Below are 57,671 nucleotides of genomic sequence, written 5' to 3'. Positions count from 1 at the left end.
GCATCTCCGAGGCTTCGAGGTCGTTGCAGGAGATTGTCAAGAACCGCTACGTTTATCAGAAGGCGCTGCTCGACGAGGTGGTGGTGTCTATACTCTACTCGGCATCAGACAAACCGCTGAAGGAGCGCATCAACTTCAAGCTGCTCGACCAGGACCTCAAGGCAGAGTTGATGAATAATGGCGTCAACATTGGCTACCATTTCACCGTGTCTACCCAGGACGGTCGCGAGGTCTATCGTTGTCCCGACTATTCCGACGAGGGAGAAGAGTACACCTACACCCAGATACTCTTCCGCAACGACCCGGTCAGCAAGATGGGAGTTGTCAAGCTGCACTTCCCCGATATGAACAGCTACATCTACTCGTCTATCCGCTTCATGATTCCCAGTGTGATCTTCACCGTGGTGCTGCTCATCACCTTTATCTTCACGATAGTCACGATATTCCGCTCGAAGAGATTGTCTGAGATTAAGAATGACTTCATCAACAATATGACCCACGAGCTCAAGACGCCTATCGCCAGCATTTCGCTTGCGGCGCAGATGATGAACGACCAGAGTGTCACCAAGAGCGAGACCATGATGAAGCATCTGTCGGGAGTGGTGCAGGACGAGTCCAAGCGCCTGCGCTTCCTCGTGGAGAAGGTGCTGCAGATGAGTATGTTCGACCGCAAGAAGGCTGTGTTCAAGAAGAAGCACCTCGACCTCAACGAGATGGTCGAGAACATGGCCAACTCGTTTACCCTGCGCGTAGAGCATACCGGCGGAAAAATCTACACCGAGATTGAGGCTGTCGACTCTGCCATCTATGTCGACGAGGTGCACTTCCAGAACGCCCTCTTCAATCTGATGGACAACGCCGTGAAGTATGGCAAGCCCGAGAAGCCGCTCAATATCTATCTGCGCACATGGAACGACGATACCCATCTCTGCTTCTCCGTGCGAGATACCGGCATCGGCATCAAGAAGGAAAACCTGAAGAAGGTGTTTGAGAAGTTCTACCGCGTGCATACCGGCAACGTGCACGATGTCAAGGGCTTCGGTCTGGGACTTGCCTATGTCAAGAAGATTATCGACCTGCATAACGGCACCATCAAGGTAGAAAGTGAAGTGGGCAAGGGTACCACCTTTACCATCAAGTTGCCCAAGATAGAAGATTAATCAATCACAATTATCAATAGAAACAATATCAATAATCATTTAAACAATACAACTATGGACGAGAAGTTGAAAATTTTGCTTTGCGAAGACGATGAGAATTTGGGAATGTTGCTCCGCGAGTATCTACAGGCCAAAGGTTATCAGGCAGTTCTCTGCCAGGATGGTGAGGTCGGCTACAGAGAGTTTGCCAAGGGCAAGTTCGACATCGCCGTTCTCGACGTGATGATGCCCAAGAAAGACGGATTCACCCTGGCCCAGGAGATTCGTCAGGCCAACACCGAGATTCCTATCATCTTCCTTACCGCCCGTGCCCTCAAGGACGATATCCTCGAAGGCTTCAAGATTGGTGCCGATGACTATATCACCAAGCCATTCTCTATGGAGGAGCTCGTGCTGCGTATTGAGGCCATCCTGCGCCGTGTCCATGGCAAGAAGGCCAAGGATGCTACCGTGTTCCGTATCGGTCGCTTCGTGTTCGACGCCCAGAAGCAGCTGCTCACCATCGGTGAGAAGCAGACCAAGCTCACCACCAAGGAGAACGAGCTCCTGGCTCTGCTCTGCGCTCACTCCAACGAGATTCTGCAGCGCGACTTTGCCCTCAAGACCATCTGGATTGACGACAACTACTTCAATGCCCGCTCGATGGATGTGTATATCACCAAGCTGCGTAAGCATCTGAAAGACGATGACCAGATTGAGATTATCAACATCCACGGCAAGGGCTACAAGCTCATCGTTCCCGATGCCGATTAAGGCTTGACGCGTAATACATAGAAAAAGGTTCTTCTGCATGCCATTGGCAAAGACAGAAGAACCTTTTTTCGTATCTTTATGAGTCATGCTGGGCGTCACGTCTGCCGTGTTCCGCCCGCTTTCCTATAGGTGTGTGGTCTTGTTGACCAGATAGCAGTCGAGTATCACCATGGCAGCCATAGCCTCCACCACCGGCACGGCGCGTGGCAGCACGCATGGGTCGTGTCGACCTTTGACCTCCAGTTGCGTAGCATTGCCGTCGGTGTCTATTGTGGCTTGCGGTCTGAGCAGTGTTGCCACAGGCTTGAACGCCACACGGAAACAGATGTCTTCGCCATTGCTTATGCCGCCCTGTATGCCTCCGCTGTGGTTGGTAAGGGTCACGTGGCTGCCGTCGGGATCAAAGAGGTCGTTCACCTCGCTGCCTCTGTGTGAGGCCATGTCAAAGCCGTCGCCATATTCAAAACCTTTGACGGCATTGATGCTCAGCATCGCACTGCCCAGTTGGGCGTGCAGTTTGCCGAACTCTGGTTCGCCCAGTCCGGCAGGACATCCCTCGACCACACAGGTAATGACGCCACCGATGGTGTCGCCGTCGCTCTTTACCTGCATGATGAGCTCTTCCATCTGTGCCGCTTTGTCGGCATCCGGACATCTCACGTCGTTGTCGTCAGTGCGTCTGAGGTCGTATCGGTGATAGTCGCGGTCCAGCGCTATCCCTCCTACCTGCGAGGTATATGCCGTGATGCTTACCCCTATCTGCTTGAGCGCCAGCATAGCCAGCGCGCCACCCACACAGCGGCTTATCGTGACCCGCGCCGACGAGCGTCCGCCCCCACGATGGTCGCGTATGCCATACTTATTATAATAGGTATAGTCGGCATGCGAGGGTCTGAACACACGGCGCATATTGTCATAGTCATGCGAGTGCTGGTTGGTATTGCGCACGATGAATCCGATGGGCGCACCGGTCGATTTGCCCTCAAATACACCACTGAGTATTTCTACCCGGTCGCTCTCGTTGCGCTGCGTCGTAAGCTGGCTTTGACCCGGACGACGACGGTCCAACTGGTGTTGCACGAAGTCCATGTCGATGTCTATCCCAGCCGGAAAACCGTCGATGACACCGCCTATCGCTTCACCATGGCTCTCGCCGAAGGTGGTGAGGCGCAGTATGTTTCCTATTGTGTTGCTCATGTTGTGGGTGGTTTTGTTGCCTATTGGCCTATTAGTGGTTGTGGTGTCCGCCTCCGCAGTGGCCCTCGCCTCCGCAGTGACCTTCTCCGCCACAGTGACCCTCACCGTCGCAGTGGCCGTCGCCGCAACCGCCGTCACCACAGTGACCGCCGCAGCCGCCTCCGCAGTGTCCGCCACATCCGCCTTCACCGCTCAGCATGCGTGCCATCTGCTCTATCTCGGCATTGGTGGCAGGACGCGACTCGTGGATGGTACCCTTGAAGTTGAGCGTCATACCAGCCAGTGGGTGGTTGAGGTCTATGCGCACCTTGTCGCTGCCGATGCTTACCACGCGTCCGAGGAAACGGTTGCCGTCCTCGTTCTGCAGCGGGACGATGGCTTCGGGGTAGATGTTCTTGCTGTCAAACTTGCCGTCGACGCTGAATATCTGCTTGTCCAGTTCCACTACGCGTGTGTCTACATGTTCGCCATAAGCTCTGTCGGGAGAGAGCACGAAGTCGAAGTCGGCACCCTCTGCCAGACCCACGAGATTGCTCTCAAAGTCCTCGAGAGTGGTTCCGAAACCGCTGAGAAACACAAATGGTTTGTCTTTAGCTGTCTCTTCTATCAGTTCCTGCTTGTTGTCGGTGATATCATAGAGCTTGTAGGCCACGCTGATATACTTGTAATCCTTTTGTTCCATTATTATTTAAGTATTATTGTTTGCTGTTCATGCAAAGGTACTAAAAAAACAGGGGTTACGGGGCTTTCTCCTTGATTTTTTTGACTTTGGCTTGCGTGGCTCGTTTATTTTCATTTATTTTGCAATATGAAGCGAACCGTATTTATGTTTTTGCTATGGGTCATGGTGACGGCTGTCTATGCCCAGCGCCCCGATTTTACCAAGATGTCTGCCATGGTGCGCTCGCTGGCTCTCGACGCCTCTTCATCGGCAGCCCGCGTGCAGGGCGTGGGTGCCCATGCGGCCTCGTGGCTTTGCGCCTTTGTCGAGATTGACGGCGACGGAGCCGCTGTGCTCGACTCCTGTGGCGGCGAGTCGCTTGCCCGCTTTGGCAACATCCACATCGCCCGCATCCCCGTGGGCAGCATCGCGCGGCTGTCTTCGCTTCCTAAGGTCAAGCGCATCGAGGCCAACCGTTCCCACCGAGCCACCCTCGATACGATGGCGGTCATACTCCGTGCCGACAAGGCCTACCGTGCCGAGTCTTTGCCCCAGGCTTTTACCGGCAAAGGCGTGGTGGTAGGCGTCCAGGACATAGGCTTCGACTATACCCATCCCACCTTCCTCGATACCCTCAGCCACCGCTGCCGCATCAGTTCGGTGTGGGACATGCTCGCTGCCGACGACGGGACTATGCCCGTGGGCGCCACCTATCATGGCGCCGATGTGCTGGCTTGCCGGCATTCGGCCGATGGCAACGACCAGACCCACGGCACCCACACCACGGGCATCGCTGCCGGCAATGGCTACCGCTCGGCCTACCGCGGTGTGGCCTACGAGAGCGACATCTGCCTTGTGGCCAACGCCACGGGCGACAATGCCTCGATGATACCTCCCGAGCGGCTCAATCTCTACACCTATGCCCTTGATGCGCTCGGGTTCAAGTATCTCTTCGACTATGCTGCCGAGCGCGACATGCCCTGTGTGGCGTCCTTCAGCGAAGGCTCGGGCCAGGACTTCCGTGGCGACGACCGTCTCTATTACCAGGTGCTCGATTCGCTCGTTGGCCCTGGTCGTATACTCGTGGCTTCGGCGGGTAACGACGGCCTGGTCAAGACCTACTTCCACAAACCGGCGTCGCTGCAGAGCGAGGGGTCGTTCTTGCGGTCAGAGGGCGACCGTGTGTCGTTCATGGTTCGTGGCAACCGGAGTTTCGAGGTGCGCCTGGTGTCCTACGGCGACACGCGCGACACGCTGCTCATCTCCTCGCGCCAGGTGACTGCCGACACGCTGCGCCTCGAGCAGTGGTGCGGCATGAGCGTCATGGCATGCGCCTATCCGTCGGCCTACGAGGCTGCCGACACGGTGATGGATGTCTCTCTACGCCAGACCGACGGGCGCCTGCTGTCGGTCGAGATTGTGGGCGAGGGCACCGACGCCAGTTTCTACAAGAGCCGTGGCACCCTCATCACCAATCCCGCCAACCCCAGCCTCGCTGCCGGCGAGTATAGCCATAGCATCGGTTCGCCCGCCAGCTCGCCGGCAGCCATCTGCGTGGGCTCTACCGCCTATCGCCAGGACATTTACACCTACCTCGGCGCCCATCGCGTCTACGACATGGGGCACGACGGCGAGCGCACCCGCACCTCGTCGATAGGCCCCACGGTCGACGAGCGCATCAAGCCCGATGTGATGGCTCCCGGCACCAACATCGTCTCCTCGTACAGCAGCTACTATCTCGAGCACCATCCCTCGGCGTGGGATATCGTCAACTCAGACAAGGAACACTTTGACTTTGAAGGCCGTACTTATGCCTGGAACTACAATTCGGGCACGTCTATGTCTACCCCCGCTGCCGCTGGCGCCATCGCCCTGTGGCTCCAGGCTTGTCCTACGCTTACCCCCGACCAGGTGCGCGAGCTCATTGCCGCCACCTCCCGTCGCCACGACCCGTCGCTCGACTATCCCAACAACTATTATGGCTATGGCGAGATAGATGTCTATGCCGGATTGCTGCGCCTGCTCGGCTTTACAGCCATCCCCGATGTGTCGCAGCGTCAGGCACAGGGCGTGGCGATACGGCCCGTGGGCGATGGGGTAGAGTTGAGGTTCGACTCTGCTCCTATCCACACCTTTGTGGTCAATGTCTATGGGGTTGACGGCCGCCGCGTGGCTTCCCACAGACTCGCGCCCGAGGGCTGCAGCTATCTCATCTCGCTGGCTGGCGCTCCCCGTGGCGTCTATGCCGTCCAGGTCAATACCGGCTCTCGGGCTACGACGGGTTCCCAGCTCATCAGACACTAAATCATCATTTTTGGGTATTGCACATAGCGTCAGAAAGCAGTACCTTTGCAACTGGATGAAAGTTTGATCGTAACCACTTAGATCATGATGTTTTGTATAATTGTAGAGAGGAGAGGCGTGACAGTGGTCATGCACTCTCCTCTAATCTTTTTCCCCCTTTCTCCCGTCCTCCCATTCCTGCCCGTGGCCGTAGAATAATTGGTTTCAGACTTTGCAACCATCGTTTCCAGCTCTGCAATCATTGTTTCCAACCTCGCAATACTTAATTCCCACCCCGCCTTCAACCTCTCTGCCATCAATGCGGTTTTGTGGCGTGTGGCGTAGTGCGCACACGTTTGCGCCTGCTTGCCATACCAGCCCCGAGGGCGCATGGGGGAGCCAAAAAAGTGGCATTTTGTTTGGCATATTCGTTCTAAATGGTTACTTTTGCGCCAGTATAAGAAAGGAATTTTATGAAACAGCTTAAAGTGATGCTGCTGGTATGGGTTGTGGCCCTCTTGGCAGCATGCGGCACCACGCGCACGGTGCCCATTACCGGTCGCAAGCAGAGTCTGATGGTGTCCAATCAGGAGATAATGAGCCTGAGCAACAAGGAGTACAACCAGTACATGCAGTCGGCCAAGAAATCGACCAATGCCGCCAATACCGAGATGGTAGTAAGGGTAGGCAAGAAACTGGCTACTGCCGTAGAAAACTACTTGAGAAACAACGGTATGGCTGCCGAAGTGAGTGAATATAGCTGGGAGTTCAACCTGGTGCAGGACAAGAGCGCCAACGCGTTCTGTCTGCCTGGTGGCAAGATAGTGGTCTTCGAGGGACTGCTGCCCTACACCAAAAACGAGAATGGACTTGCCATCGTGCTGGGTCACGAGATAGCCCATGCCGTGGGCAAGCATAGTGCCGAGCAAATCTCCAAGCAGATCAAGCAGCAGTATGGTACCCAGCTGCTCAGCAGCGTGCTCAATGCTGCCACCGGCACCAATGTGGGCAGTTATGCCGCCGTGCTGGCTCAGCAGGGTCTGAAGCTGCGCAATCTGAAGTACAGCCGCGACCATGAGACCGAGGCCGACCACATGGGACTTATCTTTGCGGCTATGGCCGGCTACAACCCGCAGGAAGCCATCACCTTCTGGCAGCGCATGTCGGGCGGCAAAGGCAATCAGGACGATTTCCTGTCAGACCACCCTTCCGACGCAAAGCGTATAGCCGCGTTGCAGCGCGATATGCCCGAGGCGCTCAGATACTATGAGGCCAGCAAGCCCAAGACTCTGAGAATCTCTACGTCGACCAAGACAAAGACCACCACCACTACCAAGCACAGGAAGTAATACACATTATTAATATATAATAACGACAAGACTATGTTGGAAATTAATTCTTATGAAGAGTTTGCCGCTCACTTAGGCGAGGAAATTGGTACCTCTGAGTGGCTTACCGTCGACCAGGACCGCATCAATCAGTTTGCCGATGCCACCCTCGACCACCAGTGGATACATGTAGACGTAGAGCGCGCCAAGGCCGAGAGCCCCTACAAGAGCACCATCGTGCATGGTTATCTTACCCTTTCGCTGTTGCCCTACTTCTGGAACCAGATTATCAAGGTCAACAACCTGAAGATGCTCGTCAACTATGGCATGGACAAGATGCGTTTCGGTCAGGCTGTGCCCGTGGGCAGCCGTCTGCGCATGGTGACCAAGCTGCACGAGATAGCCAACCTGCGCGGTATCTGCAAGGCCAGCATCGCCTTCAAGATTGAAATCGAAGGCCAGCGCAAGCCCGCACTTGAGGGCATCGCCACCTTCCTCTACTACTTCAACTGATAACGAAGCGGCAGTCAACAGGAGTTCCCCATCCGTCATCACGAGCGGAAGGGGAACTCTTTTTGGTTCAATAAGTCGTGTGAATTGGTTGTTTATTACTTTTTTGTGTCTTCTCATGTCGATTTTCGGGAAAACTGTTTGCAGCCATTCACTTTTTTTATATCTTTGCTATCTCGACCAATAACAACAATATAAATCTAAAATAAGACGTAACAATGAAAAAGCTGGTTTTAATGTTCGCAGCCGCACTGCTGGCAGTTTCAGCATCGGCTCAGACAGTCTCGGAAAGCAAGTCTTCTGATAATTTCTATCTCGGTGTCAACGGTGGAGTCATCACCGCCACCCATCCATCGACCATGGGGGCAGCCAACCATTGCTGGCTTCGTGATATCACTCCCAATGCCGGTCTGCGCTTGGGCCGCTGGTTTACTCCCGTATTCGGTTTGGCTCTTGAGGGCAATGCCTATTTCAAGAACCTGCATCATGGCAATCTCCAGAGTACACTCGTCAACAGCATGAACACCTCGCTGCTGGCTACCATCAATCTGAGCAACTGGGCTGGTGGCTACAAGGGCGAGCCTCGCTGCTGTGAGCTTATCCCGGTAATGGGTCTGGGATGGGGACACACCTTCGGTTCGCCCACCAAGGACTGGAAAGCCGACGTGCTGACCTCCAAGTTTGGCGTGGACTTCGCCTTCAACTTCGGCGCCAACAAGGAATGGCAGTTCTATGTTGAGCCTTCTATCAACTGGGCTCTCAACGGCAATGGCTACCAGGGCGTGGCTTACAATGTCAACAAGTCTGGCTTCCAGCTCAATGTAGGCTTCAACTACAAGTTCAGAAACTCCAATGGTACCCACAACTTCGCTCTTGCCCAGCTGCGCGACCAGGCCGAGGTCGATGCACTCAATGCTCAGATTAACGACTTGCGCGGCGAACTTGCCAAGAAACCTAAGGAGGTGGTCAAGGAAGTGGTGAAAACACAGGAAGTACAGGTGGGCAACCTCGTGTTTGTGACCTTCGCACAGGGCAAGCAGAACCTCACCGATGAGGCCAAGGAAGCCCTCAACACCATAGCCGAAGGCAAGCACGTGCAGGTAGTAGGTACTGCTTCGCCCGAGGGCTCCAAGGCGTTTAACAAGAGACTCTCGCAGGGTCGTGCCGATGTCGTGGCCGACTATCTCAGAGCCCGCGGTGTCATCGTCGACGAGGCTACCGGCAAGGGTGTGCAGGGAGTTACTTCCAATCGCCTGGCTATCGTATATATCAAGTGACAGTTTGACTGCGCCGATAATAAAAAAATCTCTGGTATCGTTGGGTGCCAGAGATTTTTTCGTTAATTTTGTTCCGTAAAACGTATGATTATGGAACAGACCAAAATAGCAAAATACAAGTTCTTGGCAGAGCCTTTCCACTGTGATTACTCCAATCATCTCTTCATGGGACACCTGGGTAATCATCTGCTCAATGCTGCCGATTTCCATTCCACCGAGCGTGGCTTTGGTATGAATTATCTTATGCCGCGCCACAAGACATGGGTGCTGTCGCGACTGGTGATAGAGATGGACGAGATGCCTTCCTCGTATGACGACTTCTATGTAGAAACTTGGGTCGAGAGTGCCATGCGCTACTTCACCTCGCGCAACTATGCCATCTCTGCCGCCGACGGCCACATGCTTGGCTATGGTCGCAGCGTGTGGGCGATGATTGATACCCAGAGCCGTCAGCCCACTGACATCTTCAGCATCCACGATGGTGCCATCAACAACTATATAGACAAAGACTATCCCTGTCCTATCGCCAGCCCGTCGCGGGTAAAGATGGGTGATGAGGCTGTGAAGGTGATGGAACTCAAGACACGCTATAATGATGTCGATATCAATGGCCATATCAACAGCGTCAAGTATATCGAACATGTGCTCGACTTGTTTCCCGTCGATTGGTACAAGTCTCATTTCCTGAAGCGCTTTGAGATAGCCTATGTGGCTGAAGCCCATGGCGGCGATGTCCTGACTTTCTATCAGGAGCAAACTGCCGATGGCGCTTACTGCATACGCATCACCAAGCGCGCCGACGATGATGCCACAGAGACCGAGGTGGCTCGTGGCAAGGCTGTGTTTATAGAAAAATAATAGGGGGAGTCAATCCTTGTTGAGGCAGATTTGACAGCCGTTGACAAGGATTATCTCTTCAGACACCAGTTCGGACAAAACCTGTTCGAACTGTTTTTTAGGAATCTGCAGATCACGCAGAATAGTAATGTGATGGGGCTCTCCGTCGGCCAGTTGTTGCAGGATAAGCTCGCGAGCTGTCTTCTCCTGTTGCTTGGTGACGCGTCCGTAGTGGTCTGCACACACATCGCAACGGTGACAATCGTTCTTGTTTTCTTCTCCGAAATAAGCCATAAGCTGCCGGCTGCGGCAAGTTTCATCGTTCTCGATATAGGCTATCATTGCCTCGATACGCTCGATGTAATTCTCCTTTCTTTCCTCGTATACCTCTCTGGGCAGGACCACCTGCTCTGGGTCTACGCGGTCGGAAAGGTAGGTGATGTAGGGCATCTTGCGCTGTGGGATAAAGTGTACGATATGCCGCTGCGAGAGCATCTTGAGTATGGTGTAGACCTGCTCGTGCTCGAGTCCGCTCTGCAGGGCTATCAGCGACAGGTCGATATAGGCATAGTCGGTGAAGAGTCCGCCGTAGCAGCGCAGCAGCGCCGTGATGACCTTCTCTTCCATGGGCGTGCCCTCGTGCAGACGGTATAGCTCGTCGCGATGAAGCAGAAACATGATGCGGGCACGGGCGTCGGGGTCGGTCTCGTAGATGATGTAGCCGGCGCGCTGCAGGATGCGCAGGGCGGCATCGGTCTGGATGGGGTAGTGGTGGTAGATGTGGCAGAACTTGTCTATCTCAAAGGCACCGGTAAATCCCTTGCCGCTCTCTACGCCTATCTGGAAGTAATAGGCCAGATGCTCGTAGACACTGCTTATGAACTCCTTCTCAGGGAAATTGTCGGCGATGCGCTTCTTCAGCTTCACCTTGTCGCTCGTGTCGTAGAGCAGCACAGCATAGGCACGCTGGCCATCGCGTCCGGCACGTCCGGCTTCCTGGAAGTAGGCTTCGATGGAGTCGGGACAGTCGTAGTGGATGACCAGACGCACATCGGGCTTGTCGATGCCCATGCCAAAGGCGTTGGTAGCCACTATCACCCGCCGTTCGTCGTCCTGCCATTGCTGCTGGTTGCGGTCCTTGATGGCGGGGTCGAGTCCGGCATGGAAGTGGTTGGCACTGATGCCTGCGTCGGTGAGCATCTTGGCTATCTCCTTGGTGCGCTTGCGGCTGCGCACATAGACGATGGCACAGCCCTGCACGGCTCTGAGGATATGCAGCAGTTCGTGGTCTTTGTCGGTGGTGTTGCGCACGATGTAACCCAAGTTCTTGCGCTCAAAGCTCATGCTGAACACGTTGTGTTCCTTGAACCCCAACTTGTCTTGGATGTCTATCACCACCTTGGGCGTGGCGGTGGCAGTGAGCGCGAGGATAGGTACATTGGGCTTGATGCTGCGTATGTCGGTAATACGCAGGTAACTGGGACGGAAGTCATAGCCCCATTGGCTGATGCAATGGGCTTCGTCGACAGTGATAAAACTAACGTTGATGTGCTTTAGCTTGGTAAGAAAAAGCTCGGAAGAAAGACGCTCGGGCGATACGTAGAGTATCTTGGTAGAACCGAAGATGCAGTTCTCGAGTGTCACGATGATTTCCTGTCTGGACATGCCCGAGAAGATGGCGGCCGAACTGATGCCACGCTTCTGCAGGTGCATCACCTGGTCCTTCATCAGGGATATAAGTGGGGTGATGACGATACAGACTCCATCCTGGGCCAAGGCAGGCACCTGGAAGGTGATGGACTTGCCGCCACCGGTGGGCATCAGGCCCAAGGTATCTTTGCCCGAGCCGATGCTTTCGATGATGGACTCCTGTATTCCTCTAAAAGATGTATAGCCCCAGTATTCTCTCAGTATGTCGTCATACCTTTTCATCCTCAGCAGGGCGTATGTCTTCTATCTGTAACTGGATGGCGTTGTGCTTGAAGACATTGTCCTCAAGCGTATAAGCGATGTCAAAACTGCGCTTTGACTTGATGTAACGTGCCGATGCGCTCTGGCCGAAGGCTATGCCCTTGACCACATTGCTCGACTTGGAGTCGACCAGCTCGAGCTTGATATGTTCCTGCTCGCGGCCCACGACCTTGCTGGTGCCATAGTCGTAGACATTGAGGGTGCAGAAGAGGGGCTTGGGGTTGCCTGGACCGAAGGGTGAGAATTTCTTCAGGTCGTTGTGCAGGCGCTTGGTGATATCCTTGAAGTCGATGACTGAGTCTATCTTCAGGTTGGCTTCGGTCTGCTCGGGCAGGATGTGGTCGTCTACATACTGCTGGAACGCCATGCGGAATTCCTTGATGCGATCCCATTTCAGCGTAAGGCCCGTGGCATAGGTGTGGCCACCGAAGTTGACCAGCAGATGGCGGCAACTCTTGATGGCAGAATAGATGTCAAAGCCGGTGACGCTGCGGGCAGAGCCGGTGGCATAGTCGCCGTCGCGGGTAAGCACCACGGTGGGACGGAAGTAGATTTCCGTAAGTCGTGAGGCAACGATGCCGATGACGCCTTTCTTCCAGTTCTCGTCGTAGAGCACGATGCTCGACTGGTGCTTCTGGTTCTCCAAGCGGGCCACAATCTGGTTGGCTTCCTCGGTCATCTGCTTGTCTATATCCTTACGTTGCTCGTTGTATTCGTTGATGTGCTTGGCCATGCGCAGAGCCATGCCAAGGTCTTTTTCTACAAGCAAGTCCACACTTTCGCGGCCGTTCTCCATGCGTCCAGAGGCGTTGATACGCGGGCCAATCTTGAAGATGATGTCGCTCATCGATAGCTCGCGGTTGTTGAGTCCGCAGATGTCGATGATGGCTTTGAGTCCTACGGTGGGGTTCTGGTTGAGCTGCTTCAGACCGTGGAAGGCGAGGATGCGGTTCTCGTCGACTACGGGCACGATATCGGCAGCGATGCTTACGGCACAGAGGTCGAGTAGGGGGATGAGGCGTGAGAAGGGGATGCCGTTGTTCTTGGCAAAGGCTTGCATAAACTTGAAGCCTACGCCGCATCCACACAGGTCTTTGAAGGGATAGGGGTCGTCCTCACGCTTGGGGTTGAGGATGGCCACGGCATCGGGCAGCTTCTCGTCGGGCACATGATGGTCGCAGATGATGAAGTCGATACCTTGCTCTTTGGCATAGGCTATCTCGTCGATGGCTTTGATGCCACAGTCGAGGATGATAATGAGCTTCACGCCCTGCTCCTTGGCATAGTCTATACCTTTCTTGCTTACGCCATAGCCTTCGTCATAGCGGTCGGGGATATAGTATTCGATGTTGGAATAAAACTGCAACAGAAACTTATAGACCAACGCTACGGCTGTACACCCATCTACGTCGTAATCGCCATACACCAGTATGCGCTCCTTGCGGCCCATGGCATCGTTGAGCCTGTCTACGGCGATGTCCATGTCCTTCATCAGGAACGGATTGATGAGGTCGGCAAGCTGGGGGCGGAAGAATCGCTTGGCTGCCGACTCGGTGGTAATGCCACGCCTAATCAGCAGCAGGGTGAGAATGGGGCTCATGTTGAGCTTCTCACCCAATTCCTTAGCAGCCTGTTCCTCTTCGGGTGTAGGATACTTGTAATTCCACTTAAAGTGCATTATATCGTTCTTTTATTATCAATAGAATGGGGGCCAAGTCTGGTATAGACCTTATTTGAGCCCAAAGTTACAAAATAAATACAAAAAAACGGCAGTTTCTCATCTAAAAATTTATGAGAAGCTGCCGTTTATGTATTTATGTGCTATGGTTCTTAGATGCCCATTTTCTTACGTATATCCTTGGGGATGGCATTCTTGTTGACCATAAAGTCCATGGTGTTGGCCACGATGTAGTTCTTGGTCATGTACCAGATACCCTTGTATTCGCCAGACTCGCCCCATGAGTTCTTTACCATATAGTACTCCTTGCCGTTCTGGTCCTTGGCGATACCGAAGATGAGCATACCGTGGTCGTCGGTCAGCTCCCAGTTGTCAAAACGCTGCTGGCGCTGCTCCTGTGTAGGCACAAGCTCGGGCACGTTTACACCGAGAGAGTCGATGAGGTTGGTCTTCTTGGCCTTGGGCAGCTTGAGCCAGTGTGCCATATCGCTGCCTGCGAGGCTCTCCATCTTCTTGGTGTCATAGAAGTAAGCCAGACCCTGACGGGTGAAGCCCTCTTCAGATACGTCGCCACCCCATGCTACGGTGTAGCCGTTCATGATGGCGTTTTCGATGATGCGGGCCATGTCGTCGATAGGCACGTTCCATGACTGTGGGTTGCGCCAGTTGTCCTGCACCTCAACGGCAAACTGTGTCCAGAAGGGGTGGTGGGTATAGCTGGTTACGGTCACGTAGTTGTTCCAGTCGAGACCCAGGCTGGCAGCAAAAGTCTTGGGAGTATAGTTCTTGCCTTCGTAAGTGAAGTTCTCAGGACACTTGCCGAGGTAGGCATCGAGGATGCCCTGCAGACCCACCTTCCACTGGCCAGACAGTTTCTTGCTGTTGCTGGTGGCAATAGCCTTGACATAGGGAGACAGCACGGTGAAGAACTCGTTGAAGTTGTTCAGTGAGTCGCCATACAGACTGCCGGGGAAAGGCATGATGCCCTGGGGAATGATACCATAGTTCTGGATGCAGTACAAGGGGTCGTAAGCCGAACCGCCCTGAGCAAACTGGCAGTCACCATGCAGACGTACTACCTGGATAGCACGGTCCATATAGGTCTTGTTGGTCACGAAGCTCTCTTCCAGGTCATAGACCTTGCCGGTAGCCTTGAGGATTTCGGCCTCAAAGTAACTCAGGGTAGAGTAGTTCCAGCACGTACCTGAGCGGTTCTGGTCCTTGATACTTGTAATCTTATTCTCCTTGACCACAGTGAATACGGGCTTGTTGGGATTTACCTTCTCAGCCTTCTTCTCCTGTGCGTTTGCGCCCAAGGCCACCATAGCCACGAGCGCCATCATCATGATTTTTTTCATTTCTTGTTGTTTTATGATTCTGTTGATTATTGTTTGTTTTCAGCCATATATGCTTCTACATCCTTGGGATGATAGGGGATGCGCTCGTTGCCCAAGAAGCGGGCACCGTCGGCAGTGATGAGCAGGTCGTCTTCGATGCGGATGCCACCAAAGTCCTTGTAGGTCTCCAGCTTGTCAAAGCAGAGGAAGTCCTTGCAGTGGCCCTTGGCGCGCCATTCGTCGATGAGGGCGGGGATGAAGTAGATGCCAGGCTCGTCGGTCACTACAAATCCTTCCTGCAGACGGCGTCCCATGCGCAGACAGTTGGTGCCAAACTGCTCGAGGTTGGGGCGGGTCTCCTCGTCAAATCCTACGTTCACCTGGTCCAGGTTCTCCATGTCGTGTACATCCATACCCATCATGTGGCCCAGTCCGTGGGGCAGGAACATGGCGTGGGCACCTTGGCGCACAGCCTCTTCGGTGTCGCCCTTGGCAAGTCCCAGCTCTTTGAGTCGGTCAAAGATGAGGCGGCATACGGAGAAGTGTACGTCGGCATACTTCACACCGGGGCGTGCCACCTCGAGGGCATGGTCGTGGGCTGCCTCTACGATAGAGTATATCTCCAGCTGGCGCTGGCTGAACTTGCCGTTCACGGGGTAGGTGCGGGTGTTGTCAGAGCAGTAGTTGTTGATGGTCTCGGCACCGGCGTCACAGAGCACGAGGCGTCCGCTTTCCAGCTCAGCCATAGAGGGGTTGCCGTGCATAATCTCGCCGTGTTGCGAGAAGATGGTGGGGAAGCTGACCATGGCGCCATACGAGTGGGCGATGCCGTCCACCTGACCGCCGATATACTTCTCGGTCACGCCTGGACGAGTCAGTCTCATGGCGGTGGTGTGCATCTTATAGCCTATCACCGAGGCGCGCTCCAGCTCTTCTATCTCCTGCTGTTCCTTGGTAGAACGCATCTTCACCACAGCCTTGATCAGCTCCATCGATGCCGATTCCTTCTGCTGGTTGGGATGTATGCCTAACAGGTCAAACAGTTGCAGTTTGATATCATATCTGTAGGGAGGCAGGAAGTGGATGGGGCGCTTCTGGCTCAGTGCGGCGTTGCAGATGGTCTTGAGTTCTTTCATCGGAGCCCAGTTCTCCACGCCCACCTGTGCAGCCATGTCGGCCACGGTGTCTACCGAGCCATACCACACGATGTCCTCTATGTCAATGTCGTTGCCTATCAGCGTTTCCTTGTCTTCGTCCAGGTCTATCACGCCCACCAGGCCGTCGCGCTGCTGACCGAAATAATATAAGAATGTGGAGTCTTGACGGAAGGGGTAATACCCGTTGTTGGGGAAGTTGGCTGGCGAGTCGTTGTTACCAAACAGGATGATGATACCACTCTTGACCAAGCGCTTCAGCTCAGCCCTACGACGGATATATGTTTCTTTGCTAAACATTGTATTATGTGTTATTTGTTGTCCTATAATCCATATCATTCAGGCGGCTATCCGCCTATGAATTACAAAGTTAATGATAATGCGCAACGTAACCAAACAAAACCGAAGAAAAATCACTTTTGCTATATATATAATAAGGTATATGGGGGAACCACCAACAGACGCCCCTCCCCGCAAGCAGCAGCAACTCCTACAGAGTTGCCAATGATGCGTACCTACAGCAAGTTATAAGTCCTAACCCACAGCAAGATAGGACTCCCGCCCCTTGGGAGGGCACTGAAAAACTAAAACCCACTATCAAATTGAAAGTTGATGACGGAGATATAGCTGTTTTACCCTTTATTTTCTGTCTATTTTAGCCTTATTTAGGCGATTTGCAGAAAGAGAAGTTACAAATCGTAAGCATTTTCCGTTTTGGTCATAAAAAAAGGGGACTTTTTCAGTGCCCTCCCTTGGGGAGGGTTTGGGGAGGGGCTTCTCCGCACACCCCCGGCAACTCTGACGGAGTTGCGTTTCCCCAGCCCAGGGTTGCAGGGTGAAGCACGCTACCCTGGGTAAGCACCCCCACTAATATAGCTACTCTGTAAGAGTTGCGCTTAGCCGAAGGCGTTACTTGTCGTGAATATACCATCACAATAATCTACAAAAAGATTTGTGCCTTTTCAGGGCTTTGCCCTTTGCGTCCGTGTGTGTCGGATAATATCTCGAGAGCGAGCTCTCGGATACTCTCCGCCACACCCATCCGTGCCTGCCTGCTGGCAGGCTGAAAAGTCACAAATAACAAAAAGCCGCCGTTGGCGGTAAAAAAAGTCCGGCTAACGCCGGTACAAAAAAGATTACCATATTTTCTATCGACAGGTGTCAAACAGATGGAATAACACAATCAGTTGTTTTTTTACCGCCAACGGCGGACTTTTTGAACGGCCAACGGCCGCTTTTTGACCCATGCCGGCTGTTGCCGTCATGCAGCGCATGGCGTTGGGGGATGGTGGCGACGATAAGGAGGAAAACTCGTTTTCTGACTGGCGTCACCGACAACCCCCAAAAGGCGAAGCCGACAACAGCCGCCATGGATTTTTGTGTTTATATCATCCTATATTATGTCCTGCTGCAGGTAACGCCTTCGGCTAATCGCAACTCTTTCAGAGTAGCATTGATTTGTAGTGATTTGCACCCAGGGTAGAGGCGCTTTGCCCCTCAACCCTGGGCTATGAAATCGCAACTCCGTCAGAGTTGCCAAGGGTGCGTACCATCCACGATGGGCTAACCCATCATTGGATGCGCACCACACACCATTCCACCATTGGGTGCATATCATCCATCATGGTTAGTCCATTACCGCCCAAATATATTTGACCATACATATCGGAAAATGGTACGCATCCCCGGCAACTCTGACGGAGTTGCGATTTCCCAGCCCAGGGTTGCGGGCGAAGCACGCTACCCTGGGTAAGCGCCCCCACTAATATAGCTACTCTGTAAGAGTTGCGCTTAGCCGTAGGCGTTACTTGTCGTGTTTCCATATTCCTTGAATAAGCCATCACAATAAACTACAAAAAGATTTGCGCCTTTTCAGGGCTTTGCCCTATGCGTCCGTGTGTGTCGGATAATATCTCGAGAGCGAGCTCTCGGATATTCTCCGCCACCCCCATCCGCGCCTGCCTGATGGCAGGCTGAAAAGTCACAAATGGCAAAAAGTCCGCCGTTGGCGGTAAAAAAAGTCCGGCTAATGCCGGTACAAAAAAAGATTGCCTTATTTTCTATCGGCAGGTGTCAAACAGATGGAATAACACAATCAACTGTTTTTTTTACCGCCAATGGCGGACTTTTTGAACGGCCAACGGCCGCTTTTTTTACCATGGCTTTTTGTGTTTATATCATTAGCTTATTAAATCCAAATCAGCCTAATGACCGTTTTGTGTTTATACATCCCGCTTTCTACCCATTCAAGGAAAAGCCTTTTGTGCAAATCATCACAAACGGCTTTTACCTCCATATTGGATCGTCCTTCCAATTTCCGATAAAACCAAGCCTTTGATAAGGAATGTTCTGATTGGCACTTATCAGATCAAGAATCTTATTTTTTATTTTATTTCTGGGGCAGACAGCATTGCAGAGATACAGCATTGCCACGATGAAGCCGTATGGCCTGTTCTTCTGATTTTCTGTCAATGGTGAGTTTAGCCATTTGCCACGTAAGCCTCTTGGATTGGTTACTTTCTTTCCAAACGTTCTGTTCCATAGTCTGGAATGGTGTGCCACAATGTTACGCATCAGAGAAATCGCCTCAAGCCAACCTGTAAGGTCTTTTGCTGAGTAAAGTCCAAAATCGTTGGCTATTGCGGAACGCTGCGGAAGCTGCGATTTAAGGTTTTTACACATCTTGGAAAGAGTACCGAATGTTGCCACCTCTATTATCCTCCACGCATCCGGATTGTCACCGTCAAAAGACTCCTCGTCCCAGTTGGGATGACTGTCTATATATTCTTTGGCAAAAGGCTCCGTACTTCTTCCAAATTCATATTTTAAGTCGTAAACGAAATCTTCATGGTAATCACTGTTCTCAAAAAGGGAGGAGTCCAAATACCATAATCCATTACCTGCGGCTTGTGACATATGGTTAATCACCTTTGAACGCAATGCCACTTCTATTATTTCTATTGCGTCAAAAAGGATGAGGCGCAGCTGATGGTCGAAATCATACCGCCGGATAACATCACTAAAGGTGGTTCCTTCAATGAAATCTCCATCTGTATCTGCATCCAGTAAGTCTCTCCAATAATATTTCAGACGGAAATAGCTGATACGCGAGAAACACTCCTTGGCCTTACGCTCTTCATCATCTGAGAAATTCATGCCCTTGTCACGAAGCAAGCGTATCTGTTCTTCTATATTATGCGGTTTCTGATTTACCATACCTGTTTTATAAAAAAAAGTGACCCGCCTGCAGGTCTCCGGGATGCAGACGGGTTCTGTTATCTTTGATTTGGTATAAACCGAGAATCTTCTTTTTTCGGTGTAAAGTTAGCAATAAAATCTAAAACAGCCAAACTTTTTTCAAGGAAAATATGAAGTTAAAGGAATGAAGGTAGCCAACCGATAAGCCCATCCCCATTCCTGCTCAAGGGGCGGGAGTTCCTTCACCGCTGAGTTTTAGGGCATCACAAAGAAGCTACAAAAAGATTTGCGCCTTTTCAGGGCTTCGCCCTTTGCGTCTGTGCGTGTCGTGTAATATCTCGAGAGCGAGCTCTCGGATATTCCGCGCCACCCCCATCCGCGCCTGCCTGATGGCAGGCTGAAAAGTCACAAATGACAAAAAGTCCGCCGTTGGCGGTAAAAAAAGTCCGGCTAACGCCGGTACAAAAAATGATTACCATATTTTCTATCGGCAGGTGTCAAAAAGATGGAATGTTGACTTCACGGCTGATGGCGTTCCGCAGTCTGCATAGTCTTGTTGGAAAGCTATCGAACCACGACCTTTTCCTTTAAGCCTCATTTCTATATTGTTTACAGTGCTTTGGCTTGATGTTTGTGCCATATTTTTGAAACCTTTTTATTATATTTTTGGTTCTTGTTCGTCTGCAATGATATGGTATTTTCTTCTAAACACCAACATTATTATTGATTATCCGTTTTTGAAAGGCATTTTTGGCAAACTCGCAATAGGTCAGTCTATCAATTTCACCAATTCATGTAGGAGTTGTGTTTAGCCGTAAGCGTTACCCGTAGCAAGTTATAATACACTAACCCACAGCAAGACGCCCCTTGGGGAAGACCTGGGGAGGGGCTTATGCAATGGGAAAGAGGCCAAACAGGAATGTTTTTAGATACAATCCTTGCAGAAAATCTCAAAAAGGTGTATAAACCGATAGGGTAAAAATCTCAAAAAGGTGCGAATAATGTTATTATGAAAAGAAGGATATATTAACACCACCTTGATTGAAAGGAGTTTTGCACCGGTGACCAAATGGGCTGCGTCACTATTGTTTGAGCCCTCCCTATGTTCTCCCCAAAGGAAATGATGTTAATGTCTAATGCCTTCACCCACAGCAAGATAGAACTCCAGGTTCTTGGGGATGGCTGGGGAGGGGCTTCTGGTTGTACACCCCGCAAGCAGCAGCAACTCTGACGGAGTTGCGTTTCCCCAGCCCAGGGTTGCGGGCGAAGCACGCTACCCTGGGTAAGCGACCCCACTAATATAGCAACTCTGTAGGAGTTGCGTTTAGCCGTAGGCGTTATTCTCAGTTGGATTTTATCACAATAAATAAGCAGAAAAAACTCGCTGCGGTAACGCCTTTGGCTAAGCGCAACACTTACAGCGTTGCTATCATTTTTTCTCACGGCACCCAGGGTAGAGGCGCTCCACGCCTCAACCCTGGGCTATGTAATCGCAACTCCTACAGAGTTGCCAAGGGCGCGTACCATCCACTACAAACTCCATCTCGAATTTCACCCAGGTAGTTGGGATGATGATGACGTCTCTTGTAGAGAGGTTTATGGCTTGTCCATGGAAGAGATGTCCGCAAGCAGCAACTCCTACAGAGTTGCCAAGGGTGCGTACCATCCACTACAAACTCCATTTCAATGCTCTCCCCAAGCAGGAATGTGTTAATGCAGAACAGCCTCATTACGATTGAACTCCCGCCCCCTGGGAGGGCACTGAAAAAGTCCCCTTTTTTTATGACCAAAACGGAAAATGCTTACGATTTGTAACTTCTCTTTCTGCAAATCGCCTAAAATAAGGCTAAAATAGACAGATAATAAAGGGTAAAACAGCTATTTCTCCGTCATCAACTTTCAATTTGATAGTGGGTTTTAGTTTTTCAGTGCCCTCCCTGGGGAGGGTTGGGGAGGGGCTTCATCTCCTTGCAGAACTTATCGCCTAAGGCGTAGCCTTCTTCGTATAGGGCTTCCAACTTGTTGGTGTCTTTCTCTATGCGGTCTACCTCCAAGGGGCGCTCGGGACGGATGCAGACCACCTGGCCTGCATCTTCGAGCTGCTCCACGTATGCCAACTGCTCATTATACACCTCTATGCGGCGGCTTAGGGCTACGCGCAGACGAGGGTAGTTCTTGTAGATTAAATGGGGAATCTTGTGGTCACGACCCTTCTTGCGGTAGCCACGGTTGCGGGTGAGTATCAGTACGTTGTTCTCATACCCGCGTTCCTGGGCGCGGCGCAGGGGGATGCTGTCGACGATGCCGCCATCGAGCATGGGGATGCCGTCGACGGTAACCATCTTGCTCACATAGGGCAGGCTGCTCGACGCCATCACGATGTCGAGCGCACGCTGGCGGTCGTGGTCTTCGGTGAGATACATGGCGCGCCCAGTCAGACAGTTGGTGGTGACCATCTCAAAGTTGGCCGAGTGCTGGAAGTATGTATCAAAGTCGAAGGGTATCAGCTCGTTGGGGAAGGCATCATAGAGTAGCTTGCGGTCGAAGATGCAACCCTGGGTGAGCAGGTGGCGCAGCCCTACATAGTGGTAACGGGCAAGAAAGTCGATATTGGATATGCGCGCACGACGCAGTTGGCGGCTGAAGTAAGACATGCCGTTGCAGGCACCAGCCGAGACCGCCACCGCATAAGGGAAATAGAGTTGATGCACCATGAAGGCGTCGAGCACACCACTGGTAAACACGCCGCGCATGCCGCCTCCTTCTAATACCAGCCCTGTCTTGTCGTTTATTGTCATAATCATCTAACGTATATCTGCGTGCAAAGTTACATATTTACCCCGTAAATGTGCAACAAATGCCCAGAAAACTATCGCCGTTACCGTTTTCTTAACTCCCAGAACGCCACAGCCGAGGCGGCAGCCACGTTGAGCGAGTCCACCTGATGCGACATCGGGATGCGCACCACGTAGTCGGCATCTTCGATGGTGGTGTGGGGGAGTCCGTCGCCCTCGGTGCCCAGTACGATGGCCAGCCGCTCCACCTCGGGCAACCTCGGGTCGTCGATGCTTATCGAGCGGTCGGTGAGCGCCATCGCTGCGGTCTTGAACCCGTAGTCGTTGAGCTGTTGCACGCTACCCTCAATCCAAGTCCAGGGGATGAGAAACACCGAACCCATCGACACGCGCACCGAGCGGCGGTTGAGCGGGTCACACGAGTCGGTGGTGAGCGCGATGGCGTCGATGCCCAATGCCGCTGCCGACCTGAAGATGGCGCCGATATTTGTGGTGTCGACCACGCCGTGGATGACCGCGATGCGATGTGCCGTGTGGCAGATGTCGGCTATCGTGGGCAGAGCCGGACGCTCCATGGCGCACAGCACTCCCCGCGTGAGCGTATAGCCCGTGAGCGATGCGAGCAGCTCGCGGTCGCCGGTATAGACAGGCACCTCGTCGCCGATGCGGCTGATGATTGCTGCTGCATCGCCGTCTATGTGGCGCCGCTCACAGAGCAGGGCTGTGGCGCGATAGCCCGCATTGAGCGCCACATGGATTACCTTCGGGCTTTCGGCGATGAATATCTCTTTGTCGGTGTATCGCCCCGACCGCAACTGCGCCTCGGTGAGGCTGCTGAAGACTTCCACTCCGGGGTGGTCGAGTGATGTGATGTTGATGATAGGCATAATGCTGATGGTGGGATAAAGATTAGAAATCGAGTGCCTTACCGCTGTAGAAGTTGAGCAGACTGGTCTGGTAGAGGTATTCATAGCGGGCCTGAATCTGTTCGCTTTGCGCTCTGAGCAGATTGTTCTTGGCCTCGTTGAACTCCGTGATGCTGGCCTTGGCGTTCTCATATTTTGCCTGGGTCAGCTTGAAGGCTTCCTCGTTGCTTGCCACAGCTTCGCGGCTACTGGCATACTTGCTCTCGGCAGCACGCGCGTTGTAGTACACCTGCTGTATCTCTTTGTAGAGCGACTTGCGCACATCGTCGAGCTTCAGCCGCTCGGTGTCGCGGTTTATCTCGCTGCGGCGTATGTTGTTGCGCGTGGCAAAGCGGTTGAAGATAGGGATGCTCAGACTCAGTCCTACATACTGGCTGAAGTTGTTTTTGAGCTGCTTGGCAAATCCGTCTGCCTCGTAACCGCTCGTCTTGTAGTAGTTGCTGCCCAAGCCGCCGTTGAGGTTGAGCTGGGGATAGCGCGCAGCCTTGGCTATCTGTATGTTGTAGTCGGCGCCCTCCACGCGGGTCTGCTGTGCCCTGACCTCGGGCTTCACCGCCATAGCCTCGGCAAAGACGGCTTCGGGCGAGGCAATGTTGCCTGGCGCGGGAATTATGCGCTCGATGTCGGGACGCACGATGGAGAAACCCTCGGGCGATGGCAGTTCCAGCAACTGCGACAGTGAGAGCAGCGCCATATGGTAGTTGTTGGCGGCGGTGGTCACCGTGAGCTGGCTCTGTGCCATCGTGGCTTTCTGCTGAGCCAGCTGGGCCACGCTTGCCTTGCCGTTGTCCACAAAGCCCTGCATCCTTACCACCTGCATCGAGTCGATAGACACCTGGCGCTGCGCTACGGTCATGGCCTCGGCGGCATTGAGCACCTCGATGTAAGCCTTTGCCACATTCATGCTCAGGTCGTTGCGCGCCTTGTCCAGGTCGGCGTCGGCAGCGTCCAGATTGAGCTGGCTCAGCTTGATGGTGTTGCGTGTGCGGAAGCCGTCGAAGAGCGATACGGTCGACCCTATCGTAAACGACGTGCTCGATGTGCTCTTGTTCTCATACGTGTTCTGCGCCGTGAGTCCGCGGCCGAACGAGAAGTTCTGGGCTGCCGAACCGTTGAGGTCGGGCAGACGGCTGTTCTTGTCGGTATTCAGCTGCAGAGCCTGCAACTCGCGCGTGTTCTGCATCTGCTTTACGCTGATGTTGTGGGCTATGGCGTAGTCCACACACTGGCGCAGCGTCCACGCCTGCTGTGCTTGCGCAGTGCCTACGCCCATGCAGGCGGCGACCACTGCCATGATTATCCTTGTCGTCATACTCGTTGTCTTTTATGGGTTATCATTCGTCGTTGCCGGCTGCGTCGGCTATAATCTGCGGGCCGCGCACCTTGTCCTTGAGCGAGAGTCCCTTCTTTACCTCGATGTTCACGCCGTCGCTCAGTCCGGTCACCACGGCATGGCGCTCATAGGTCTTGTCCTTGCCTGTGCCCTTGATGAGATAGACGAAGGTAGAGTCGCCGCTGAACTCTATGGCGCTCTCGGGTATCGACACCACGTGCTTGGCTTCGGCCAGCACTATCTCGGCATTGGCGCTGTAGCCCGAGCGTATCTTGCCGTTCTTGATACTGTGCACGGCAGCCTTTACCTCAAACTGGTTGGCGCCGTTGTTCTCTGTGGCTTTGGGCGAGATGTACTCGAGGGTAGCGTCAAACCTCAGGTCGTGCAGCGCGCCTATCGTTATCTTCATCGGCATGTTGTCTACCAGACTGCCCACCTCGGTCTCGTCTATGTTGCCTCTGAAGATGAGGTCATTCATATTGGCCACGGTGGCTATGGTCGTTCCGTCGTTGAAGGTGTTGGCCAGGATTACCGAGTTGCCCACCTTGACGGGGATGTCCAGTATCACTCCCGAGATGGTAGAGCGTATCAGCGTCGAGCTGGCTTTGGCGTTGCTGCGCGATACGCCGTCGCGCACCACCTCGAGTGCGTCCTGTGCCGCCTTGAGTTCCTCGTTGGCCTGGTGCAGCGTCTGTCTTATCTTGTCGTATTCGTCGGCGCTCACCAGTTTCTGCTTGTAGAGACTCTCTTCACGCGAGTAGTCCACCTGCGCCTGCTTCTGGTTAATCTCCGCCAGCCTTACCCTCGACTGGGCACTGCTCAGCTGACCCATATCGGGTATCACCTTCACGCGCGCTATTACCTCGCCGGCCTGCACATACTGGCCTGCTTCCTTGTAGATTTCGCTGATGATGCCGCTTATCTGGGGCTTTACGTTTACCTCGTTGCGCGGCTCTATCTTGCCTGTTATCACTGTGGTCTTCATGATGTCGGTGGTCACAGGCGTCAGCTCGCTATACTCGATGGGTGCGGGTTGTGATTTCTGATAGAGAAACACGAAGGTAGCGATAAACACCAGTATGATTACCGCTGCCACAATCAGTTTGGAATACTTTTTCATATTTGTTCTTTCTTTTATTGTTTACGTTGTTGTGATGCTTTTAGTTCTCGCGCATGGCGTCTACGGGCTTGATGCTCATGGCTCTCCATGCCGGAGCCAGACCCGCCAGCGCGCCGAGGGCACATACCACCATGGTAGAGAGGATGGCTGTCCAGAAGTCTATCTGGAAGTGGGCCATCACCATGCCGTCGGTGGTGCAAGCCATCTCCACGAGCTGCAGTATGCCCACGCCGAAGAGTATGCCGCTCATGCCCGCCACGGCGGTGAGCACGATGCTCTCGGCGATAATCTGCGAGAGTATCATCTTGGGCGTGGCTCCTATGGCGCGGCGTATGCCTATCTCGCCGGTACGCTCCTTGACGGTCACCATCATGATGTTGCTCACACCGATGGCACCCGAGATGAGGGTGCCTATGCCCACGAGCCAGATGAGGAAGTTCACGCCCTGGAACAGGCCCTCCAGCATGGCGTACATGATCTCGGTATTGAATACGGTGACGCCCTCGGTGTCTTCGGGCGAGATGGAGTGGGCGCGTGCCAGCGTGGTGCGCATGCGGTCGGCTATGGTGCTCATCACCACGCCCTTCTTGCCCGTCACAGCCATCAGGTCTACGGCGGTACCACGGTTGTAGACCTTGCGCAGCACCGATTCGGGCATCGTGATGGTCTCTTCGGCACTGCCGCCGAAGTTTACCGCATGTCCGGAACTGTAGTTGACGCCCACCACGCGGTAGTAGGTCGAGTCTACACGAATGGTCTTGCCGCAGGGGTCACCTCCTTCGGGAAAGAGGTTCTTGTAGATTTGCTTGCCTATCACGCACACCTTGCGCTCCTGCTTCATGTCGATGTCGTTGATATAGCGGCCATAGTAGAGTGTGGGTGCAGCCACACGGGCATAGTCGGGGGTGACGCCTATGGTCGATGCGCTGAAGGTGTGGGTGCCACGGGTAGTGGTGCGGCGTCCGCCGAAAATCATGGGGCTTATCACGTCGAGCTCGGGCACCTGGTGGCGCAGTCTTACGATGTCCTTGGTGTCCATGCTCCATTCCCTGCCCTTGTTGAAGCCCCGGTATGCCTTGGTGGTGGGCTGTGCCCAGATGACCGACGCGTTAGTGGCAAATCCCGCGAAGTTGTTCTGCAGCATTTCCCTGAGCCCCTGTCCGCCACCGCTCAGCGCGATGAGCATGAAGACTCCCCAGAACACGCCAAAGCCCGTGAGCAGACTGCGGCTCTTGTTGCGCGTGATGGTGTCGAGTATCTCCTTGTATGTATCTAAGTCTAATCGCATATTGTTCTTGTAGAGTTGTGTAATCGGTTGTCTATTCGGCTCTCAGCGCCTCGATGGGCCTGATGCGCGAAGCCTTGATGGCGGGTATCAGACCGGCTATCGTTCCGGCGATGATGATGGTCAGGGTGGCCTTGATGCACACGTCGAGCCCCACGGTGGGGTCTACAAACATCGTGGCCCTGAATATGCCTGAGTCCATCACCATGTGGCCCATGGTGGCGTCCATATACAGATTGGTCAGTATGCCGCAGAGCATGCCGATGTAGCCGAAGACAGAGGTGATGATGATGCTCTCGGCGATGATGAGCCTCAGTATGTCCTTGGGACGCGCTCCGATGGCCTTGCGTATGCCAAACTCGCGGGTGCGTTCCTTGACGGTGATGAGCATGATGTTGCTCACGCCCACGATGCCGCTCAGCAGCGTAAACAGGCCCACTATCCATAGCGCAGTGCGTATCATGCCTATGCCCTGGGCCATGGTCAGACTGTCGGTATAGCGGTTCCACATCCAGAGGGCCTGCTCGTCGTCGGGGGCTGCCTGGTGGCGCAGATTGGTACTGGCGCGGTAGTTGGTCTCAAACTTCTCGTTGTCCTCCTTGGTCTTGAGGTTCTTGATGGAGAACTCGATGTTGCCCACATTGTCGCCTTTGGCATAGATGGCTTTCAGGGTAGTGAAGGCGGTGAAGAGTTCGTTGTTCTTGCGTGACTCGTCGTCCTTGGTGATGCCCACCACCTTGAACGCCAGACCATTGATGTTGACATTCTTGTCGATGAGCGACCGATAGTCATGACAGAGCTCCTTGGCCTGACTGCGTGAGAGCACCACCACCTTGCGGCGCTCTCTGAAGTCGGGCTCGTTGATAAACCTGCCAGCCAGCATCTCGGTCTTGTTGATGTTCACGTGGGTGGGGTAGATGCCGACGAGATTCTGGGTCGCCACATAGTTCTCGCCGTAGGCTACGGTGACACCGTACTGGCTCAGCACTCCGCCCACGTGGTCTACATGCTGGGTATAGTTGTCGCCGGTAATCGCCAGATCTCTGTCGTTGAGGGTTATTTCCCGTCCCTCCTTCAGGCCTTTGTACGCCTTCGATGTGTAGCCGGGCATCACCACCATCGAGTTGGTGATATACTTCTCGCTCCGTTCCATCTGGGCGTTGATGAGGCCGTTGCCCGCGCCCAGCAGGAATATCAGCATGAATATGCCCCATGCCACGGCAAAGCCGGTGAGCGCTGTGCGCAGTCGGTTGCGCTTGGAGGTGCTCCATATTTCCTTGATTAGTTCGCGCATGATGCTTGTTGTCAGGTTATTTCACATAGTCCTTGGCCACCAGGTGGTGGTCGCTGTTGTCTTCGATGCTGCCTATCACGCCGTCCTTGATGTGTATCACCTTGTCGGTCTCGTTGGCCACGCCGCTCTCATGGGTTACGACCACGATGGTCATGCCGTCGCGCTCGTGGAGCTCCTTGAGCAGGTCCATTACCTCCACGCTGGTCTTGGAGTCGAGGGCGCCGGTAGGTTCGTCGGCGAGTATAATCTGCGGTTTGGTGATGAGCGCACGGGCTATGGCCACACGCTGGCGCTGACCGCCCGACAGCTCGTTGGGGTAGTGGTTGGCCCACTGGCTCAGCCCCAACCGCTCCAGATACTCCATCGCCAACTGGTGGCGCTTGCGTCTTCCCACGCCCTGATAGAACAGTGGGAGCTCCACGTTTTCCACCGCGGTCTTGAAGGGGATGAGGTTGAACGACTGGAAGATAAATCCTATCATGCGGTTGCGGTATTCGGCAGCACGCGTCTCGCTGAGGTTCTTGATGAGCACTCCGCCGAGCCAGTATTCGCCCGAGTCATAGTTGTCGAGGATGCCCAATATATTTAATAAGGTGGACTTGCCTGAGCCCGAGGCTCCCATGATGGAGACAAATTCGCCCCGCTCGATATTGAGGTCGATGCCCTTGAGCACGTGCAGCGGCTGGGCTCCCTGGTAGGTCTTGTTTACATCTTTGAGTTGTATCATCATAATGTCTTAGAGGGTTGAGGGGTTAGCGATTGAGCAGACTGGCCAGCTCGTCGTTTACTTCGTCGAGAGAGATGCCCAGCAGCGACATCTGTCGCGCCATTTCGGGCAGCCGCTCTTTCATGAACTCGCGCTTGCGGGTCTTCTGTATCTGGTCCTTGGCGCCGGGAGAGACAAAGTAGCCCAGCCCACGCTTGTTGTAGATTACGCCTTCTGCCGCAAGCAGCTCATATGCCTTGACGGCGGTATTGGTGTTGACCTCGAGCAGCACGGCATACTCGCGCACACTGGGTATGCGCTCGTCCTCGTGATATTGGTCGGCCAGTATCTCGTCGCTCAGACGCTCGGCTATCTGTATGTATATGGCTTTGTCGTTGTTGAATGTCATAATCGTTGTGTCTTTAGAGATTGGTCATTCGGTTGCAGTCTACCTGCAGCCGGCAGAATATGCGGTAGGCCATGATGTGGTTGAAGATGGCCAGTGACACAAACAGGGTGGGAAACACCGTGTTGATGCAGCGTAGGCTGATATAGTAGGAGAGGTCTGTCGTACCCATCATATAGGCCACGATGCCCAGGAGGACAACAAAGAAGATGCACATGATGGGCTGGGCGTGCTTGCGGAATATGGCTCCACCCAACAGACAGCACGAATGAGCCCAGACGAAGCCAAGCCAGAACACCCAGCCCTCGCTCTTGAGCGTATAGTGGTCGGTGTTGATGGTTATCGCCGGCTGGAAATCGCTGCTTGCAGCCATCACTATAAACGACTGCCTGAAGCCGGGATAGACTATCAGGTTGATGAGATACTGGGCGATGTCGGCCACCACGATGGCCATCGCTGCAGTGAGCATTATGCCGAGGGTGACATAGCCCATGCGTGCCATGTACTTCTCGGCGTTGGACGCTGGCAGCATGAGAAATGCTATGCGTGTGGCTCTGGTTCTGAACGAACGGAAGATGAATGTGGCGCCGACCAGCACGACCATCAGGAATACCGAGCAGATGCCGAAGCTGCCGGCGTAGGTGAGCATCTCTTCCGCCGTGGCGTCGTCGGGCAGATGGTGCATGCGCAGGTCTATCAGCTTGCTCATCTGCATGAAGGGTATGGTCATGGCGATGACCGTCACGGTGAATATCTTGATGAGCTCGTTTCGGTTTTGGGCGATGTCGTTCATTATCACCATCGCCATGCGTTTGGGAGCGAATGTTGTCATATATTGTTCATTAGAGATTGGTAAACTTGTCGCAGATTATCTGCATACGCTTGAAGATGCGGTAGGACCCTACGTAGTTGGCTATGCTCAGCCCGATTAGTATTGCGGCCACGGCGGTTGTCGCGCCGACCGTCGGTTTAGGGGAGAGAACTCTCGGAAGGATGCCGATCTCGGGTGCCGTATTGCTGGCGAAGATGAGCAGCATCAGACTCAATGCCACGCAGGCTGTGGGGTGGCGGCGCAAGAGGGTGCCGCCCAAGGTGCAGTAGGAGTGCAACCACAGCAGTCCGCTGTAGGTAACAGTCATCGCTGCGATGTCGTCTGGGAGGGGCAGATAATCTGCCAACTGCTGCTTGCCGCTGCCTGTGATGAAGCAGCATATCATCTCCCATAGGCACGAATGGTGGATGCCGGGATGGAAGATAAAGCTGAGGGCAAACTGTATGACATCGCCCACCACCAGGGCGGCGGCAAATGTGAGCACGCTGCCGAGAGTGATGTGGATAAAGCGTGTGGCATATTTCTCTGCATGACTGGCGGGCAGCATCAGGTAGTGCTCGCGCATGGGTTTGGTCTCCATGTTGCTGAAGATGAGGGTGCCCATGGCGCAGAGGAATAGCGGAAGAATTCTTAACGCGCCGGCGATGACAAACATGACCACATTGTCGGGTAGTCTGCTTGCCCATTTTGCGTATTTGTCTTGGTACGGTACGATGCTTAGTATGAAGGTGAAATATAAGCTCAAGAAGGCAGAGAGTATCATGCCGATGCGGAGTGTCTGGCGCCGGCTGTTGGTCCAGTTCCAGCGGAGCAGCATACATAGCCTGTCGAGGCTGAAGTTATGGGTAGTCATAATGGTGGGGGAGAACTCAGATGAATAGTTTGTGATTGATGGCACCATCGAACAGTAGTTCGAGGTCTACGGGGGTCTCTGCCATGCCCTCCTCGCGGTGGGCTATCACGGCGCAGCCCTGGAGGTTGGGTTCGGCATAGACCACGTCGCTGTCGTCGGCGTTGGTGGGGCGCTGCTCAAAGCGGTAGTGCTGGCAGATGTCGCTTATCGAGGCGTCGAGCAGCACTTCGCTATGGTCGAGTATGACCACGTGGTCGAGCAGCGACTCTACATCGTGAACCTGATGGGTAGAGATGATGAGGGTGCGGTCGGGAGTCATGTGGCGGGCTATCACACGGCGGAAGAGACTCTTGGACGGGATGTCCAGACCATTGGTAGGCTCGTCCATCAGCAGCAGGCGAGTGCCGGTGGCAAGGGCAAAACTCATATATACCTTCTTCTTCTGTCCCATGGACAACTGGCCGAGATTGGGGTCGCCATTGAGCTCAAATTCAGCAAGACACTGGTCCAGTACTTCTTGTGAGAAGTTGGGATAAAACCCTCTATTGACCTTGACATAATGGCTCAGCCGGATGTGGGGGAGGTCGTACTCTTCGGGCACGATAAACATGTTGCTCAGCATTTCGGGATGGTGGAGACAGGAGTTGCTCCCGTCTACCAGCACTTCACCCTCGGAGGGGCGCAGCATGCCGCAGATGAGATAGAGCAGGGTAGACTTGCCCGTGCCGTTCTTGCCCAAGAGGCCGTAGATGTTGTTCTCTTTCAGCTGGAGACTGAAGTGCTCGAATACCTTGTGCTTGGTGCCAGGGTAAGCGAAGTTGATGTTGTTGACTTGTATCATATCCTTAATATCAGTTGTTTTATAGTTACCGAGTTTATCGTGTTTCGGTGTACCATTGTAGTAGTACACTGCAAAGGTATGTTGAAAGTTCCAAAGTACAAAGACATCACCCTATTATTTTCCGTTTTTAACACAATATTAACACTTGGCACCCTCAAACCCACCTTCACAACCTCCGCGCCCACCTTCACCACCTCCGCACCCACCTTCACACCCCCCGAGCCCACGCTCGCCAAATTTGTGACCATCTCCAGCAGAATTATGATGACCTTCAGCAGAATTATGATGACCTTCAGCAGAATTATGATGACCTCCAGCAAAATTATGATGACCTTTAGCAAAAATGTGACTACCTCTACTTTTCTCCGCGAGTATATTCGTTAATCTCTGTGACCACCATCCCAACTCTCCTGACCTTCGCGGGCGGCTCGTAACGTTTGGTGCGGAAGCGCGCGTTGTTTGAAACGGATATTCGTATCAAGCGGTGCGGAAGTGCGTGCCGTAAGATACGTGTCGCCAACCGTGGTTGCCACGGCGGCAAAGACATGAGAAACAATGACATGGATGGCTGCCTGCGATGTAGGGGTAATCAGAGGTGGAGCGGGGCAGACTGCAGGGATAAAGAAAAGGCGGAAAGGTCACTCTGCGACCCTTCCGCCTGATATGATACTAATGATATAGGATATGCTGGTTTAGCCCTCGATAGCAGCTACGCCGGGGAGCACCTTACCCTCGATGGCCTCGAGCATAGCTCCACCACCGGTAGATACGTAAGATACCTTGTCGGCCAGGCCGAACTTGTTGACAGCTGCAACTGAGTCACCGCCACCTACGAGTGAGAATGCGCCATTCTCCTGGGTAGCCTGAGCAACATACTTGGCAATCTCGCCAGTACCGTGAGCGAAGTTCTCCATCTCGAATACGCCTACAGGACCGTTCCACAGGATGGTCTTAGACTCGAGGATAATCTTCTTCCAGTGCTCCAGACTCTCCTCAGAGGCGTCCATACCCTCCCATCCGTCGGGGATGTTGAAGATGTCTACCACCTTGCGGTTGGCGTCGTTGGCAAATCTGTCGGCAGCAACGGTAGCTACAGAGAGGCTCAGGTTTACACCCTTCTCCTTGGCAGCAGCCATTACATTGAGTGCCTCGGGCATGAGGTCGTCCTCGTGGAGAGACTCGCCGATGTGGCCACCCTGTGCCTTGATGAAGGTATAACCCATACCACCACCGATGATGAGGTTGTCTACCTTGTCGAGCAGGTTCTTGATGACACCGAGCTTAGAGCTTACCTTAGAACCACCGATGATGGCGGTGAAGGGGTGCTGGGCGTTCTTGAGCACGTTGTCGATGGCTGTTACCTCTTTCTCCATGAGGTAGCCCAGCATCTTGCTGTCGGCGTCGAAGTAGTCAGCGATAACGGCGGTAGAAGCATGCTTGCGGTGAGCTGTACCAAAGGCGTCGTTAACATATACATCAGCGTAAGAAGCGAGCTTCTTGGCGAACTCCTTCTGGCGAACCTTCATTTCCTTCTTGGCCTCGTCAAACTCAGGTGTACCCTTCTCTACGCCTACAGGCTTGCCTTCCTCCTCGGGATAGAAACGGAGGTTCTCGAGCAACAGTGCCTCGCCGGGCTGGAGGGCAGCAGCAGCCTCGCTGGCGTTACCGCAGTCGGGAGCAAACTTAACCTCAACACCGAGAGCGGCGCTTACGTTCTTTACAATCTGACCCAATGAAAGCTCGGGCTTAACCTTGCCTTTGGGCTTGCCCATGTGGCTCATCATGATGAGGGCACCACCATCGGCAAGTACCTTCTTCAAGGTGGGCAGAGCACCACGGATACGGGTGTCGTCGGTTACGTTGCCATTCTCGTCCAGTGGCACGTTGAAATCTACACGGACAATTGCCTTCTTACCGGCAAAGTTGAATTGATCGATTTTCATTTCGTTTGTATTTTAATGATTGGTTATATTATCTGTATGCAAAGTTAGTGCTTTTTTTGATGATAAAGTCATTACACCTTAATAATTTTATACGGATGGGCCAAAAAAGTAGTGCCCTCGATGATGAAACCAAAAATAATCGGGAACAAAACGATGGTATTAACCATTTATTGTCTAATTTTGCAGGGTGATAACAATAAGCAATATGAACAAAGATTCTGTTTTGATAGTAAGTGGAGGCATGGACAGCATCACCATGCTCTATGAATACAAGGAGCGTATAGCGCTGGGTATCTCGTTTGATTATGGCAGCAATCACAATGCGCGTGAGATTCCCTTTGCCGCCATGCACTGCGAGCGCTTGGGCATCAAGCATATCGTAATCAATCTGGGATTTATGCACCAGTATTTCAAGAGTTCGCTCCTGGAGGGCGCCGAGGCCATCCCCGAGGGCAACTATGATGAAGAGAATATGAAATCGACCGTTGTGCCCTTCCGCAATGGCATCATGCTCTCGATAGCGGCAGGTGTGGCTGAGTCGAACGGGCTGAAATATGTGATGATGGCCAATCACGGCGGCGACCACACCATCTACCCCGACTGCAGACCTGAGTTTGTCAGCGCCATGTCTGAAGCTACGCGGCTGGGAACCTATCCCGGCATAGAGGTGCTGGCTCCCTATACCGACATCACCAAGAGCGACATAGCCCGCCACGGCAAGGCGTTGGGCATAGACTATGCCGAGACCTGGAGCTGCTACAAGGGTGGCGAGCATCACTGTGGCAAGTGTGGTACCTGTCGTGAGCGCATCGAGGCTCTGGCCGATGCCGGCATCGAAGACCATACCGTCTACGACGAAGAATAACGGGAGAGGCGTATAAACAGCAAGAGCACCTTGGGCTATCCATTACGGTATGCCCAAGGTGCTCTTGCTGTTGTCGGAGGTGAAGGCTCTATCCGAAAAGGACGCGCAGGGCTTCTTCGACCTTACGCACGGGATGGAGCTTGATATTGTATTTGTGTGGGTTGACGCTCTTCAGATTGAGGGCGGGGATGACGATGTCGGTAAAGCCCAACTTCTCGGCTTCGGCGATGCGCTGCTCTATACGGTTGACGGCACGCACTTCGCCGCTGAGACCCACCTCGCCACACATGCACCATCCAGCCTCGATGGGGGTGTCTACGTTGCTGGACAATACGGCGGCAATCACGCTGAGGTCCATCGCCATGTCAGTGACTCTCAGTCCGCCGGCGATATTGAGAAACACGTCTTTCTGCATGAGCTTGAAGCCCACCCGCTTCTCCAATACGGCGAGCAGCATGTTGAGTCGGCGCTGGTCGAAACCCGTGGCCGAGCGCTGGGGAGTGCCATAGGCTGCCGACGAAACCAGTGCCTGGGTCTCCAGGAGGAAGGGGCGTACGCCCTCGATGGCTGCACTGATGGCTATGCCTGACAGCCCCGCGTGGTCCTCGGTGAGTAACAGTTCTGAAGGGTTGCCCACCAGACGCAGACCGTCTTGCTCCATCTCGTAGATGCCCAGTTCGGAGGTGCTGCCAAAGCGGTTTTTGATGCCGCGCAGGATGCGGTACATATAGTGCTGGTCGCCCTCAAACTGGATGACAGCATCTACGATGTGTTCCAGCGTCTTGGGGCCGGCGAGCGAACCCTCCTTGGTGATGTGTCCGATGAGGATGACCGGTATACTGCTGGTCTTGGCAAACCGCAACAGTGAAGAGGCGCACTCACGTATCTGAGTCACACTGCCAGGGCTTGACTCGGCGTCGTCGGTGGATATGGTCTGTATCGAGTCGATGATGACCAGCTGGGGCTTGACCTCCTTGATGCAGGCGAAGATATTCTCGAGCGACGTCTCGCAGAGTATGCTGATGTGGTCGAGGGCACTGTTGCCCTTGCCGATACGCTCGGCGCGCATCTTGATTTGGTGCGGGCTCTCCTCGCCAGACACGTAGAGTATATCCATATCGCTCATGCGTAGGATGGTCTGCAGGGTGAGGGTAGACTTGCCTATGCCAGGTTCGCCACCCAACAGGATGATGCTGCCGGGCACAATGCCTCCACCCAATACACGGTTGAGCTCGCTGTCGTGGGTGTCGATGCGCGGGTCTTCCTTGGCGGAGATGTCGCGGAGTCGCAAAGCATGGCTGTGGCCCTCGCCCACGCTGCGGTGGGCATTGAGCGTCTGCGCTGCCGACTTGGCGGCAGTGGTGCCCGTATCGGCTGAGATACGTATCTCTTTGAACGTGTTCCACTTGTGGCAATTCGGACATTTTCCTATCCATTTCGCCGATTCCTGTCCGCACTCCGAGCAGACGTACGCTATCTTGTCTTTGGCCATTGTCTTGTATATTGATTACCACAAAAGTACTAAGTTTTTTTATTGTATCAAAAAATATTGCTACTTTTGCATATAAATAAATATGTGAATACAGATGAAACATAAACCAATATTCCTGCTTGCTGTCATTGTCTTGCTGTCGGCTTGCGGCCAGTCGTATGAAGAGAAAGTAAGACTCAGCCGGGCAGAAAGAGCCCGATTGGCGCAAGAGGAAGCGGCTGCGCTCAAGGTGGCGGTGCTACCTACGCTCGACTGTATGCCTGTGTATCTGGCCAAACAGAAACACTGGTATGACAGCACGCAAGTGGACTTGAGGCTGAAGGTGCGTAATGCGCAGATAGACTGTGACACGGCGCTCAAAGGCAAAAGCGTGGAGGTGGCAGTGACCGACCTGAAGCGTGTGGAGCATATGACCAAGCACGGGGTGGGGCTTCTGACGATGGGGCCTACCGATGCCTACTGGCAGTTGATAGCCAACCGCACGGCGCGTGTCAAGACGGCGGCGCAGTTGGGCGACAAGATGGTGGCGATGACCCGCTACTCGGCAACCGATTATCTCACCGACAAGGCCCTCGACGGTGTCAAGACCTCTGCACCTGTATTCAGGGTGCAAATCAATGATGTACTCATAAGGCTGGATATGCTGAAAAACAACGAAATGGATGCCATGTGGCTGACAGAGCCACAGGCCACGACAGCCAGGATGTTCAAGCACACGGTAATCGAAGACAGCCGGAAAATGAAGGAACATCTGGGTGTGGTAGTGACAGGTGCCCATCTGATGAAGGACAAAAAGCGCGTGAAGCAGCTCACCGCGTTTGTCGAGGGATATAACAGAGCCTGTGATTCGCTCAACCACTATGGTGTAAAGCATTATGCCGACCTGGTGAAGGCGGTCTGCCATACCGATGGCAAGACCATAGACAGGCTGCCCAAGTACTCTTACCCGCACATCGCCCTGCCCAAGCAGCGATAAGCAATCACTCTAAGACACAGTGGCTATGGATAATGCCATACAGACAATACTGAAAGATTTCAACGCTCATCGGCGGCTTTCAAACACATTGACCCGCCTGTCAAAGTTGATAGAACAACAGGCATTGTATGCCTTTTCGGGTGATGTCGATGAAATACGCCGCAACTATGACCTGATGCTCGACTTCATGCGTCGTGGATATACCGACGAGCGTCGCAATGACTTGTATGACGAAATGATTGGCAAAACCTATAGGCTAATCCAGAACATACAGGTAGAACTCAAGAAAAAAGACAATCCTTCCTATCATGACGCCGCCTATCGGCTGGCGTCCAGTCGCATTGATTTCGACCCTGACGCTATCAGGCAGCGGTTGGAAGACCATGTGGCTGATATGGCCATGCTCTCGCTCGAGGCGCCCGAGAGTCGGGAAGAACATCGGCGGCAGTTGCTGCAGGCGCACGATGCGTATATGGGGCGCCTGTTTGACCATATCCTGCTGTCCAACCAGTGGAATGATGCCGACGCGTCGTTCTACAGGATGCTGCTCACCTCGCCCGCCATCGATACGGTGGATGCCCAATGGATAGTGGGGGCCATCATGCTGGCCTGCGTCAACGTCTTCGACCTGAAGAAACTGGAGGTGCTGGCGGCGGTCTATGTGGCTGATGTGGCTGAAAGCGTGCGCCAACGGGCACTGGTGGGCTGGGCCTTGTCGCTCGATGGCAACCAGACGCTGATGGTGGAAGGCCAGAAGCGCACGGTGGATATGATTGTAGAACACGACAAAGGCGTGGAGCAGCTCAAAGAAATGCAGATACAGCTCATGACCAGCGTCAATGCCCTGTATGATGATGAGTGTATCAAGCGCGATATCATGCCTACGCTGCTCAAGCAGGGGAATATGGATTTGGCCCAACTCTCCAAGGATATCACCCAATCGTCGGACCTTCATGACATCCTGCATCCGGAGGATTCGGAAAATATGATGAGTGAAGTGGAGACGGTCATGAACCGAATGAAAGAGATGGCAGCCAAAGGGCGGGATATCTATTATGGCGGTTTCTGTCAAGCCAAGCGCTATAGCTTCTTCTCCAAGTTAAGCCACTGGTTTGAGCCCTTCTTCTGGGACAACCCATCTGTAGACTCGGGAAGCGCAGAACCGGAAGATGCCCATGAGGTGATAAAGAGCATGCTCTCTGCACTTCCTTTCTGCGACAACGACAAATACTCTTTTGTCATCTTGTTTTCCAAGATGATGACCCAATTGCCCGCTAATCTGCGCAAGGCAATGATTGAAAACAAGGGCGGCGTCATGCCGATGGCTGCTGAAGACATGACATCGGCCTCGTTTATCCGCCGCAATTATCTCCATGACCTTTTCCGTTTCCATCAGTTGTATGCGATGAAGGACAACTTCGTCGATTGTTTCAGGATGCGTCAGCGGCCTGATGTGGTCAATGTCTTCGTTGCCGACGACCGTCTCTTCGGCGACACGGATGGTTATAAGGAAATGTGCTATGACGCCTTGCGCTTTATGGATAGCATGGACACGCGCAAGGACGAACATTATCACACCACAGTGCTGACTCTGCTTGCAGCAGTGCCAATGCCATTGAGACTGTCTGACCGTCTGTTTGTCGCCCACTACCTGTGGCAGCATGGCGACAAGGCTACGGCTGCGACGATGTATGATGTGATGGTGGCCGAATATCCCGACAACGAGTATGTGCTGCGTGGCGCCGCCCATAGTCGTCTGGACCGCAAGGACTATCTGGCAGCACTGAGTTGCTATGACCGTCTGGCAGGCATCCATGAGGACAATGTGAACTATCTGCTTAACCGCTCTCTGTGTCTGGTGATGTCGGGCAGGGTGGAGGAGGCGATGCCGACATTGCACAAACTGTACTACAACAATCCCGACAACATGGATGTGGTGCGTGTGATGCTGTGGGGCATGATGAACCAGGGCAACAGTGAGCAGGCTGTGGCTGAGTATGAGAAGCTATGTGCCAAATGTCCTGACAATGCCGATGACCGTCTGAACTATGGGTATAGTCTGTGGCTGTCGGGACGAGTGGCAGAAGCCGTGGAGGTGTTCAGAGCCTATCTCGCTATGGCAGGCAGGCGCGACAAGGGTATAAGCCGTAGCATCTACTCCTCGTTTGAGGCCGACATAAACTTGCTGCAGAGTCAGGGCATCGACGAGACCGCCATGCACCTGATGGCCGACGCGGTGGATGTGCGTCCAGAGTAATCGACACATACATATATATACGCTAAGAGGGTACAAAGTGATTGGCTTTGTACCCTCTTAGCGTATAGTGACTACTAATCAGATGTTGGCTATAGACATGATGTTGGCAAAGACTCCGGCTGCGGTGACCCCGGCGCCGGCTCCATAGCCCTGTATCAGCATGGGGAACTCCTTGTAACGCTCGGTGGTAAGCATCACGATATTGTTGGAGCCCTGCAGATTGTAGAAGGGATGCCCCTTGGCCACCTCTTTGAGAGAGACCTTGGCCGCACCGTTCTCCATCTCTGCCACAAAGCGCCAACGCTTCCCCTCGGCTTCCAGTTGCTGACGCTTGGCTTCAAACTGCTTGTCCAAGGAGGGCAGCTTGGCCCAGAAATCGTCGGTACTGCCCTCAAACATCTGCTGGGGGATAAAGAGATGCTTCTCTACGTCGGCCTGCTCTATCTGATAGCCGGCTTCGCGGGTGAGGATGACCAACTTGCGTATCACGTCGGTGCCACTGAGGTCGATACGGGGGTCGGGCTCAGAATAGCCGTTCTCCTTGGCCAATCTTACGGTCTCGGAGAATGGGACGGTGGCAGACAGCTCGTTGAAGATGTAGTTGAGCGTGCCACTGAGCACCGCCTCAATCTTGAGTATCTTGTCGCCTGAGTTGCGCAGGTCATTGATGGTGCCGATGATGGGCAGTCCGGCGCCCACATTGGTTTCAAAGCGATAGATGACGCCACGCTCCAGCGCCGTGTTCTTCAGTCGGATATAGCTCTGATAGTCTGACGAAGCCGCAATCTTGTTGGCGGCAACCACATTGATGTTGTGCTCGAGCAGGGTCTGGTAAATCTGTGCCACATCCTTGCTTGCGGTGCAGTCGACGAACACGGAATTGAAGATGTTCATTCCCAATATCTTCTCCTTCAACAGTTCTATATTGCTTGGCGATGACTGTTGCAGCATCTCTTTGTAGTGGCTGAGGTCCAGTCCGTCGCGGTCGAAGATGGCATTCTTGGACGAAGCTATTCCCACGACATTGAGCTTGAGGCGCGAGTGCTCCTTGAGTTCTTCATACTGGCTGCGTATCTGCTCGATGAGCATGCTGCCTACGGTGCCGATACCGCAGATGAAGAGGTTGAGCACCTTATAGTCGGACAGGAAGAACGAGTCGTGCAAGACGTTAAGCGCCTTGCGCAGAGATTTGCCTTGGATGACAAAGGAGATATTGGTCTCAGAGGCTCCCTGGGCACAGGCGATGACAGAGATACCGCTACGTCCCAGCGTGCCAAACAGTTTGCCCGCCACGCCAGGCGTATGGCGCATGTTTTCGCCGACGATGGCCACCGTGGCAAGTCCGCCTTCAGCGTGCATGGGAAACATGGCTCCGGTCTCTATCTCCTTGGCAAACTCGCTGTTCAACACGTTGACAGCCTCTTCGGCATCGGCGTCGCGGACACCGATGGAGGTGGAGTTCTCGGATGAAGCCTGGGAAACCATGAACGCGGAGATGCCACCGTTGGTCAGTGCGGTAAAGATGCGCTGGTTGACACCGATGACGCCCACCATAGACAGACCAGCCACAGTGATAAGCGTGGTGCCACTGATGCTCGAAATACCCTTGATGGGCTTGAAGTCGTTGGCTATCTGCTGCTTGATGATGGTGCCCGGGTTTTCGGGGTTGAAGGTGTTCTTGACCTTGATAGGGATATTCTTGACGCAAACGGGGTAGATGGTGGGCGGATAGATGACCTTGGCGCCGAAGTTGCAGAGCTCCATCGCCTCGATGTAGCTGAGCTCGCTGATGGTATAGGCGTTCTTGATGACGCGCGGGTCGGCTGTCATAAAACCGTCGACATCGGTCCATATCTCCAGCACGTCGGCATCGAGCGAGGCGGCGATGATGGCGGCGGTATAGTCGGAGCCGCCACGACCCAGATTGGTGATGTCGTGGGTGTCGCGGTCGCGGCTGATAAAGCCGGGCACGATAGAGATGCGCGAGAGATTGGCAAAGGTTTCGCACACACGCTTGTGGGTCAGGTCGCTGTCCAGGATGTGGCGGCCGTTTTTCTGCTCGGTGACGATGAAGTCGAGGGAGTTGACACGGCGGGCTCCGCGTATCATGGCTGCAACGATGTGAGAGCTGATGCGCTCGCCATAGCTGACGATGGTGTCGTAAGATTTCTTGCTGAGGTCGTGGACCAGATAAACGCCGAAGAAGATGCTCTTCAGCTGGTCTAATAATATATCAATGGTAGCAAAAAGCTGCTCGCGTGCGGTGTTGTCAGTAATGACGGTGTCAATCATCATGTAGTGACGGTCAACGATTTCGTCGAATGACTGTTTCCACTTGTCGTCGCCGTTCTCAGCCAGTTTGGAGGTGGCAATCAGTTTGTCGGTGATACCTCCCAACGCACTGACGACGACGATGACTGGCTGGCGTTTGGCTTCCTTTTCAACAATGCTTTTTACACTCAGAATACTCTTGACGGAACCTACTGATGTACCGCCGAATTTCAATACTTTCATATCCGGTCAATATGTTTATGTGGTTATTATTGTGCATCCCCGCTACGAATGGGGCAGTGCAGAACTTGGGTACAAAGTTACAGAAAGTCTTGGGCAGGACAAAGGATATGACCATGTTTTTTTGCTTCGTGAACAGTTAATAGAAGTTTATATACGCATCGAGGGAACTGTCTCGTAAAGACGGTTCCCTCGATGATAGTCGTAATATGTATTGCTGCTTATCCGTTCATGGCAATCAAGAACTCGTTGTTGTCCTTGGTTCTTACCATAGTATCGTGGATTTCGTTCATAGCCTCGAAAGAGTTCATGTCGCTGAAATGCTTGCGCAATACCCACATGCGGTCGAGCGTAAACTGGTCTTGCAGCAGGTCGTCGCGGCGTGTGCTTGATGCCACCAGGTTGACGGCAGGGAAGATGCGCTTGTTGCTGAGTGAGCGGTCGAGCTGCAACTCCATGTTGCCGGTACCCTTGAATTCCTCGAAGATAACCTCATCCATCTTGCTGCCGGTGTCGATGAGAGCGGTGGCAATGATGGTGAGCGAACCGCCGCCTTCGATGTTGCGCGCGGCTCCGAAGAAACGCTTGGGCTTCTGCAGGGCATTGGCGTCGACACCACCGGTGAGCACCTTGCCAGAGGCAGGGGAAACGGTGTTGTAGGCGCGGGCCAGACGGGTGATGGAGTCGAGGAAGATGACAACATCGTGGCCACATTCGACCATGCGCTTGGCCTTCTCGAGCACGATGCCGGCTATCTTGACATGGCGCTCGGCAGGCTCGTCAAAGGTAGAGGCGATAACCTCGGCATTGACGGTGCGGGCCATGTCGGTAACCTCCTCAGGACGCTCGTCGATGAGCAACATCATGAGGTAGGCTTCGGGGTGGTTGGCTGCTATGGCGTTGGCGATATCCTTCATCAGTATGGTCTTACCTGTCTTGGGCTGGGCCACGATGAGGGCGCGCTGTCCCTTACCGATAGGAGAGAAGAGGTCTACTATGCGGGTAGAGAGGTTGGTCGTGGCGCGGTCGCCACAGAGTGTAAATTTCTCGTCGGGGAAGAGTGGGGTAAGGTGTTCGAACGGGATGCGGTCTCTGACTTCTGCGGGCTCGCGTCCGTTGATTTTGTCTATGCTGGTAAGGGGGAAATACTTCTCGCCCTCATGGGGTGGACGTACATGGCACTGGACTACATCGCCTGTCTTCAGTCCGTAATGCTTCACCTGGGCGTTGGAAACATAGACATCGTCAGGAGAAGAGAGGTAATTGTAGTCGCTGGAGCGCAGGAAGCCGTAACCGTCCTGCATAACTTCGAGCACGCCATTGGCAGTGATGATGTCGGAGAAGTCGTATTTGGTAACATTCTCCTGCACGGGCTGCTGGTATGACTGTACGGTATTGTTGACGGGAGTAGTGGGGTTGTCGAACATGTCGTAGGTGGGCACGACGCCTTCGTCTTCGATGGGCAGGTCGTGGGTGATGATGAAATCGGTGCCATCACCGGGGTCGCCTTCCCATACGTCGTTGGTAACCATCGGGCTGTTGTCGATGTTCTCGTTGTGGGCGTTGATTTTTGCCTGCAACTTGGCTATCAGTCCTTCGCTGTCGCCCTCTTCTGCAGCGGGCTGGTCGCCCATGGCAAACTGGGCTTCGGGAACGAAGTCGGCTTGCTCTGCCTGGGGCTCTTCTACCTGCTCTGGAGCTTCGGGCTCACTGGCCTGGGGTGTCTCTGCCTGAACAGCAGTAGCGGGCTCCTCGGTAGCGGGCTCGTCCTTTACGGGTGTCTCTTCTGAAGGAGTGGCTTCGTCGGCCTCTTTCTTGGTGGTCTTGCGTGTGCGACGCTTGGGCTTCTCAACGGGCTCTTCCTCGGCCACGACTGGAGTCTCAACGTCTTTGTTGAGCAACTCTTCGTTGGCAAAAAGTCCGGGTTCTTCCTTGTGGGTGTTGATGTTTTTCTTCAGGTCGAAGTTCTCGCCTTCTTTCCCATTCACGGTATATACTTTGTCGCTTTCCTTCTTGATGATGCGTGTTCTACGGCGTTTGGCTCCAAGTGGGTTTTTATTGCCTTCGTCTTCTGCCTGCTTGTCCAAAATGGCATAGGCGAGGCTCTCCTGGTCGCTGTTGCCTGTGGTCACAGCACCCATGCTGTGAGCAATATCCAACAGTTCAGGAATAGCTTTTGCTATCAGTTCTTCTTTGCTATACATATATATTAATATGTGATGTGGTTATATAAAATAATGTTTCAAGGGATGAAACATTCTTGGTACATCTTAAATGTGTCTGCAAAGTTACTAATAATCGTTGGAATAAAAAAGAAAGCCCGCAAAAATTTTGCGGGCTTTCATTATTTTTTAATGGGTTAGGCTGATATTACTCGCCCTTCTCCATCTTCTGCTTCAGTTCGGCCAATACATCGAGGTCGCCGAGTGATGTGCTGGCAGCAACGTTGTTGATAACAGGAGTGTCCTGCTTCTTGGCGGCGTGCTTGCGTACGGGCTTAACCTCTTCCTTCTCATCCTCGAATGTACGAGAGTGTGAAAGGATGATGCGGCGAGAGTTCTTGTTGAACTCAATAACCTTGAATGGGAGTTCCTCACCGAGCTTAGCCTGTGAGCCGTCTTCCTTAACCAAGTGCTTGGGAGTAGCGAAGCCTTCACCACCCTCGTTGAGAGTGATAACGGCACCCTTGTCCATCATCTCGGTAATCTTGCCCTGGTGTACAGAACCTGCAGTGTACAGAGTCTCGTAAACATCCCAAGGATTCTCCTCGAGCTGCTTGTGGCCGAGGCTCAGACGACGGTTCTCCTTGTCTATCTCGAGTACAACAACCTCAATCTCAGCACCTACCTGTGTGAACTCAGAAGGATGCTTAACCTTCTTGGTCCAAGAGAGGTCAGAGATGTGGATAAGGCCGTCAACACCTTCCTCAAGCTCTACGAAGATACCGAAGTTGGTGAAGTTGCAAACCTTAGCGGTGTGCTTGCTGCCGATAGGATACTTGGTATCGATGCTCTGCCATGGGTCTTCCTTGAGCTGCTTGATACCGAGGCTCATCTTGCGCTCCTCGCGGTCGAGGGTCAGGATAACTGCCTCTACCTCGTCGCCTACGTGCAGGAAGTCCTGAGCTGAGCGGAGGTGCTGGCTCCAAGACATCTCGCTAACGTGGATAAGACCTTCAACGCCGGGCTGAATCTCAACGAATGCACCGTAGTCAGCGATAACGACTACCTTGCCCTTGACGTGGTCGCCTACCTTCAGGTTGGCATCCAGAGCCTCCCATGGGTGGGGAGTAAGCTGCTTCAGACCGAGAGCGATACGCTTCTTCTCCTCATCGAAGTCGAGGATAACAACGTTGATCTTCTGGTCGAGCTCTACTACCTCGTGAGGATCGCTTACGCGGCCCCAAGACAGGTCGGTGATGTGGATGAGTCCGTCAACACCGCCGAGGTCAACGAATACACCATAAGAGGTGATGTTCTTAACAGTACCCTCGAGTACCTGACCCTTCTCAAGTTTAGAGATGATGTCCTTCTTCTGTGCCTCAAGCTCGGCCTCGATAAGAGCCTTGTGAGAAACAACCACATTGCGGAACTCCTGATTGATCTTGACAATCTTGAACTCCATGGTCTTGCCTACGAATACATCGTAGTCGCGTATTGGATGAACGTCAATCTGGCTACCGGGCAAGAATGCTTCGATTCCGAATACATCAACAATCATACCACCCTTAGTGCGGCACTTGATGTAGCCCTGAATAACCTCGTCGTTAGCGAGAGCCTCGTTAACACGGTCCCAGCTCTTGGCCAGGCGTGCCTTCTTGTGAGACAGAACCAACTGGCCCTTCTTGTCCTCCTGGTTCTCAACGTAAACTTCAACCTTGTCACCTACCTTGAGGTCGGGGTTGTAGCGGAATTCAGAAGCAGGAATGATACCATCGCTCTTGTAACCGATGTTAACGATAACCTCTTTCTTGTCAGCAGAGATTACGGTACCTTCTACTACCTGATGCTCTGTAACCTTGTTAAGGGTCTCGTCGTAAGCCTTCTGAATGTCGTCAATGTTTGAGCCTGCATTAGTGCCATTCTCAAACTCGTCCCAATTGAAGTCTGCCAACGGCTGTACGTTCTTAAAATCTGACATAAAATTAATAAATGAAATAAATAAAAAAGTTAGACATTATGTTAATTAACTCGATGATAAGGTGAGTAAACACCAAATCGGTTGCAAAATTACTAATTTTCAATGTGAAACGGGGAACTATATCCGTTTATTTGTTCGCGATTTTGGTTTTTTTAACAATGATGGTGCTGATGATGGCCATGATGGTCTCCGAAATAGGTGGGTTGGCCATTGGTCAGACCGCCTTGATGGGGCAAAAGTGGCTTGTATCAGCCGATTCCCAAGAGTTCAATCTCGAAGATGAGGGTAGAACCGCCAGGGATTCCGGGTTGGGAGAATTTGCCGTAGCCCATCTCTGCCGGGATGTACAGTTCCCACTTGTCGCCGACGACCATCTGCTGCAGTGCCACAATCCAACCGTCTATTAGGTCGCAGAGCCTGATGGCCAGTGGCGTGCCGCCATAACTCGAGTCGAAGGTATGACCGTCGATGGTGGATCCGCGGTAGTGGGCTGTGATGATACTTCTGGGTGAAGGATGGGTAGTGCCTTCTCCGCTGTGGATGATGCGATAGTACACACCGCGCGGCAGCTGGAGTACGCCTTCTTCGCGGGCTTTGTCTTCCAGCCATGCCTTGTTTTTCTCTATGTATGCTCTCTTTGCCATAATGAATGTTTTTTCGACTGCAAAGGTATACATAATAACAATCATATTGGCATAAAAGTCAAGAATAATAGTGGCTAAGGTGCTGAAGATGGCGGCTTTGCGATAGAGAATAAGGACCACAGGTAGTTGGAGCTGCGCTGAAGGTGCAAGGGCGGCAGAGTGAAACGCCCGTCATATAAAATAAGGTGGAAATGAAGCGCCAAGTAGCAGGATAAGTGGTTTTTATGAATATTCTTGGTTATTCTTTTGCCTGTTTTGGCGTTTCTTATTATTTTTGCATCATCATTAAGCAGATGTATAATCCTAATTTATAGTGAATTAATGAATATTTTAACCAAAGCCCTTGGATTTGATAGTGCCAAGGCAAGTGTGCGCACGGAGGTTGTGGCCGGCGCTACCACTTTTCTGACAATGAGCTACATCCTTGCTGTCAATCCCGCAATTCTGGCCACTACGGGTATGGACAAGGGCGCTCTCTTCACAGCCACAGCCCTCGCGGCGGCCATTTCCACCCTGTTGCTTGCGTTTATGGCCAAGTTGCCGTTTGCCCAAGCTCCAAGTATGGGTCTCAATGCCTTCTTTGCCTTTACCATGTGTCAGGCTATGCACCTGTCGTGGCAACAGTCGTTGGCGGCATTGGTTGTAGAGGGCGTAGTCTTCATCCTCATCACGTTTATGAACGTGCGTGAGAAGATTCTGGACAGCATCCCTCGCAACTTGCGCTACTCCATTTCGGCGGGAATAGGTATGTTTATAGCCTTTATCGGACTGAAAAACGCCGGCATCGTGGTGGCCAATCCCGACACCTTTGTGGCTTTGGGCAATTTCACCCCCGAAGCTATCCTGGGTATCGTGGCCATAGTGCTGAGCGGAGTGCTCACAGCCCGTAGAGTGAAGGGCGCTCTCTTCATCGCCATCATCATCGCTACTCTGGTAGGTTTGCCGATGGGCGTGACGGTGATGCCTGATGGGTGGCTGCCTGTGTCGGAGCCCCACTCGGTAGCGCCGATTTTCTGCCAGTTTGATTTTGATGGTTTCTTCAATATCAATATGCTGGTGGTCATCTTCTCGCTGCTTATCATCAATATCTTTGATACCGTGGGCACGCTTGTGGGCTTGGCGGAGAAGACTGGTGTGGTTCGCCCAGACGGCTCTATTCCTCGTGTGAAGGAAGCCATGCTCAGCGATGCCATCGGTACTACCTGTGGAGCCATGTTGGGTAGCAGTACCGTCACTACATATATCGAGAGTGCTTCGGGTATAGCCGAGGGTGGTCGCACGGGTCTCACCTCACTGGTTACCGGATTCCTGTTCATCGCAGCCCTCTTGCTGTCTCCGCTTTTCCTGCTCATTCCTTCGGCTGCCACAAGTGGTGCCCTGGTTATGGTGGGCGTGCTGATGATTGACTCGGTGAAGAAGATAGAACTCAATGATGTCACCGAGGCTTTCCCTTCGTTTATCACTATGATTACGATGGTGTTGTGTTATTCCATAGCCGATGGCATCTGCTTGGGCATCTTGAGCTATGTAGTGATGAAGGTATGTACTGGTAAATTTAAGAATATAAGCGTCACGCTGGTGATTCTCTCGCTCCTGTTTATCCTGAAGTTTGTAGTGGGATAGACAGAGGACGATATAAAAAAAAAAGAAACATTGGTGGTTAGAATTGCCACCAATGTTTCTTTTTTTGTGTTTCGTTTTCTCCTCTCAGGCTTCTGCGCTCTTCGCGCATGATGTCGTGCCATGTCTTGTTGTAGTGTATCATCTGGTAAATCAGTCCCCAATCGGGCAGACCGCCGATGTTACGGTCGTCAATCCACATGTCTACTTTCAGCTTGCGGGAGAAGTGATTGTTCCATTCTTGTCTTTCTTCGGGATAGTCTTTGTTGATGGCGTAAAACTCAACGCCACGCTCGCGGCACCAGTTGACGGCTTCGTCGAGAAGCGCACCTTCGCGGACAGTCCACAGTATCAGTTTATGATGCTCCTTGATAAGCATCTTTAGCGTCTCTGTGGCAAACGGAAGTTCTTTGCCAATCTTCGGATACTCGTGGGTGACTATCGTTCCATCAAAATCTACGGCTATTGTCATAGTCTCTTATACCTATTATATATATACGCGCGTGAGGAGGCCGGCGGCGGACCCGCCAAGCACCTTAGTGCTTGACGGAGTCGTCGTTGGCGTCACCATAGTGACTCTTGCTGTAATTGCCATAAGAACCATATGAACCATACGAGCCCTTGCCATATCGGCCGTATCTGCCATAGTGTCCGTATTTGCCATACTTGCCATAGCCATAGTAGTAGCCATACTTCTTCTTGGTCATGTCTACGCCGTTGAGGACAATGGACATGTTAGGCAGCTTCTTGGTTTCCGAAAGTTCGTTGATGAGGTTGAAGCTCTCCTTGGCGGTATAGTCGGCGCGGCACATGTATACCGTGGCGTCGGCTACGCGGCCAATCTGAAGCGTATCGGTAACCAGACCCACAGGGGCGGTGTCGATAAGGATGTAATCATAGTGATCCTTCAGTTCGTTGATAATGTCGTCGAGGCTCTTGCGGGCTACCAATTCTGCGGGGTTGGGAGGAATGGGGCCAGCCATGAGCAGCTCCAGATTGCTGTTTACCTCTGAAGGCAGTATCTGCTTGCTGATGTCGGCCCAAGTGGGATGCTCCTTGACCAGAAGGTTGGTAATACCGTGTACCTTGTCATTAATCTCAAACAACTCGGCCAGTCGGGGCTTGCGGATGTCGAGTCCCACGAGCAGTACCTTCTTGCCCAGCAGTGCGAAACTGATGGCGAGGTTGGCGCAGTTGAAGGTCTTGCCTTCGCCCGAAGTGGTGGAGGTGAAGAGGATGACCTTCTCGTCTTCCTTCATCATAAACTGCAGGTTGGTACGCATCGAACGGAAAATTTCTTCCATCATATTGTTCTTGTTCTCGTGTACCACGATGTCGGCCTTGGTCTTGGCGCTATCGCTGGCCACAGCAACGTCGGCGATGATAGGCAGCTTGGTGAGCTTCTCCACGTCGTCGTGTCCCTCAATCTTGTAGCGCAACAGCTGGATAAGGAAGAGCAGACCGGCGGGAATACCGATACCCAATACAAAAGAGATGAGCAATATGATGCTACCCTTAGGACTGATTTTGCCCAATACCTCGGGAGTGTCGATGAGCTTGCCTTTGTCCACGGTTGATGCCAGAGAGATGGAGTTCTCTTCGCGCTTCTGCAGCAGCATCACATACAGGGCAGACTTCACTTCCTGCTGGCGGCCAATCTGTGTAAGGATGCGCTCCTGCTCTGGAGTCTCAGTCATCTTGCCAGAGTTGCGGTTCAACTCGCTCTCAATCTTGTTGAGCTGCATCTCGGCATTGAACTTGGCCTGGTTCATGGCCACGCTGATGCTGTGGCGGAGCTCGTCAAGCTGATTGGTAAGAGGGATGACGGTGGGCGAAGACTCAGAGGCGCCATTGAGCAGACGGCTGCGATTGAGAGAAATCTCATTGTATTTCGTGATGAGCGAGGTTACGGCTACATCGGCGATACCCACATTGGCAGGCAGCACGGCGTAGTCCTTGCTCGAATTCATAGTCTCGCGCAGGCTGTTGATAAGTTCAACCTGCATCTGGGCCTCAGACAACTTCTGCTGGTATTGGCTTGCGTTGAGTACGTTCTGGCTTGCATTGAGCTTGATGTCAACCAGCTGGTTGCGCTTCTTGTAGCTCTCCAGAGACCCTTCGGTGCTGCCCAGCTCGGCGTTGAGCTTTTCGATACGGTTGTTGATAAACTCCTCGGTACGGCGAGCCACCTCATTCTTGTCCTCATTGGCCTGGCGGTTGTAGACTACGGCCAGCTGGCGCAGATAGTCGGTAGCGCGCATAGGCACTTCGTCGTTGAGTGTGAGCTTGGCGATGGTGGTCGTCTTGGATGTGGGAGATACGTTGAGCGACTTCTGATACTTGTATGACATCATGTGGGGAGACACGATAACTGCCTTCATGATGTCGCCTTCGCGCATCTGGGGGCAGGCATTGCGTGAGAGGGTAATCACACCTACTTTGGTACCGAAGGTGGCTGGCAGGTTCTTGAATTTCTTGTCTATCTTGTATTCCACGCCCTTGGTACCCTCTACGAGAGGCTTGGTGTAGGTGCCTGTCACGTTGTACTGTCCATTCTCATACTTGATGGTCAGCTTCACGGGAGCCTTCAGCATCTCCAGGTGAGTGGGGTCTACATCCACATTGACGGGATTGTTGTGGTAGGCTATCTGTGCCTTAATCTTACCTTTTATATAATAGGTAGTGTAGAGCTTCAGGTCTCTTGCTGCCTGTTCGGCCAGCAGACGCGAGGTGATGATCTCCATTTCGTTGTCAAAACCGTCACTTGCCTCCATGAATCCCAGGTTGGCTGCCTGGGCAATGCGGCTGCCGGTGCGGCTGCGTGCATTGTTGTCATCATTCTTGATGAGCATCTTGGTGGTGGCTTGATAGACAGGTGTGGTGTAGCGCAGATATACGGCTGCGATTCCTACACAGATAATCACAGAAAGTAAGAACCATTTCCAATAGAGTACGGCTATCCGGATAACATCTTGATAGTTCAGCGAACTCTTTTCCTGGTCTCGAATTTCTTCGGGCATTCCATTTTTTACGTATTCCATTTTATTTAAGTTTTTATTTTGTCAATGATAAGAGATATTGTCCGTATTGGTTTTTGAGCATGGGCTTGGCCAGTTCTCTGAGCTGGTCAGCGTCTATCCATCCCTGCTTGTAGGCGATCTCTTCGAGACAAGCCACCTTGAGGCCCTGACGTTTCTCTATTACCTCGATGAAGGTACTGGCCTCGCTCAGACTGTCGTGGGTACCGGTGTCGAGCCAGGCGAATCCGCGCTGGAGGGTAAGCACCTTCAGCTGATGGCGGTTGAGATATTCCTGGTTGACGGTAGTAATCTCGAGCTCGCCGCGAGCACTGGGCTTGATGTTTTTGGCTATCTCTACCACGCTGTTGGGATAGAAGTATAGTCCCACAACGGCGTAATTGCTCTTGGGATGCTGTGGCTTTTCCTCGATGGAGAGGCAGTTGCCATCGGCGTCAAACTCAGCCACGCCATAGCGCTCTGGGTCGTTGACGTAATAACCGAAGACGGTAGCCATGCCGTCTTGCTCTACATTGGTGACACTCTGGTGGAGCAGGCCACTGAAGCCGGCTCCATAGAAGATGTTGTCGCCAAGGACGAGGCAGACGGAGTCATTGCCGATAAACTTCTCGCCGATGATGAAAGCCTGGGCCAGTCCGTCGGGGCTTGGCTGCTCGGCGTATTCAAACTTGACGCCCAGTTCGCTGCCGTCACCGAGCAGTCGGCGGAAGCCTGGGAGGTCGTAAGGGGTGGAGATGATGAGAATCTCGCGTATGCCAGCGAGCATCAGAGCCGAGATGGGGTAATATATCATCGGCTTGTCAAAGATAGGTATCAGCTGTTTGCTAATGCCTTTGGTTATGGGGTAGAGGCGAGTGCCTGAACCGCCAGCAAGTACTATACCTTTCACCTTGTTATTTCGTTTTAGATATTATTCTGTCTTCTCTTGCAGAAAGTGACTACCACTGTGCGATAGAGTATCCATAGGTCTAATCCTATTGACCAATGCTTGATGTACCATATGTCGTGTTTCACTCTCTCTGCCATTTGCCACACCTCGGGAGTTTCTCCGCTCAGTCCCAGCACCTGTGAATATCCCGTAATGCCGGGCTTGCAGCGATGACGGTCCATGTAGTTGTCTATCAACTGGGTGTATTTTCTGGTGTGGTAGAGCATGTGGGGGCGTGGGCCGATAATGCTCATGTCGCCCTTGATTACATTGATGAAATTGGGGATTTCGTCGATATGTGTGCGGCGCATGAAACTGCCAAAGGGGAATATGCGTGGATCATTGGCTGTGGCCTGAAGTGTGTCGCACTCGTCATTCAGACGCATGGTGCGAAACTTGTAGCATACAAATGTCTTGCCGTCAAGACCGGTGCGCTCCTGCTTGAACACTATGGGGCCGCGGCTCTGCATCTTGATGATTAGCGCGATGATGGGTAGGAAGGGTAGGGAGATGATACATACCAATAGACCAGCAAACAAGTCGAATGTACGCTTTATGGTTCTGTTGGACAGCATTAACAAGGGATTTTTCAGGTCCTCTGCCATTGCTTCAGTTTTAAGGGTGTTTTCGACTGTGCTTATATGTTGTGGCATGTTGTATGGTTTTTGTTTCTACGGCATCGATTATGACCATTGTGCAGCTATGGCAATAGCTTGGGCTTATATCGTGCGTAATCTATGCAAAGGTAATATAATAATTCGGATTTCTCCTTATTATAATTAAAAAAAATATTCATCGTCGGCCATTTTTTTTGATGGCAGGAAAAACCCATGGTGCGATTGCTTTTCTATCTGGTTGGTCTCATGCAACTTTAAGTTGTGCATTCGGTTCCCCTTATGAGTTTCACGGAGAGGCCATGGGAAGGCCAGCTCAGTGCCTGCCGCTGCGATACATTGGTATTATGTCCGAAGAAATACGTTAAATAATTTTGACAATTGGCGAGTTTGTTGTAATTTTGTGGCTGTTAATGGCAATTGGGCCATTATTTAATTAAAAACTTAAGTAATTATAATGGGAATATTTTCAAAATTATTCGGAAATAAGTCAACGGAAAAGAAAACGGGCGGAATGGAAGACTACATGACGCTCATCAGGGTGTACTTTCAGGCATCGATAGCCAGCCAGCTGGGTATCAACAATCTTGCCATGCTGCCCGACTTGCGTATGTTCAAGACGACGCTGCATGTACCCACCCAGAACAATAAGTTGGGTATTGGTGAGAAGAGCCACTGCAAGAAGATGCTCAAAGAGCTCTACAAGGTTGACGACCTCTTCTTCAAGGAGATTGACGCCAGTATTCGTAAGAACTGCCGTAAGATACAGGACGTACAGGTGTTCCTCGTACAGTTCCAGGGCTTTACCCAAGACCTGATGATGCTGATGGGTAATCTCATGAAGTTCAAGCTGCGTATGCCTTCTTTCTTCAAGGGCGCCATCTACTCGATGACCGAGAAGACCGTGAAGGAAATCTTTACCAAAAACGACTACAAGGATGCCGGAGTTGTCAAGGTGGTGCTCAATATCCGCCAGTACAACAAGCGTCTCTCGTTCTCTGAAAAGTGGATTACCGGATTTGTCTATCAGGTGGTGATGTTGGCCAAGAAAGAGCCAAAAGCCAAAGAAGAGGCAGCTAAATAACAAAAAACGAGACATTTCTTTGGATTTTACAGATTATTCATATAAATTTGTAAACTAAACATAGGTTATGGATGCTACTGAGAAAACATTGACGCTGTTTACGACACGTATGCGACAGATGATTCTCCGTTTTGATGAACTCAAAAAGGAGAAGACTCGTCTTGAGGATATGCTGTCCGAACGCGACGCCAAGATAGCCGAACTTGAGGCTCGGCTGGCTCAGGCTTCCATGGACTATGAGAGTTTGAAGATGGCGAGGATGATTGAGGTCACCGACGGTGATGTCGAAGGAGCGCAGAAGCGCATATCCAAGCTCATCAGAGACGTTAACAAGTGTATCACGCTACTGAGCGAAAAATAACGCGAAGCGATGGGTGAGTCAGACAAGGAAAAATTGCGTATTAGGTTACATGTCTACGATACGGATATGACAGTGACTATTCCTCGGGCAGAGGAAGAGTGCTATCGTGCCGCAGCCAAGCTGATAACCGATGTTGTAAACAATTACTCTGCTGTCTATAAAGACCGCAAGGGTGAGAAGGAAATATTATATATGGCTCTGATTGATATATCTCTCAGATATCAGAAGGAAACCAGAAAACACGATATATTGCCTGTTACCGACATCCTTACCAAGTTGACTTCCGAAATCGAAGAAGCGTTGGATAGCGAGTAAGGAATTAAATTTTATATACATAATACTAAAAATGGTAATTACATTGATTATAGTGGCCGTAGCTCTCGTCGTGGGAGTATTGGTTGGTTATATGATTTTCCGTTATGTCATTAAGGGAAAATACAATGAAATGGTAGCGGCAGCCTCTAAGGAAGCCGAAGTGGTAAAGGAGAAGAAACTGCTTGAAGTCAAGGAGAAATTCCTCAACAAGAAGAGTGAGCTGGAGAAGGAGGTGCAGCAGCGCAACCAGAAGATTCTGCAAAACGAGAACAGGCTCAAGCAGCGCGAGATATCTCTCAACCAGCGTCAGGACGAGATAGGCCGAAAGAAGCAGGAACTCACCCAGCTTCAGCAGCGTATAGACAACGAGAAGAAGCTGATGCTCGTAAAGCAGCAGGAACTTGAGAAGATGCAGGAGCAGGAGCGTGCCAAGCTCGAAGAGCTCTCTGGTCTGAGCGCCGAGGAAGCCAAGGAACGACTGATAGACAGCCTGAAGGACCAGGCCAAACTTGATGCCGCCAGCTATATCAACGAGATTGTAGACGAGGCCAAGCTCAATGCCAACCAGCAGGCCAAGAAGATTGTCATCCAGACCATCCAGCGTGTGGCTACCGAGACTGCTATCGAGAATTCGGTGAGCGTGTTCCACATTGATAACGACGAGGTTAAGGGTCGTATCATCGGTCGCGAGGGTCGTAATATCCGAGCCCTTGAGGCTGCTACAGGTGTCGAGATTGTCGTCGACGATACCCCCGAGGCTATTGTCATCTCTGCCTTTGACCCCATCCGTCGCGAGGTTTGCCGTCTGGCTCTCCATCAGCTGGTTACTGATGGCCGTATCCACCCCGCTCGTATTGAGGAGGTTGTGGCTAAGGTCAAGAAGCAGTTGGACAATGAGATTATTGAGACTGGTAAGCGTACGGTTATCGACCTGGGTATCCACGGTCTGCATCCCGAGCTGGTGCGTATCGTCGGCAAGATGAAATATCGCTCATCTTACGGACAGAACTTGTTGCAGCACGCTCGCGAGACAGCTAACCTCTGTGCAGTTATGGCTTCAGAGCTGGGACTTAATCCTAAGAAGGCCAAGCGTGCCGGTCTCTTGCACGATATCGGTAAGGTGCCAGACGAGGAGAGCGAGTTGCCCCACGCACTCTATGGTGCTAAGATAGCAGAGAAATATAAGGAGAAGGCAGATATCTGCAATGCCATCGCCGCTCACCATGATGAGACTGAGATGGAGAGCCTGCTTGCTCCTATCGTTCAGGTTTGCGATGCCATCTCTGGTGCCCGTCCCGGTGCCCGTCGCGAGATAGTCGAGGCTTACATCAAGCGTCTTAACGACCTTGAGGCTATAGCTATGAGCTACCCTGGCGTGGTTAAGACTTACGCCATCCAGGCAGGTCGCGAGTTGCGCGTGATTGTCGGTGCCGACAAGATGAGCGACGAGGAAAGCATCAAGCTCTCTGACGAGATTGCAACAAAGGTTCAGAACGAGATGACCTATCCTGGTCAGGTTAAGATTACGGTTATCCGTGAGACCCGCAGCGTGGCTTATGCCAAGTAATAGCAAGCAAATTATAGCATAATTAATAATGAAGTCCCTTGTCAGATTGATGGTAAGGGATTTTTTTGTATTGCTTTTACTGTGCCGTTTGCCAACTACGCAAGCGTGGAGTGTATCTCCATAAGCGTGGAGGTTAATTTTGCAAGCGTGGAGAGTATCTCCATAAGCGTGGAGGTTAATTTTGCAAGCGTGGAGAGTATCTCCATAAGCGTGGAGGTTAATTCTACAAGCGTGGAGAGCCACTCTATGAAGTAGGTAGTTGTCTTCGGCGTTCATACTCAAAATACCTACTTTTAGGTATTGCACCATTTGGACATCCTTTTTATCTTTGCAACAAATATAGGCTTCACTTTGTGTTAAAAAGTAATGTGGAAGGAAAATATTCTTTCGATTTTTGTAATTTTGCATACAATTATATAACAACAGACGATGAAGAAGCAGAAATTATATGAAGCATCAGACAAGATGATTACTCTTTTACAGGATAATTATGCGGTTTTGCGCTGCCTTGGCTCTTTTGGCATCAACCTGGGATTTGGCAACAAGACGGTAGAAGAGGTCTGTCGAGATGAGGGAGTCGATAGCTTCACTTTTCTGTGTATTGTCAATTATACCATCAATGGATACCTGGGAGCGGATGATGTCGCGCGTCTTTCCGTGCCCACCTTGATGCAATATCTTAAATCCTCGCACGAATACTATTTGGACTTTGAGTTGCCTTTCATTAGGAAGGAACTTATAGCATCGCTTGACGCCGCCGACAATCTGGCGTCTCTCATCATCAAAATATATGATGAGTATGCCCGCAGTATCGTCCATCATATGAAGTATGAGGAAAAGAATGTCTTTCCATACGTCGAGGCGCTCCTTCAGGGAAAAGCGCAGACCAACTATGATGTGGAGACTTTTTCTAAGCATCATGACCAGATAGATGTCAAGTTGCGTGAGTTGAAGAATATCATCATACAGTATCTTCCAGTCGATGCGCATCGCAATAATCAGCTTTATGCGACGCTGTTTGATATCTATAATTGTGAGTCATGGCTTGCCCAGCATTCCGAGGTCGAAGACCATATCTTTATACCGGCAGTCAGATTGCTTGAAAAGCAAATCAACCAAAGCAATATATCGCAGAAACTGTCTAATATGATTAATAAGAACAGTGATGCAGATGTATTGAGCGACCGCGAGCGCGACGTGATAGTCTGTCTGGTGCAGGGCATGACAAATAAGGAGATGGCTGACCATCTTTGCATTTCCATCAACACTGTTATCACTCACCGCAAGAATATTGCACGTAAGTTGCAGATACATTCTCCTGCAGGTCTTACCGTCTATGCCATCGCCAAAGGTCTTATAGATATGTCCGCAGTCAAGCTGTAAATCGCGGCAATTTTCCGAGTAAATATTTCTCCTCTTTTATAATTGTTTGTCATTCACGCAGTTGATGCTGTTTGGCTGTTTGATGACTTGAAAGACGGTAGTTGCAATCCCGTCAGTCGCCCTGTTGGTCAAGTCTTAAAATATGTAAATGGATAGAACTTTTTCCATCTTATCCTGTACCATCAGCGGCTTTTTTAT

The 57,671-nt window shown here is 52.4% G+C and carries 48 protein-coding genes (1 of these 48 running past the window's edge); 18 read left to right on the top strand and 30 right to left on the bottom strand.

Going from position 1 to position 57,671, the window contains the following annotated elements; translation table 11 throughout:
- Window positions 1-1,160, top strand: the 3' portion of a protein-coding gene (locus CIK94_RS00730) for a sensor histidine kinase KdpD (RefSeq protein WP_094420718.1). Its footprint begins 400 nt before the window's first position; 1,160 of the gene's 1,560 nt are visible here — the last part of the coding sequence; the start codon falls outside the window, past its left edge; it ends in the stop codon at window positions 1,158-1,160.
- A 54-nt stretch (window positions 1,161-1,214) separates the two neighbouring features.
- Window positions 1,215-1,913: a response regulator transcription factor gene (locus CIK94_RS00725; protein ID WP_022310730.1), complete on the top strand. Its 699-nt coding sequence runs from the start codon at window positions 1,215-1,217 to the stop codon at window positions 1,911-1,913.
- A 123-nt stretch (window positions 1,914-2,036) separates the two neighbouring features.
- On the opposite strand, the gene aroC is transcribed toward CIK94_RS00725, so the two are convergent.
- Window positions 2,037-3,110, bottom strand: a complete 1,074-nt coding sequence (aroC, locus tag CIK94_RS00720; protein WP_094388509.1) for a chorismate synthase — start codon at window positions 3,108-3,110, stop codon at window positions 2,037-2,039.
- Window positions 3,111-3,141: 31 nt separating this feature from the next.
- Complete coding sequence (locus CIK94_RS00715; protein ID WP_022310728.1) at window positions 3,142-3,792, bottom strand: peptidylprolyl isomerase; 651 nt, start codon at window positions 3,790-3,792, stop codon at window positions 3,142-3,144.
- Window positions 3,793-3,918: 126 nt separating this feature from the next.
- Here CIK94_RS00715 and CIK94_RS00710 point away from each other — a divergent pair, with 126 nt between their 5' ends.
- Window positions 3,919-6,075 (top strand): S8 family serine peptidase, encoded by a 2,157-nt coding sequence (locus CIK94_RS00710; RefSeq protein ID WP_094388508.1) that lies wholly within the window; start codon window positions 3,919-3,921, stop codon window positions 6,073-6,075.
- 77 nt (window positions 6,076-6,152) lie between these two features.
- Here CIK94_RS00710 and CIK94_RS00705 read toward each other — a convergent pair whose 3' ends face one another.
- Complete coding sequence (locus CIK94_RS00705; protein WP_144008256.1) at window positions 6,153-6,371, bottom strand: hypothetical protein; 219 nt, start codon at window positions 6,369-6,371, stop codon at window positions 6,153-6,155.
- Window positions 6,372-6,527: 156 nt separating this feature from the next.
- On the opposite strand from CIK94_RS00705, the gene CIK94_RS00700 reads away from it, so the two are divergent.
- From CIK94_RS00700 to CIK94_RS00685, 4 genes are all read left to right on the top strand, one after another.
- Window positions 6,528-7,403: a M48 family metallopeptidase gene (locus tag CIK94_RS00700; protein WP_094388506.1), complete on the top strand. Its 876-nt coding sequence runs from the start codon at window positions 6,528-6,530 to the stop codon at window positions 7,401-7,403.
- A gap of 33 nt (window positions 7,404-7,436) precedes the next feature.
- A complete protein-coding gene (locus CIK94_RS00695; RefSeq protein ID WP_022310725.1) occupies window positions 7,437-7,895 on the top strand; it encodes a MaoC family dehydratase in 459 nt (152 codons plus the stop codon).
- Window positions 7,896-8,110: 215 nt separating this feature from the next.
- Window positions 8,111-9,169, top strand: a complete 1,059-nt coding sequence (locus tag CIK94_RS00690) for an OmpA family protein (protein ID WP_094420716.1) — start codon at window positions 8,111-8,113, stop codon at window positions 9,167-9,169.
- A 90-nt stretch (window positions 9,170-9,259) separates the two neighbouring features.
- Window positions 9,260-10,027: an acyl-[acyl-carrier-protein] thioesterase gene (locus CIK94_RS00685; RefSeq protein WP_094386050.1), complete on the top strand. Its 768-nt coding sequence runs from the start codon at window positions 9,260-9,262 to the stop codon at window positions 10,025-10,027.
- Window positions 10,028-10,036: 9 nt separating this feature from the next.
- Here the strand turns inward: CIK94_RS00685 and CIK94_RS00680 are convergent, their stop codons facing one another.
- From CIK94_RS00680 to CIK94_RS13905, 5 genes are all read right to left on the bottom strand, one after another.
- On the bottom strand, window positions 10,037-11,938 hold the full coding sequence (locus CIK94_RS00680; RefSeq protein WP_094420714.1) for an ATP-dependent DNA helicase RecQ: 1,902 nt from the start codon (window positions 11,936-11,938) through the stop codon (window positions 10,037-10,039).
- Complete coding sequence (gene recJ / locus CIK94_RS00675) at window positions 11,925-13,655, bottom strand: single-stranded-DNA-specific exonuclease RecJ (protein ID WP_094420712.1); 1,731 nt, start codon at window positions 13,653-13,655, stop codon at window positions 11,925-11,927. The genes CIK94_RS00680 and recJ overlap by 14 nt, the downstream gene beginning before the upstream one ends.
- A 152-nt stretch (window positions 13,656-13,807) precedes the next feature.
- Window positions 13,808-15,013, bottom strand: a complete 1,206-nt coding sequence (locus CIK94_RS00670; protein ID WP_094420710.1) for an aminopeptidase C — start codon at window positions 15,011-15,013, stop codon at window positions 13,808-13,810.
- Between the two features lie 26 nt (window positions 15,014-15,039).
- Complete coding sequence (locus CIK94_RS00665) at window positions 15,040-16,446, bottom strand: aminopeptidase P family protein (protein WP_094420708.1); 1,407 nt, start codon at window positions 16,444-16,446, stop codon at window positions 15,040-15,042.
- Window positions 16,447-17,307: 861 nt separating this feature from the next.
- Window positions 17,308-17,517, bottom strand: coding sequence for a hypothetical protein (locus CIK94_RS13905; protein ID WP_144008255.1), 210 nt, complete (start codon window positions 17,515-17,517; stop codon window positions 17,308-17,310).
- Window positions 17,518-18,133: 616 nt separating this feature from the next.
- Here CIK94_RS13905 and CIK94_RS13900 point away from each other — a divergent pair.
- Window positions 18,134-18,484 carry a hypothetical protein gene (locus CIK94_RS13900; RefSeq protein ID WP_144008254.1) on the top strand — a complete coding sequence of 117 codons (351 nt, stop codon included), beginning with the start codon at window positions 18,134-18,136 and terminating at the stop codon, window positions 18,482-18,484.
- Here the strand turns inward: CIK94_RS13900 and CIK94_RS00660 are convergent.
- The 12 genes from CIK94_RS00660 to CIK94_RS00600 all read right to left on the bottom strand — a co-directional run bounded on the left by CIK94_RS00660 (window position 18,433) and on the right by CIK94_RS00600 (window position 31,735).
- A complete protein-coding gene (locus CIK94_RS00660; RefSeq protein WP_094388500.1) occupies window positions 18,433-19,362 on the bottom strand; it encodes an Abi family protein in 930 nt (309 codons plus the stop codon). The two genes, CIK94_RS13900 and CIK94_RS00660, sit on opposite strands and share 52 nt — an antisense overlap.
- Window positions 19,363-21,269: 1,907 nt before the next feature.
- Window positions 21,270-22,142 carry a patatin family protein gene (locus CIK94_RS00655; protein ID WP_094420768.1) on the bottom strand — a complete coding sequence of 291 codons (873 nt, stop codon included), beginning with the start codon at window positions 22,140-22,142 and terminating at the stop codon, window positions 21,270-21,272.
- A gap of 80 nt (window positions 22,143-22,222) precedes the next feature.
- Window positions 22,223-23,026 carry an RNA methyltransferase gene (locus CIK94_RS00650; protein WP_094420706.1) on the bottom strand — a complete coding sequence of 268 codons (804 nt, stop codon included), beginning with the start codon at window positions 23,024-23,026 and terminating at the stop codon, window positions 22,223-22,225.
- Between the two features lie 22 nt (window positions 23,027-23,048).
- Complete coding sequence (locus CIK94_RS00645; RefSeq protein WP_094420704.1) at window positions 23,049-24,377, bottom strand: TolC family protein; 1,329 nt, start codon at window positions 24,375-24,377, stop codon at window positions 23,049-23,051.
- Window positions 24,378-24,399: 22 nt separating this feature from the next.
- Window positions 24,400-25,518, bottom strand: a complete 1,119-nt coding sequence (locus tag CIK94_RS00640; protein WP_094386862.1) for an efflux RND transporter periplasmic adaptor subunit — start codon at window positions 25,516-25,518, stop codon at window positions 24,400-24,402.
- A gap of 40 nt (window positions 25,519-25,558) precedes the next feature.
- The gene (locus CIK94_RS00635) at window positions 25,559-26,806 is read right to left on the bottom strand and encodes an ABC transporter permease (RefSeq protein WP_094420702.1); all 1,248 of its coding nucleotides are present in this window, start codon (window positions 26,804-26,806) and stop codon (window positions 25,559-25,561) included.
- A 31-nt stretch (window positions 26,807-26,837) separates the two neighbouring features.
- Complete coding sequence (locus CIK94_RS00630) at window positions 26,838-28,097, bottom strand: ABC transporter permease (RefSeq protein ID WP_094420700.1); 1,260 nt, start codon at window positions 28,095-28,097, stop codon at window positions 26,838-26,840.
- 16 nt (window positions 28,098-28,113) lie between these two features.
- Window positions 28,114-28,824 (bottom strand): ABC transporter ATP-binding protein, encoded by a 711-nt coding sequence (locus CIK94_RS00625; protein WP_094420766.1) that lies wholly within the window; start codon window positions 28,822-28,824, stop codon window positions 28,114-28,116.
- Between the two features lie 25 nt (window positions 28,825-28,849).
- Window positions 28,850-29,212, bottom strand: coding sequence for a GntR family transcriptional regulator (locus CIK94_RS00620; protein WP_094420698.1), 363 nt, complete (start codon window positions 29,210-29,212; stop codon window positions 28,850-28,852).
- Between the two features lie 13 nt (window positions 29,213-29,225).
- Window positions 29,226-30,041: a hypothetical protein gene (locus CIK94_RS00615; protein ID WP_144008253.1), complete on the bottom strand. Its 816-nt coding sequence runs from the start codon at window positions 30,039-30,041 to the stop codon at window positions 29,226-29,228.
- Between the two features lie 10 nt (window positions 30,042-30,051).
- Window positions 30,052-30,894 carry a hypothetical protein gene (locus CIK94_RS00610; RefSeq protein WP_144007685.1) on the bottom strand — a complete coding sequence of 281 codons (843 nt, stop codon included), beginning with the start codon at window positions 30,892-30,894 and terminating at the stop codon, window positions 30,052-30,054.
- A 16-nt stretch (window positions 30,895-30,910) separates the two neighbouring features.
- A complete protein-coding gene (locus tag CIK94_RS00600) occupies window positions 30,911-31,735 on the bottom strand; it encodes an ATP-binding cassette domain-containing protein (protein WP_022310217.1) in 825 nt (274 codons plus the stop codon).
- Between the two features lie 78 nt (window positions 31,736-31,813).
- Between CIK94_RS00600 and CIK94_RS14255 the strand changes: the two genes are divergently transcribed.
- A complete protein-coding gene (locus tag CIK94_RS14255) occupies window positions 31,814-32,119 on the top strand; it encodes a hypothetical protein (protein WP_158216486.1) in 306 nt (101 codons plus the stop codon).
- A 308-nt stretch (window positions 32,120-32,427) separates the two neighbouring features.
- Here CIK94_RS14255 and pgk read toward each other — a convergent pair whose 3' ends face one another.
- A complete protein-coding gene (gene pgk, locus CIK94_RS00590) occupies window positions 32,428-33,678 on the bottom strand; it encodes a phosphoglycerate kinase (RefSeq protein ID WP_022310215.1) in 1,251 nt (416 codons plus the stop codon).
- Window positions 33,679-33,883: 205 nt separating this feature from the next.
- Between pgk and queC the strand changes: the two genes are divergently transcribed.
- Window positions 33,884-34,543 (top strand): 7-cyano-7-deazaguanine synthase QueC, encoded by a 660-nt coding sequence (gene queC / locus CIK94_RS00585; RefSeq protein WP_094420689.1) that lies wholly within the window; start codon window positions 33,884-33,886, stop codon window positions 34,541-34,543.
- 88 nt (window positions 34,544-34,631) lie between these two features.
- On the opposite strand, the gene radA is transcribed toward queC, so the two are convergent.
- The gene (gene radA, locus CIK94_RS00580; protein WP_094420687.1) at window positions 34,632-36,035 is read right to left on the bottom strand and encodes a DNA repair protein RadA; all 1,404 of its coding nucleotides are present in this window, start codon (window positions 36,033-36,035) and stop codon (window positions 34,632-34,634) included.
- A 94-nt stretch (window positions 36,036-36,129) separates the two neighbouring features.
- Here radA and CIK94_RS00575 point away from each other — a divergent pair, with 94 nt between their 5' ends.
- On the top strand, window positions 36,130-37,011 hold the full coding sequence (locus tag CIK94_RS00575; protein WP_094388490.1) for an ABC transporter substrate-binding protein: 882 nt from the start codon (window positions 36,130-36,132) through the stop codon (window positions 37,009-37,011).
- 25 nt (window positions 37,012-37,036) lie between these two features.
- Window positions 37,037-39,268: a M48 family metallopeptidase gene (locus tag CIK94_RS00570; protein ID WP_094420685.1), complete on the top strand. Its 2,232-nt coding sequence runs from the start codon at window positions 37,037-37,039 to the stop codon at window positions 39,266-39,268.
- Between the two features lie 78 nt (window positions 39,269-39,346).
- Here the strand turns inward: CIK94_RS00570 and thrA are convergent, their stop codons facing one another.
- The 4 genes from thrA to CIK94_RS00550 form a co-directional block, all read right to left on the bottom strand.
- Window positions 39,347-41,782, bottom strand: a complete 2,436-nt coding sequence (gene thrA, locus CIK94_RS00565) for a bifunctional aspartate kinase/homoserine dehydrogenase I (protein ID WP_094420683.1) — start codon at window positions 41,780-41,782, stop codon at window positions 39,347-39,349.
- A 218-nt stretch (window positions 41,783-42,000) separates the two neighbouring features.
- Entirely contained in the window at window positions 42,001-43,983 is a 1,983-nt protein-coding gene (rho, locus tag CIK94_RS00560; RefSeq protein WP_094420681.1) for a transcription termination factor Rho, read from the bottom strand.
- A gap of 166 nt (window positions 43,984-44,149) precedes the next feature.
- The gene (gene rpsA, locus CIK94_RS00555) at window positions 44,150-45,919 is read right to left on the bottom strand and encodes a 30S ribosomal protein S1 (protein WP_094387117.1); all 1,770 of its coding nucleotides are present in this window, start codon (window positions 45,917-45,919) and stop codon (window positions 44,150-44,152) included.
- 248 nt (window positions 45,920-46,167) lie between these two features.
- The gene (locus tag CIK94_RS00550) at window positions 46,168-46,563 is read right to left on the bottom strand and encodes an FKBP-type peptidyl-prolyl cis-trans isomerase (protein WP_094387122.1); all 396 of its coding nucleotides are present in this window, start codon (window positions 46,561-46,563) and stop codon (window positions 46,168-46,170) included.
- A 321-nt stretch (window positions 46,564-46,884) separates the two neighbouring features.
- Between CIK94_RS00550 and CIK94_RS00545 the strand changes: the two genes are divergently transcribed.
- Window positions 46,885-48,186: an NCS2 family permease gene (locus CIK94_RS00545; RefSeq protein ID WP_022310204.1), complete on the top strand. Its 1,302-nt coding sequence runs from the start codon at window positions 46,885-46,887 to the stop codon at window positions 48,184-48,186.
- Between the two features lie 37 nt (window positions 48,187-48,223).
- Here CIK94_RS00545 and CIK94_RS00540 read toward each other — a convergent pair whose 3' ends face one another.
- The 4 genes from CIK94_RS00540 to CIK94_RS00525 form a co-directional block, all read right to left on the bottom strand.
- A complete protein-coding gene (locus CIK94_RS00540; RefSeq protein WP_094420679.1) occupies window positions 48,224-48,655 on the bottom strand; it encodes a BT0820 family HAD-type phosphatase in 432 nt (143 codons plus the stop codon).
- Between the two features lie 64 nt (window positions 48,656-48,719).
- Complete coding sequence (locus CIK94_RS00535) at window positions 48,720-51,224, bottom strand: tyrosine-protein kinase (RefSeq protein WP_094388485.1); 2,505 nt, start codon at window positions 51,222-51,224, stop codon at window positions 48,720-48,722.
- Between the two features lie 13 nt (window positions 51,225-51,237).
- Complete coding sequence (gene rfbA, locus CIK94_RS00530; protein WP_094387115.1) at window positions 51,238-52,110, bottom strand: glucose-1-phosphate thymidylyltransferase RfbA; 873 nt, start codon at window positions 52,108-52,110, stop codon at window positions 51,238-51,240.
- A gap of 14 nt (window positions 52,111-52,124) precedes the next feature.
- Window positions 52,125-52,724 (bottom strand): sugar transferase, encoded by a 600-nt coding sequence (locus CIK94_RS00525; protein ID WP_336385642.1) that lies wholly within the window; start codon window positions 52,722-52,724, stop codon window positions 52,125-52,127.
- A 496-nt stretch (window positions 52,725-53,220) separates the two neighbouring features.
- On the opposite strand from CIK94_RS00525, the gene CIK94_RS00520 reads away from it, so the two are divergent.
- The 5 genes from CIK94_RS00520 (at window position 53,221) to CIK94_RS00500 (ending at window position 57,473) form a co-directional block, all read left to right on the top strand.
- The gene (locus CIK94_RS00520) at window positions 53,221-53,847 is read left to right on the top strand and encodes a hypothetical protein (protein WP_094420677.1); all 627 of its coding nucleotides are present in this window, start codon (window positions 53,221-53,223) and stop codon (window positions 53,845-53,847) included.
- A 67-nt stretch (window positions 53,848-53,914) separates the two neighbouring features.
- The gene (locus CIK94_RS00515) at window positions 53,915-54,208 is read left to right on the top strand and encodes a hypothetical protein (protein ID WP_022310198.1); all 294 of its coding nucleotides are present in this window, start codon (window positions 53,915-53,917) and stop codon (window positions 54,206-54,208) included.
- 9 nt (window positions 54,209-54,217) lie between these two features.
- A complete protein-coding gene (locus CIK94_RS00510) occupies window positions 54,218-54,523 on the top strand; it encodes a cell division protein ZapA (RefSeq protein WP_022310197.1) in 306 nt (101 codons plus the stop codon).
- 31 nt (window positions 54,524-54,554) lie between these two features.
- Window positions 54,555-56,090, top strand: coding sequence for a ribonuclease Y (gene rny / locus CIK94_RS00505; protein ID WP_094420674.1), 1,536 nt, complete (start codon window positions 54,555-54,557; stop codon window positions 56,088-56,090).
- A gap of 429 nt (window positions 56,091-56,519) precedes the next feature.
- A complete protein-coding gene (locus CIK94_RS00500; protein WP_094420672.1) occupies window positions 56,520-57,473 on the top strand; it encodes a helix-turn-helix transcriptional regulator in 954 nt (317 codons plus the stop codon).
- The last annotated feature ends 198 nt before the right edge of the window (window positions 57,474-57,671 follow it).

Origin of the sequence: Prevotella sp. P4-51 (assembly GCF_002251455.1) — a bacterium.
GTDB lineage: Bacteria > Bacteroidota > Bacteroidia > Bacteroidales > Bacteroidaceae > Prevotella.
The sequence above is the reverse complement of the archived record's forward strand: the minus strand, read 5'-3'. Positions and strand labels throughout refer to the sequence as shown.

Bases quoted from the DNA above. Each gene is read 5' to 3' on its own strand.
- CIK94_RS00640 (WP_094386862.1), bottom strand. From the start codon at position 25,518: ATGAAAAAGTATTCCAAACTGATTGTGGCAGCGGTAATCATACTGGTG.
- thrA (WP_094420683.1), bottom strand. From the start codon at position 41,782: ATGAAAGTATTGAAATTCGGCGGTACATCAGTAGGTTCCGTCAAGAGT.
- CIK94_RS00535 (WP_094388485.1), bottom strand. From the start codon at position 51,224: ATGGAATACGTAAAAAATGGAATGCCCGAAGAAATTCGAGACCAGGAA.
- CIK94_RS00685 (WP_094386050.1), top strand. From the start codon at position 9,260: ATGGAACAGACCAAAATAGCAAAATACAAGTTCTTGGCAGAGCCTTTC.
- queC (WP_094420689.1), top strand. From the start codon at position 33,884: ATGAACAAAGATTCTGTTTTGATAGTAAGTGGAGGCATGGACAGCATC.
- CIK94_RS13900 (WP_144008254.1), top strand. From the start codon at position 18,134: ATGGCAAAAAGTCCGCCGTTGGCGGTAAAAAAAGTCCGGCTAATGCCG.
- CIK94_RS00660 (WP_094388500.1), bottom strand. From the start codon at position 19,362: ATGGTAAATCAGAAACCGCATAATATAGAAGAACAGATACGCTTGCTT.
- CIK94_RS00655 (WP_094420768.1), bottom strand. From the start codon at position 22,142: ATGACAATAAACGACAAGACAGGGCTGGTATTAGAAGGAGGCGGCATG.
- CIK94_RS00525 (WP_336385642.1), bottom strand. From the start codon at position 52,724: ATGCTGTCCAACAGAACCATAAAGCGTACATTCGACTTGTTTGCTGGT.
- CIK94_RS00620 (WP_094420698.1), bottom strand. From the start codon at position 29,212: ATGACATTCAACAACGACAAAGCCATATACATACAGATAGCCGAGCGT.
- rpsA (WP_094387117.1), bottom strand. From the start codon at position 45,919: ATGTCAGATTTTAAGAACGTACAGCCGTTGGCAGACTTCAATTGGGAC.
- recJ (WP_094420712.1), bottom strand. From the start codon at position 13,655: ATGCACTTTAAGTGGAATTACAAGTATCCTACACCCGAAGAGGAACAG.
- CIK94_RS00575 (WP_094388490.1), top strand. From the start codon at position 36,130: ATGAAACATAAACCAATATTCCTGCTTGCTGTCATTGTCTTGCTGTCG.
- rho (WP_094420681.1), bottom strand. From the start codon at position 43,983: ATGTATAGCAAAGAAGAACTGATAGCAAAAGCTATTCCTGAACTGTTG.
- CIK94_RS00665 (WP_094420708.1), bottom strand. From the start codon at position 16,446: ATGTTTAGCAAAGAAACATATATCCGTCGTAGGGCTGAGCTGAAGCGC.
- CIK94_RS00650 (WP_094420706.1), bottom strand. From the start codon at position 23,026: ATGCCTATCATCAACATCACATCACTCGACCACCCCGGAGTGGAAGTC.
- CIK94_RS00615 (WP_144008253.1), bottom strand. From the start codon at position 30,041: ATGACAACATTCGCTCCCAAACGCATGGCGATGGTGATAATGAACGAC.
- CIK94_RS00550 (WP_094387122.1), bottom strand. From the start codon at position 46,563: ATGGCAAAGAGAGCATACATAGAGAAAAACAAGGCATGGCTGGAAGAC.
- CIK94_RS14255 (WP_158216486.1), top strand. From the start codon at position 31,814: ATGTTGAAAGTTCCAAAGTACAAAGACATCACCCTATTATTTTCCGTT.
- CIK94_RS00695 (WP_022310725.1), top strand. From the start codon at position 7,437: ATGTTGGAAATTAATTCTTATGAAGAGTTTGCCGCTCACTTAGGCGAG.
- CIK94_RS00705 (WP_144008256.1), bottom strand. From the start codon at position 6,371: ATGGCAGAGAGGTTGAAGGCGGGGTGGGAATTAAGTATTGCGAGGTTG.
- CIK94_RS00570 (WP_094420685.1), top strand. From the start codon at position 37,037: ATGGATAATGCCATACAGACAATACTGAAAGATTTCAACGCTCATCGG.
- CIK94_RS00645 (WP_094420704.1), bottom strand. From the start codon at position 24,377: ATGACGACAAGGATAATCATGGCAGTGGTCGCCGCCTGCATGGGCGTA.
- CIK94_RS00610 (WP_144007685.1), bottom strand. From the start codon at position 30,894: ATGACTACCCATAACTTCAGCCTCGACAGGCTATGTATGCTGCTCCGC.
- CIK94_RS00510 (WP_022310197.1), top strand. From the start codon at position 54,218: ATGGGTGAGTCAGACAAGGAAAAATTGCGTATTAGGTTACATGTCTAC.
- CIK94_RS00715 (WP_022310728.1), bottom strand. From the start codon at position 3,792: ATGGAACAAAAGGATTACAAGTATATCAGCGTGGCCTACAAGCTCTAT.
- rny (WP_094420674.1), top strand. From the start codon at position 54,555: ATGGTAATTACATTGATTATAGTGGCCGTAGCTCTCGTCGTGGGAGTA.
- CIK94_RS00515 (WP_022310198.1), top strand. From the start codon at position 53,915: ATGGATGCTACTGAGAAAACATTGACGCTGTTTACGACACGTATGCGA.
- CIK94_RS00635 (WP_094420702.1), bottom strand. From the start codon at position 26,806: ATGCGATTAGACTTAGATACATACAAGGAGATACTCGACACCATCACG.
- CIK94_RS00690 (WP_094420716.1), top strand. From the start codon at position 8,111: ATGAAAAAGCTGGTTTTAATGTTCGCAGCCGCACTGCTGGCAGTTTCA.
- CIK94_RS00710 (WP_094388508.1), top strand. From the start codon at position 3,919: ATGAAGCGAACCGTATTTATGTTTTTGCTATGGGTCATGGTGACGGCT.
- CIK94_RS00670 (WP_094420710.1), bottom strand. From the start codon at position 15,013: ATGAAAAAAATCATGATGATGGCGCTCGTGGCTATGGTGGCCTTGGGC.
- CIK94_RS00500 (WP_094420672.1), top strand. From the start codon at position 56,520: ATGAAGAAGCAGAAATTATATGAAGCATCAGACAAGATGATTACTCTT.
- CIK94_RS00520 (WP_094420677.1), top strand. From the start codon at position 53,221: ATGGGAATATTTTCAAAATTATTCGGAAATAAGTCAACGGAAAAGAAA.
- CIK94_RS00700 (WP_094388506.1), top strand. From the start codon at position 6,528: ATGAAACAGCTTAAAGTGATGCTGCTGGTATGGGTTGTGGCCCTCTTG.
- CIK94_RS00600 (WP_022310217.1), bottom strand. From the start codon at position 31,735: ATGATACAAGTCAACAACATCAACTTCGCTTACCCTGGCACCAAGCAC.
- CIK94_RS00680 (WP_094420714.1), bottom strand. From the start codon at position 11,938: ATGAAAAGGTATGACGACATACTGAGAGAATACTGGGGCTATACATCT.
- CIK94_RS13905 (WP_144008255.1), bottom strand. From the start codon at position 17,517: ATGGCGGCTGTTGTCGGCTTCGCCTTTTGGGGGTTGTCGGTGACGCCA.
- radA (WP_094420687.1), bottom strand. From the start codon at position 36,035: ATGGCCAAAGACAAGATAGCGTACGTCTGCTCGGAGTGCGGACAGGAA.
- CIK94_RS00625 (WP_094420766.1), bottom strand. From the start codon at position 28,824: ATGATACAACTCAAAGATGTAAACAAGACCTACCAGGGAGCCCAGCCG.
- CIK94_RS00545 (WP_022310204.1), top strand. From the start codon at position 46,885: ATGAATATTTTAACCAAAGCCCTTGGATTTGATAGTGCCAAGGCAAGT.
- pgk (WP_022310215.1), bottom strand. From the start codon at position 33,678: ATGAAAATCGATCAATTCAACTTTGCCGGTAAGAAGGCAATTGTCCGT.
- aroC (WP_094388509.1), bottom strand. From the start codon at position 3,110: ATGAGCAACACAATAGGAAACATACTGCGCCTCACCACCTTCGGCGAG.
- CIK94_RS00630 (WP_094420700.1), bottom strand. From the start codon at position 28,097: ATGCGCGAACTAATCAAGGAAATATGGAGCACCTCCAAGCGCAACCGA.
- CIK94_RS00725 (WP_022310730.1), top strand. From the start codon at position 1,215: ATGGACGAGAAGTTGAAAATTTTGCTTTGCGAAGACGATGAGAATTTG.
- CIK94_RS00540 (WP_094420679.1), bottom strand. From the start codon at position 48,655: ATGACAATAGCCGTAGATTTTGATGGAACGATAGTCACCCACGAGTAT.